Genomic DNA, 46,727 nt, shown 5'->3' with positions numbered 1-46,727 from the left:
GACACCTTCGCCAGTTCCGGCACCCACTCGCGGATATAGTCCCCTGCGTCGAACTTCTCGGACTGCGACAACGGCGCCATGATCCGCCCGAACATGTTCGAGTCCACCCCGGTCCCGGCCACCCACTGCCAGTTCACCGAATTATTTCCGTAATCCGCATCGACCAGGCAGTCCCAGAACCAGCGCTCCCCCTCGCGCCAGTCGATCAGCAGGTGCTTCACCAGGAAGCTCGCCGTGATCATCCGCACGCGGTTGTGCATCCACCCGGTCGCCCAAAGCTGGCGCATCCCGGCGTCGACGATCGGATAGCCGGTCCTGCCCTCCTGCCAGGCCTTCAGGTCCGCCTCCGCGTCCTTGCCCGACCGCCAGGGCAGCTTGTCGAACTTGGGCCGCCCGTTCGTATCGCCGTAATCCGGCATCGCCAGCACGACACCATCGGTGAAATCCCGCCACGCCAGTTCCTTGCGGAACGTCGTGGCATCGCCGTGCCCGTCGACCGCATGCCACACCGCGCGCGGCGAAATCTCGCCGAAATGCAGATGCGGGGACAGGCGCGAGGTGCCCTCGATCGACGGCATGTTGCGATCGACGTCATAGGCCTCGACGATCGGCGCCATCGCCTTCGCGTTCTTCAACGCCTGCGCCTCGCCCGGCGTCCAGTCCTTGAACCCCGTCGACCAGTCCGGCTTGGTCGGCAAGAGATCCCAGTCGGCCAGTTTCTCGCTCTTCGGCCATTTCGACGGCGCGGGAATCGTCCTCGGCGCAGGCTCGGGCTCGCCCGGTGGCATCATCTGGTTGAGCGCCTTCCAGAACGAGGAATACACCTTGAATTGGCCGCCCGAGCCCGTCTTCACATCCTCGACGCGTGCGAGGTGGTTGCCGTCATGCAGGCACAACCGGTTGCCGAGCGCAGCCTCGGCCTTGCGCCACCACGGCTCGTAATGCCGGATCGCATGCACGCGGTCAGCACCGGTTTCCTCCATCAATGCCGTCAGCACCTCGACCGCACCGCCGCGCCGCAGGATCAGCTTCGATCCCTTGTCCGCCAGCGCCTTGCCGAACGCGTCCAGCGTATGATGCAGCCACCAGCGCTGCGCCCCGCCAATCTTCCATTTCCCCGGCGCATCGTCGTCGAGCACATAGACCGGGATGACCGGCCCCGCATGCGCGGCCGCGATAAGCGCGGGTTGATCGTGAAGGCGAAGGTCCTGGCGCAGCCAGAGCAGGGAAGGTGTCGTCATCGCGCGTTCAATGCACCAACCCGCCTTCCGGCGTCACCCGCAGCCGCAAAAGTTTGGCCGAGCGTCATAATCGCGGCCACGTGCCGCTCGGCGATCGCCAGCGCATCCTCGCCGTACCCGCCGCCGACCGTGCTCGCGAGCGGCACGCCTCGTGCGATCGCGAAGCCAGCGACGAGCCGCTCCCGCTGCGCCAGACCCTCCAAGGTCAGCGCCAGCCGCCCAAGCCGATCGCCGTCGAACGGATCCACCCCCGCTTGATACAGGATCAACTCCGGCCGAAACTCGTCGATCAATGGCACCAGGGTCGTCTCCAGCGTCGCCAGATAGACGTCGTCGCCCACCTTGTCCGGCAGCGGCACATCGATCGTCGACCGTGCCTTTAGCACCGGGAAATTCTTCTCCGCGTGGATCGAATAGGTCGCGATCTCCGGCCGCCCCGCCAGCAGCGCCGCGGTCCCGTCACCCTGATGCACGTCGCAATCGACGACGAGCACGCGCGCCACCCGCCCCTCGTCGATCAGTCGCGCCGCCGCGACCGCCAGATCGTTGAACACGCAAAACCCCGCGCCGGTGTTCGCCAGCGCATGATGGCTCCCACCCGCCGTATTCGCTGCGAACCCGTGCTCCAACGCAAGACACGCGGCCAGCCACGTCCCATGCGGCACGATCGCCGCGCGCGACGCCACCGCCTCCGTCACCGGAAACCCGATCCGCCGCTCCTTCTCCTTCGGCACGTCCGCGCGAAGCACCTCGGCGACGTAGTCCTCGTCGTGCACCGCCTCCAGCCAAGCGGTCGGCGTTGTCTCGGCCCGGTGCCACGCCACCGCGTCGCCCTTTTCTAGCAGGAGGTCGCGGATCAGCCCGTTCTTGTTCCAGCGATAGGTCGAGCGCGCGGGGGCCGGTGTGACATAGTCGGGATGGTGGACGACATGGATCATGCTCCGTAGGTAGGAGCGCGCTGCCCGAGACCCAAGCTGGCCGAGCCCCAAGCACCTGCGTTGCGGAGACTAATTTGACCGACGTTTCGAACCTCCCCTACCGTCCCTGCGCCGGGATCATGCTCGTCAACGCCGAGGGGAAGGTCTTCGTCGGCCAGCGCAATGATTCGCCGCTGGAGGCGTGGCAGATGCCGCAGGGGGGGATCGATCCCGGCGAGGATGCCGAAGCCGCCGCATTGCGCGAACTCGGCGAGGAAACCGGGGTCATGCCCGACAAGGTCGAACTGATCGCCGAAGCCCCCGGCGAGTTCATTTACGATCTCCCGCCCGAACTTCTCGGGAAAGTCTGGAAAGGCAAGTGGCGCGGCCAGACGCAGCGCTGGTTCCTGTACCGCTTCCTCGGCACCGACGCCGACGTGAACATCGCCACGGAGCACGAGGAATTCCGCGCGTGGCGCTGGAGCGATCCCGCCGACCTGCCGCGGCTGATCGTCCCGTTCAAGAAGGCGCTGTACGAACAGGTACTCGCCGCCTTCGCGCCACATCTCGGCGCAACCGGCACGCGCTGAGCAGTTCCCAATATGCTGCACTGCCGCTACGGAACGGCTGTGCGTCGCTTATCCCTTCTCCTTCTCGCCCCGCTGCTGCTGGCGAACGCGCCCGATCCGCAATCGGTGATGATCCCCGAAACGATCCGCGCGATGCTCGATGCGGCGCTGGAATCGGGGAACGAAGCGGACGTCAACACGGTCGCCAAATATGCCCGCGCCGCCGATCCGCTCAGCGGCGACGCGGTGCTGGCGATCGCCGAGAAGTGGAAGGCCGACCGCGCCGCACAGCGCACGCAGGTCATCCGCCAGGCGAGCTTCCTCGACTTGTGGAGCGGCAAGGCGGAGGTCGGCGGCTATCTGACCACCGGCAACTCCGACACGGCCGGCGGCACTGCGGTGCTGGACCTCAACCGCGAAGGTCTTCGCTGGCGCCAGAAATTCCATGCCCAGGCCGATTATCAGTCGAACCTCAACATCACGACGCGCGAGCATTACCTCGCCTCGTACGAACCGAACTACAAGATCGACGACCGCGCCTATATCTACGGCGTCGCGCAATATGAAGGCGACCGGTTCCTCGGCTATTACAACCGCTATTCGACCTCGATCGGTGCCGGATACAGCCTGATCAAGACGGCCGGCACCAAGCTCGATCTCGAACTCGGGCCAGCCTATCGCTACACCGAATTCACCGATGACACCGTGCAGAGCAGCATCGCCGCGCGTGGCACCGCGAACTTCAGCATCCGCATCCTCAGCGGGCTGTCGGTCAGCCAGGTCGCGTCCGCCTATGTCCAGCGCTACAACAGCACGCTCAGCGGCACGACGTCACTCAACGCCAAGCTGATCGGGCCGCTGTCCGCCGCGCTGTCGTACAGCGTCCAGTATGAAAGCGAACCGCCGGTCGGTTCGGTCTCGACCGACACCACCAGCCGCGCATCGCTCGTCTACAGCTTCTGACGCTGTTCCCTCGCGCGCCCGGCCTCGCTAGGGTTACGCGATGAGGGGACTTTCAACGATAGAGCGCGATGCCGTCGACACGGCGGGCGCTGCACCCATGCTGGCCCAGGTCGAGACGTGGGCGGCCATCAACAGCGGCACGCGCAATCTCGCGGGGCTCGCGAAGATGGCAGGACTGTTAGGCGATGCGTTAGCGATCCTGCCGGGCGAGATCACGCTGATCGAGCCGACTCCGGTCGACAGCGTCGGTGCGGACGGCGTGGTCTCGGCGATCGAGCACGGCAAGCATTTGCATCTCGTCGTGCGCCCGGACGCGCCGGTGCGGATGCTGTTCACCGGGCACATGGACACGGTCTACCCGGTCGATCACGCGTTCCAATCGCTGAAGTGGCTCGATGACGGCCGGCTGAACGGTCCCGGCGTGGCGGATATGAAAGGGGGCCTCGCCGTCATGCTCGCGGCGCTCCGGGCGGTCGAAGCCAGCCCCCTCGCCGCCCGGATCGGCTATGACGTCGTCGTCAACTCGGACGAGGAGACCGGCTCCTTCTCCTCCGCAGCGCTGTTGGCCCGCGCCGCGCACGGCAAGGTCGCCGCGCTGACCTACGAACCGGCGCTTGCCGACGGTACGCTTGCCGGTGCGCGCGGCGGCACGGGAAACTTCTCTATCATCGTTCACGGCCGCAGCGCGCATGCCGGTCGCAATCCGGAGGACGGTCGCAACGCGCTGGTCGCGGCGGCCGATATCGCGGTACGCCTGTCGAAGGTGCGCGGGCCCCGTCTCGCCGTGAACCCGGCACGGATCGAGGGCGGCGGCCCGAACAACGTCGTGCCCGACCTCGCCATTCTTCGGATCAACTTCCGCCCCGCGACGCTCGACGAGATCACGCGCGCGCAGGCGCATATCGACTCTGCGGTGGCGATGGTCGCCGCAGAGCATGACGTCCGCATCGAGGTCCATGGCAGCTTCAACCGCCCCCCGAAGCCGATCGACCCGGGCGCCGCGCGGCTGTTCGATCTGGTCAAGGCATCCGGCGCGGACCTCGGCCTCGACATCGCCTGGAAAGCGACCGGCGGCGTTTGCGACGGCAACAATATCGCCGCCGCCGGCGTGCCCGTCGTCGACACGATGGGCGTCCGCGGCGGCGCGATCCATTCGACCGACGAATTCATGATCCCCGACAGTCTGGCCGAGCGCGCGGCGCTGTCGGCCGTCACCATATTGCGTATCGCGGAGGGCCGCTTGTGAGCTTCAGGATCCGCGCGGCGGTCGATGCCGATCTCCAGCATCTCTACGAAATGGCCAAGCTCACCGGCGGCGGCTTCACCAACCTGCCGCCCGATCGCCGCGCGCTGACCGCCAAGCTCGAGCGCAGCCACGCCGCCTTCGCGCGCACCGATGGCCCGGTCCAAGACGAGCTGTTCGTCCTCATCCTCGAGAACATCGAGACGCAGGAGGTGCGCGGCACGTGCCAGATCTTCACGCAGGTCGGCCAGAGCTACCCGTTCTACAGCTACCGGATCGGCCAGCTCACCCAGCATAGCCGCGAACTCAACCGCACCTTCCGCGCGGACATGCTCTCGCTCGCCACTGACCTCGAAGGCGCGAGCGAAGTCGGCGGGCTCTTCCTGCACCCTGGCGAGCGCGCGGGTGGCCTCGGCCTGCTGCTCGCTCGCAGCCGCTACCTCTTCATCAAGATGCACCCCGCGCGCTTTGCCGACCGCATCCTCGCCGAACTGCGCGGGGTGATCGACGAGGCCGGCGGCTCGCCGTTCTGGGACGGCCTTGCGGGCCGCTTCTTCGGGATGAATTTCCAGGACGCGGATCAGTTCAATGCGATCAACGGCCACCAGTTCATCGCCGACCTGATGCCCAAGCACCCGATCTACACCGCGATGTTGACCGAGAGCGCACGCGCGGCGATCGGCTTGCCGCACCCCTCGGGCCGCGCGGCGATGCGCATGCTGGAGAACGAAGGCTTCGCGTTCGATAATTACGTCGACATCTTCGACGGCGGCCCGACGATGACCGCCCGCACCGATCAGGTCCGCACGATCGCCCAGGCACAGAACAGCATCGTCGCCACGGTCGAACCCGACGGCGGCACCGAGGCGTTGGTCGCCACCGGCACGCTCGCCGATTTTCGCTGTGCGTTCGGACGCGTTCGCGACGTATCGGCCGGGATTGCGATCGACGAGGCTTGCGCCCAGGCGCTGGACGTCGCGGAGGGTGACCGCGTGACCCACGTCGCGCGGCTGTAAGGCAGAGCGGAGCGATCCTTGATCGCAGCGGAGCGATCCTTGATCGGCAGGCCGGACCGCACCGCCAAAACGTCGGGTTAATTTACATTTAACCATACGCAACGGGAGCGAAACGGCGGATTTCCGGCACTGGTACGCATCTTGCTCAGGCGCGGGGCATGTGGAACCGCTTTGCTCGCCTCTTCATCATCAAGACCAAATTCGAGGCGTTTCTCGTGATCTACGGCTTGGGATTGGGCGCCGTGGAACGCGGGATGCGCTACCTCGAACAATATCCCGGCTATGGCGGCTGGTTGCTGTTCGCCGCCTGTCCGATCGCCGTGTTCATGGCGGGGGGCAAGCTGATCGATTCGGTCGATCGGACGCGCGGCCCCTAGCCTCGGGTCAGGTCTTTTGTTGCGCCAGGTGCAGATACCGGGTCGAGAAGTCGGCGAGTTCGCGCAGCGCATCCCATTTCGGAAAGCTGATCCGGCGACGATTGCGACTGATCAGCCCATCGGCCTCCAGAGACTTGATCGTGCGGTTCACATGCACCGCCGTCAGGCCTAGCGCATCGCCGAGCTGTTCCTGGCTCATCGGCAGTTCATATCCCTCCTCGCCGGTCAAACCCTGCATATCGAGGCGGATGGCGAATTCGCACAGGAAGTGCGCCAGCCGCGATCGGGCGTCGCGGCGTCCGATATTCAGGATCCACTCGCGGAAGATCGACCCCTCGACCAGCGTGTTGACGAAGATCGCATTGCCGATCGACGCCCGCTTGCGCGCCAGGTCTCGCAACGCCGTCCGCGGGATCGTCGCCACCTCGGCGCGCGTCAGCGTCTGGACATTGTGATCGGCGACATCGAGGAACAGATGCTGGAAATCGAGCGCTTCGCCGGGAATGTGCAACGACACGATCTGGCGCATGCCCGATCCCGTCAGCTTCTGGCGATAGGCAAACCCGGACATCAGGACCGCGCACTGCTCGGGCGCATCGCCTTCACGGACCAGGTACGAGGAGGGTTCGTAGGTTCGGCACGTAAACGGAAGCGCGAGCAACGCCGTTCGATCCTCGGCGCTCAGGACGGCGTGCGTCTCCAACTTCCGCACCATCAGGGCCAGTGGCCCAGGCGTTGAGATCATAGTGTATTCCCGCAAATATCGGGGCGGGAGCACATGCATCTCTCGGTCGTCAGTGCCCAAAAATCGGCTGGCGATCAGACTTAATAACATAGTCGGGACGACGACGTTTAGATATATGTCACGATGACGCGATAGATCTAAATAAAGATGATTGAGACAAACCTAGGTGAACGATCTGATAATCTGTAGGCGTCGACCGAAGTATTTGGGCGTATCGAAACGCCGCTCCGGCACACCCCGAAACCCGCAGATCGCGACCAAAGCACGATGACGCGGCGGCTGTCGGGCAAAACGGTCAGGCCTGATCCGGGCGACCGCTTTCAAGTGGCTCGGGGTCGGCTGGCACAGTAGAGTCGACGGAGGCGTCGTCATGATGGCCCGCTTGAGCCGCTCGTACACCGATCTGTTCCAAGGCCACGCGAAGGCAATCCAGGCAATCGCTGAGCTTGGCACCAAGCAATGCGTCGTCACCTTCGTCGGCGATGCGCAATGCTTCCTCGACCAGGAACGCCATCGACTTCAATCGTGCGATCGTTTGCGCCTTGCTATGCATACCGCCGCCCCCACTTCGATTGGTGGTTGTCTATGCTCGCCATGGGCCGAAAAGCCAATTGCAAACCGGTGCCGGACGATGCCCGTTGCGCCTCAGGGCTGCGGCGGTCCTTTAAAGCGCTGGACGAGGCCCGCCATCACCATATCGACCGAATCCACCTCGGCGGCGATGCGCTGATGAAGGAACCCCGCGGCATCCCGGAAGCGGCGGGCCAGGGCATTGTCCGGCACGATCCCGAACCCGACCTCGTTCGATACGATGATGATCCGTCCTTCGAGCCGACCGATGGCGTCCAGCAGCGCATCGGTCCGCGCCGCGATCGGCGCATCGTCGAGCAGCAGATTGGATACCCACAGGGTCAGGCAATCGACGAGCAGGACGGTATCGACCGCGTCGGCGGCGAGCAACGCGTCGGGCAGCGCCAGCGGTGCCTCGACGGTCTCCCACCGGTCGTCGCGATCGGCGCGATGGCGCGCGATCCGATCGGTCATCTCGCCGTCGAACGCCTGCGCGGTCGCGACATAGACGAGCTTGAGTTGCTCGGCGGTCGCGATTGCCTCGGCGGTTTCCTGCGCATGACGACTCTTGCCCGAGCGCGCGCCACCGAGCACGAACAGGCTCCTGCCGAACGCCGCTCCAACTGATTGCACCATGTCGTGTCCTTCGTGCTTGCGGCCGCCACCCGGAATGACGATGACGCCGCGAAGATCAAGCAAAAGCCCATGGAACTGACCGACGGAATGAAGGCCCTGCGCATCCACGGTGGACGGATCGATATCGCCGCCACCTGCTTTCCGGGTGCGCCGCAGCCATGGCTCGATCTGTCGACGGGCATCAATCCATGCCCTTGGCCAGCCGGCCGCGCGCCGTCGGTCGATCTGCAAAGGCTGCCTTCCCCAGGCGCCATCCGCGATCTCGAAACGGCCGCGGCGGCGATGTTCGGCGCCAGCGCGGATCGGGTCGTCGCCTTGCCCGGCAGCGAGATCGGCCTTCGCGCGCTCGATAGTCTCGACCTGCCGTCGCCTGTCCGCTTCGTCACGCCCAGCTACTCGACGCATGAGGATGCGATCGGGGGTGCGACACCGATCGCGCGCGACGCGATCGACACGATCCGCGACGGCACGCTCCTGCTGGCCAACCCGAACAATCCCGACGGCGCCCTCGATGCGCCCGATCGACTGTTGCGGATCGCCCGGCGCGGCGCGTGGCTGGTCGTCGACGAGGCCTTTGCCGATATCGCACCGGCGCTCAGCCTCGTCCCGCGTCTCGATCCCGACGACCGGGCGATCATATTCCGGTCGTTCGGCAAGTTCTTCGGGCTCGCGGGCGTGCGACTGGGCTTCATGATCGCGCCGCCCGTGCAGGCGGACGCGATGCGGCGTCGCTTGGGCAGCTGGCCCGTTTCCGCGCTCGCGGTCGCCTACGGCACGGCGGCCTACCGGGATACCGCGTGGATCGCGGAAGCTCGGCGATCGATCGTCGCGCGTGCCGGCCGGCTCGACACGCTGCTCGGTCGTCACGGCCTCCAGAGCCAGGGCGCGTGCCCGTTGTTCCGGCTGGTGGAGAGCGACGATGCCCCAGCGGTATTCGAATGCCTCGCGCGATCGGGTATCCTCACGCGTCCGTTCGATCACGCGCCGCGCTGGCTCCGCTTCGGCGTGCCGGGGGACGATGCCGCGTTCGACCGTCTCGACCGGGCTCTTGCCGGTGGCTGAGCCGATTGCCGCGCTGGCAATCCTGGTGGACGTGGCGATCGGCTGGCCGCCCGCGCTCTATGCCCGGATCGGTCATCCGGTCGGCGGGTTCGCGCGCGTGATCGGCTGGGCGGAGGCGCGCTGGAATATTTCCGCCGCATTGAGCGCCCATCGTCGCGCCGCAGGAATCCTGACATTGGCGTTAGTTGTCGCCATCGCAATCGGGGTAGCGGCGGCGGCGACGCTGCTCGCCCGCCACGCGTTGGGCTCGGCGGCGTGGATCGCGATCGGCCTCATGGCCGCACCGGGGCTCGCGATCCGCAGCCTGTACGATCATGTCGTTCCGGTCGCACGTGCGCTGGCCGCCAGCGATCTCGAGACTGGCCGCGCGCGCGTCGCGATGATCGTCGGCCGTGACGTCGCCTCGCTCGACGAAGCCGGCGTCGCTCGGGCGGCGATCGAGAGCCTTGCCGAGAGCGTGTGCGACGGCGTCGTCGCGCCGCTGTTCTGGCTGCTCGTGGCCGGGCTGCCGGGACTGTGGGCGTACAAGGCGATCAACACAGCGGACAGTTTGATCGGGCACCGCGAGGAGCGTTGGCGCGCGTTCGGTTGGGCGGCGGCGCGCACCGACGATGTGGCGAACCTGATCCCCGCGCGGATCAGCGGCGTGCTGCTGTGCCTTGCCGGGCTCGGCGGATGGCGGACGATGTGGCGCGACGCGGGCAATCACGCGTCGCCCAACGCCGGCTGGCCCGAAGCCGCGATGGCCGGTGCGCTTGATCTCAAGCTTGCGGGCCCGATCGCCTATGACGGGGTGAGCGTCGCCAAGCCCTATATCGGCTATGGCCGCGCGGACGCTACCGCCGCCGATCTTCGCGCCGCGCTCGGCATCTATCGCCGGGCGTGCGTGCTGCTGTTCGTCATTGGCGGAGGAATCGCATGGGCGCTCTGATGCTCCAGGGGACCGGCTCGGACGTCGGCAAGTCGGTCCTGGTCGCGGGACTGTGCCGCGCGTTCGCCAATCGCGGGCTGTCGGTCCGCCCGTTCAAGCCGCAGAACATGTCGAACAACGCCGCCGTCACCGCCGACGGCGGCGAGATCGGCCGCGCGCAGGCGACGCAGGCGATCGCCTGTCGCGTCGAACCCAGCGTCGACATGAACCCGGTGCTGCTCAAGCCACAGGGTGACCGCACCTCGCAACTGATCGTCCGCGGCCAAGTACGCGGCACGCTCGCCGCGGCACGTTGGCGCGAAGGTCGCGAAGGGCTGCTGGTCGACGTGCTCGACAGCTTCGAACGGCTGTCGGCCACCTGCGATCTCGTCGTGGTCGAGGGCGCAGGCAGCCCGGCGGAGATCAACCTGCGTGGCGGCGACATCGCCAACATGGGGTTCGCACGCGCTGCCGACGTACCCGTGGTGCTGGTCGGAGATATCGACCGCGGCGGCGTGATCGCGGCGATCGTCGGTACCCGCGCAGTGATCGATCCGGTCGACGCGGCGATGATCCACGGGTTCCTGATCAACAAGTTCCGCGGCGACCCGGCGCTGTTCGACGACGGCTATCGCGCGATCGAAGCGCGAAGCGGATGGCGCGGCTACGGCGTCGTGCCATGGCTTGCCGAAGCGGTACGGTTGCCGAGTGAGGACGCGGTGATCCTCGAACGCCCGGTCGCCAGTACACAACGCCGCGTCACGATCGCCTGCCCGATCACGCCGCGGATCGCCAATTTCGACGACCTCGATCCGCTTCGGCTCGAGCCCGGTGCCGCGCTGGTCATGGTGCCGCCGGGCACGCCGATCCCGGACGTCGACATGATCGTGCTCGCGGGCTCGAAGGCGACGATCCCCGACCTCGCCTTCGTCCGCGCGCAGGGATGGGACATCGATATCCGCGCGCATCACCGCCGCGGCAAGCCGGTGCTCGGGCTCTGCGGCGGTTACCAGATGCTCGGTCGCAGCATCGCCGACCCGGACGGGATCGAGGGGCGGGCGGGGCGTGTCAACGGGCTCGGACTGCTCGACATCGACACGGTCCTCACCGGCCGCAAGACGTTGGAGCGGGTGCACGGCCGGGCGCAGGGCGCGGCATTCGAGGGCTATGAAATGCACATGGGTGCTACCACCGGCCCCGCGACCGCACGCCCGGTCGGCCACCGCGCCGATGGCAGTCCCGAAGGCGCGACGAGTGCGGACGGGCTGGTGTCAGGGAGCTACGTCCACGGCCTGCTTGCGCTCGCGGAGCAACGCGCGGCGTGGCTTGCGCGGCTCGGCGTCGCGGCCAGCGGACCTGATCATGGCGCGTCGATCGATGCCGCGCTCGATGCGATCGCCGCGACGCTCGAACGTCACGTCGATCTCGATGCGCTGCTCGCGTTAAGCGAGCGCGCCGGCCACCGCGAGCGCGACTAGCAGCCCGGTTTCGACGATCTCGATGCCGGCGCCATGCGCGTCGCCCGTCACCCCGCCCAGCGTCCGCCGGAACCACGCCGCGACGCCGAGCACGAGCAGCGGGAGAGCGATGAGCGCCGGCACCGCGACGGCGGCGAGCGCGAGCAACAGGCCCCATCCCAGCAGATCGCGGGCGCGGACCGCGCCGGCGACCGCTGCGCCAAGCCCGCCGGGCCGCAGTGGCGGCAACAGTCTCGCCCATGCGAGCGGCCCCATCCTCGCCGCGAACGGCACAAGGACCAGCCCCCAGCCTACCCCTACGGCGTGCAGCAGCACGAGCTTGGCGAGCATCTGACCGACGATCGCGACGACGCCGAAGCTCCCGATATGCGGATCGGCCATCACCGCGAGCAGGCGCGTCCGATCGCCATGCGCCGCGCCGAGCCCGTCGGCGAGGTCGGCAAGCCCGTCGAGATGCAGCGCCCCCGTCACCGCGATCCAGGTCAGCAGCGCGGCACAGGCCCCTATCCAAGGATCGACCAGCGCGCCCAGCCATCCGGCCGCCGCGACGAGCAGGCCGATCGCGAGACCGACGATGGGGTAGAACCGGATCGCCGCGGCGAAATCCTCAGCCCCCATTTCGATCCGCGGCATCGGCAGCCGGGTCAGGAAGCCGAACGCGACCATCAGCCCTTTCATGTCGCCAGCCCGACGATCTGCACGGTCCGCGTCGGGCTCGGCCAGATGCGCAGCGAGACGAGCGCGGCATAGGGGAGGTCGAACGCCCAGATTTGGCGTCGATCGAACCCGCACAACTCCGCGAGCGACGCCCGGATCGCGCCGCCATGCGTGACGACCAAGGTCGATACCGGTGGCATCTCTGCCAGCGCACGCGCGACACGATCCTGCAACGCGGACCAGCGTTCGCCATCGGGCGGTGGCGAGGCATCGGGATCGTCGTAGAACGCCGCCAACTCGGCGGCGTCTATCTCGGCGGGGGCCAAGCCATCCCAAGCGCCGAAGTCGAGTTCCCGCCAGCGTGGATCGACCTCGACCGAAACTCCGCGCAGCTCACCTATCGCCGCCGCACAGGCGCGTGCGCGGATCAGATCGGAGGCCTCGATCCGTTCGATCGCAAGACTCTCGGCGCGTGCCAGACAGGCGGCAATCCCTCCCTCGGTCACCGGGTCGTCGGTTCGCCCGAGCATTCGCCCCGCCACTTCGGGCGCACCATGCCGCATCAGATACAGCATGTGCGCACTCACGCCGCCGAAACGCCCGCCTCGGCGAACGTCGCCATCTCCGCATGCGCGGCCAGCGCGGCCCGGACGAGCAATGTCGCCGTCGCAGCCCCGCTCGCCTCGCCGAGCCGCATCCCGAGCGAGAGCAGCGGCTCGATCCCCATGCGCTCGAGCAGAAGACGATGCCCCGGCTCCGCCGAGACATGCCCGGCAAGGCAGTGCGCGAGGATGTCGGGGCACGCCGCAGCCAATGGTGCCACAGCCGAACAGCAGATGAAACCGTCGAGCATCACCGGCACGCCCGCCTGCCGCGCCGCGACCACCGCGCCCGCGATCGCCGCCAACTCGCGTCCGCCGAGCCGCCGCAAGATCTCGAACGGCGTGCCCAGCGCGTCCCGGTGCAGCGCGACCCCAGCCTCGACGACCGCGATCTTCCGCGCGATGCCATCGCCATCGACGCCGGTACCCGGCCCTACCCAGTCGCTCGCCGACCCGCCGAAGCTCGCCAGACACAGTGCCGCGGCGGTGGTCGAATTGCCGATCCCCATTTCGCCGAGCACCACCAGGTCCGGCGCGTCCGCGACTGCCGCCGCCCCTGCGTTGATCGCGGCGAGGCATTCCCCCTCCGACATTGCCGGCGCTTGCGTAAAATCCGCGGTCGCCCGGTCGAGGTCCAGCGACACGATCTTGAGGTCGAGACCCGCCGCCCGCGACAGCGCGTTGATCGCCGCGCCGCCATGCTCGAAATTGGCGACCATCTGCGCGGTGACCGACGCGGGGAACGCACTCACCCCGCGCGCGACGATGCCGTGGTTACCCGCGAATACCACCGCGCTCCCGCGATCGAGCCGGGGCAGCGGGTTGCCCTGCCAGCCGGCCATGAAGACCGCGATATCCTCCAGCCGCCCGAGCGAGCCCGGCGGCTTGGTCAGTTCGCCTTGCCGGGCGATCGCCGCGGATCGTGCCGCCGCATCCGCTTGGGGCAAGCCGCGCAAGGCCGCCAGAAACGCGGCGGGCGTCGCGAACGCAGTCATTCGACGAGGAACCCGGCGGGCGGCGTGCGGGTGATGAAATGCCCCTTCACACCCTGCGGCCATTGCTTGAACGGCACCTGCCCGAACGCGCTCTCGCCGTAGAGCCGCGCGTAATCGAGGATCGCGCGCGCGGAATCCTCGGTCGGCTCGAACCGGCCGAGCACATAGCCGACCTTCGCCGGCGCGCGCAGGTGGATCGTGCAGAAATCCTGGCATGCGAACAGGCACGGCATCTCCTGCACCGCGACATTGGCATAGGCCGGGTCGCTCGCCTGCACCGTCTTCAGCGCCTGCACGAGGCGTGCGCCGCCGCGCTGGCCCTGCTCGTCGTCGCGCGCGTCGGCGGAATGGCGGCACGTGTTGCACGCGACCACTGCGACGCCGTCCTCGGCGGGCTTCAGCATGTCCGTTCCCGGACGATCGCAACATCATGTAGACTTGGCATAGGAACCCCCTCGGACAGTCGATCCCGCACCGCGAGAGGGGCAAAAGGCGCACGCCTCCAGCCTCCGCGCGACGCGAAGCGATGTCGTCGCTCGGGGTGTTACCCGTCCGTTCGGCGCACCCTGGCCGGACGAAAGACGACCGCGACGGGCAGGTCTCCTGGCTCGCGGGTCAACGCCGTCCGCGCCGCCTTCTCGGGAGTATCCCAATGGCATGAGGCACGGTGGCTCGCCGCGTACAGTTGCAGGGGCAGCCGGGTGATTCCCGTTCCCATTTTCATTCCCCCAAGCGTTGCCGCCTCGGGAAAACCTGTCGCGGATCGAGCGATACGCGGGCGGTGCGTTGCGTGCAATACGCGGCATCTCACCAGACACTCCGTCATGCCGGGCTCGTTCCGGCATCCACCGTTCCGCAGGCTCGACAGGTTGGATTGCGCGGAACGGTGGACCCCGGAACAGGTCCGGGGTGACGGGAGAAGCGTTAGAACTCCACGCCGGCCTGCGCCTTCACCCCCGACCGGAACGGATGCTTCACCTGCGTCATCTCGGTCACCAGATCTGCCACCTCGATCAGCGCATCCGGCGCATTCCGACCGGTGACCACGACATGCGTCATCTCCGGCTTCCCCGCCAACACGGCCAGCACCTCGTCGACCGGCAAATACTCATACCGCAAGACGATGTTCAACTCGTCCGCGACCACCATCGCATAGGACGGGTCGGCGATCATCCGCTTCACCTCGTCCCAGGCTTCGCGCGCCACCGTGATATCGCGCGCGCGGTCCTGCGTATCCCACGTGAAGCCCTCCCCCATCGGCTTGAACTCGCACAGGTCGGGGAATGCGTCGAAGACCGCCTTCTCGCCGGTCGCCATCGCCCCCTTGACGAACTGCACCACGCCGACTTTCCGCCCATGCCCGATCATCCGCACCGCCATGCCGAACGCGGCGGTCGACTTGCCCTTGCCCTTGCCGGTGTGGACGATGATCAGTCCCTTCTCGATCGTCTTGCTCGCGACGATCCGGTCGTGGACCTCCTTGCGCTTGGCGCTCTTGGCATTCTGCTCGTCGTCGGTCCGCATGATCATGTCCTCTCTCGCCCCCGATGGCGGATCGCGCCGCGTGGCGCTAGAGGACCGAGCATGCTCCGCATCACCGACCTCAAGCTGCCCCTCAACCACGCCGACGAAGCGCTCCCCGCCGCGATCCGCGACCGCCTGCGCGTCACCCCGCGCGACCTGATCCGCTACACCATCGCGAGGCGTGCGCACGATGCGCGCGACAAGATGGACATCCAGCTCGTCTATTCGGTCGACGTCACGCTGAAGAACGAGGACACGGTGCTCCAGCGCTTCCGCAAGGATCGCCACGTCCAGCGCACGCCCGACACGGGATATCGCTTCGTCACCAAGGGCGGCCCGAGCTATACCGGCCCACGCCCGGTGGTCGTCGGCGCCGGGCCGTGCGGCCTCTTCGCCGGCCTGATCCTAGCGCAGATGGGCTTCAGCCCGATCATCCTAGACCGCGGCAAGGTCGTCCGCGAGCGCACCAAGGACACTTGGGGCCTCTGGCGCAAGAGCGTCCTCAACCCCGAATCCAACGTCCAGTTCGGCGAAGGCGGCGCCGGCACCTTCTCCGACGGCAAGCTCTGGAGCCAGATCAAGGACCCGCGCCATCTCGGCCGCAAAGTCCTGACCGAGTTCGTCAAGGCCGGCGCGCCGCCCGAAATCCTCACCGAGGCGCACCCGCATATCGGCACCTTCCGCCTCGTCACGATGGTCGAGAGCATGCGCGAGACGATCGAGGCGCTGGGCGGCGAATACCGCTTCTCCACCCGCGTCGACGGTCTCGATATCGTCGAGGAAGCCGGCACGCGCCAACTCCGCGGGCTCCACCTCAGCACTGGCGACTATCTCGAAGCCAACCACGTCGTCTTCGCCGTCGGCCACAGCGCGCGCGACACGTTCGAGATGCTCCACGCCAAGGGCGTCCACGTCGAGGCGAAACCCTTCTCGATCGGCGTCCGCATCGAACATCCGCAATCGTGGATCGACGAAGCGCGGTTCGGCCCGTGCGCGGGTCACCCCGATCTCGGCGCGGCGGCGTACAGCCTGTCGCACCACTGCAAGAACGGGCGGACGGTCTACAGCTTCTGCATGTGCCCGGGCGGTACCGTCGTCGCAGCGACCTCCGAAGAGGGTCGCGTCGCCACCAATGGCATGAGCCAATATTCGCGCAACGAACGCAACGCGAACTCCGGCATCGTCATCGGCATCGACCCCGAGCGCGACTATCCCGGCCACCCGCTGGCGGGGATCGAACTCCAACGTCACTGGGAATCGCGCGCCTATGTCGCCGGCGGCTCTGACTACAAGGCACCCGCGCAACGCATCGGCGACCTGCTCGCGGGCCGCGCCTCGACCGCGCTCGGCTCGGTGATCCCGTCGTACAAGCCGGGCGTGCACATGACCGACCTGTCCGAATGCCTGCCCGAATTCGCGATCACAGCGTTGCGCGAGGCGCTACCCGCGTTCGGCCGCGAAATCCCCGGTTACGATCATCCCGACGCCGTGCTGACCGGGGTGGAGACGCGCACCTCGTCCCCGGTGAGGATCACGCGCGGCGACGATTTCGTCAGCCTCAACACCGCCGGCCTGTTCCCGGCGGGCGAAGGCGCCGGCTATGCAGGCGGTATCCTGTCGGCAGCGGTCGACGGCATCAAGGTCGCGGAAGCGGTCGCGCTCAGCCTGACGGCCTGACGCCCGCGACGAATTCATCACCACTCCGGTGATCCATGTACCACCCCGGCGAAGGCCGGGGCCCAATTGGGGAACATCAATTGCGAGGCTACCCCTAGGTTACTGCGACCTCTCCAATTGGGCCCCGGCCTTCGCCGGGGTGGGTATCGCGTTCGAGCGGGATCGAAGCAGAACCGTCCCGGAACACGCATCCATCACTTCTCCCGGTCAGGCCTCGTCTTGATCAGCCAAGCCCGCGGCAACCCCGTCGGCTTCGCAACCCCGTCCAGTCGTCGCGCGCTGACCAGCGTGACGCGCTTCAGAATCATCTGGTCCTTGAACGCATCCATCCCGCCGCCGGTCGGCTTGGCGAGGATGCGCTTGACCACGTCCATCCCCCCGACGACGTGTCCGAACGCCGCATAGCCCGGATAGCCAGCACGCGCGTCCATCGCCGGCGCCGGGCCGACGGTGATGAAGAAATTGCCGCCCGCCGACGCCGGGGTCATCCCGCGCGCCATCGAGATCGTCGCGTCGAGATGCTTGATCCCGGTCATCGCGGTCGTCTCGAGCGGGAACGGCGGCAGGATGCGACGGGCATCGGTGCGGATTCCGCCCTGGATGAAGCCAAGCTTCGGCGACGATTTCTGACGGCTCGCGCGGTAGAAGTCGGTCCCGTCGAACCGCCCGTCATCGACATAGGCCAGGAAATTCGCGGTCGTCTTCGGCGCATGGCGGGTGTCGAGCGCCAGTAGTATCGGCCCCTCCGAGGTCACGAAGCGGACGCGTACGATGCCGGGTTTCGGTCCTGCGCGGTTCGGCTGTTGCGCAGATCCCGCGGTAGCGAGCGCCACAACGGCCAAAAGCCCCATCATCCAATGCCGCATGTTCGCTTACTCACGCCTTTACCGATGAAGGTCGGCTAGCGGTCGGGGTCGGGCGACGCAAGCGAGGGTGATTAAGGGTGGGGTTGGATCGAAGGTCCTTGCCACCCTCAGCAACACCACCCCGGCGCAGGCCGGGGCCCAATTGGGGGACGGTAGTAACAATGGATCGCCCGCCATTATTGCGGCCTTGCCGATTGGGCCCCGGCCTCCGCCGGGGTGGTGGTACAAGCGGATAACCGACGCAAACTAAGCCTACCCGTCCTTAACCATACCGCGGAATAGGCCCCCGTTGCGGCGTCTGATCGGGCAGGTCGACCATCGTCTCGTCCACGAAACACCAGCCCCATCCCTCGGGCGGATCATAGCCCTCGATGATCGGGTGCTGCGTCGCCCGGTGATGCGCGGTCGCGTGGCGGTGCAGGGAATCGTCGCAGCAGCCGACATGCCCGCACGCCCGGCACAGTCGCAAGTGGACCCACTCGCTCCCGATCCGCAGGCACTACTCGCACCCCTTGGCGCTCGGCGTGACCGACCGGATCGTGTCCCTATGCGTGCAGCCGTTACTCATGACGCCTCCCGTTCGGCCAAGTCGGCCAGCGCGACATGGACCTGCGCGACCACCGCCGCGCCCTCGCCGACCGCCGCCGCGACTCGCTTGGTCGAGCCCGCGCGCACGTCGCCGATCGCGAACACGCGCGCCCGGCTCGTTTGCAACGCGAGCGCCGCTTTGCCGGTGACGATGAACCCCTTGTCGTCGGTATCGACGCAGCCTTGCAGCCAGCCGGCGTTGGGATCGGCGCCGATGAACAGGAACAGGTGAAGCATTGCGCAGGGTTTGGTCGCGCCGTCTGGTTGGCGGAACATTGCCCCCGTCAGCCCGGTCGCGCGGTCGCCTTCGAGACCGATAATCTCGGTGCCGACATGCAGGGTGACGTTGGGCAGCGCGGCGATCCGGTCGATCAGGTATTTCGACATCGTCGCCGCCAGTGGCCGTCGCACGATCAGATGAAGGTGTTTCACGCGGGGGGCGAGGAAGACCACCGCCTGCCCCGCCGAATTGCCGCCGCCGACCAGCGCGACCTCCTCGCCCTCGCACAGTCGCGCCTCGATCGGCGATGCCCAATAGGACACGCCTGCGCCCTCGAACATCGCCAGGTCGGGGATGTCGGGCCGGCGATAGCGGGCGCCCGACGCGACGATCACCGTCCGCGACCGGACCCGCTTGTCACCGGGCAGCGCGAGCACCAGCGGATCGTCCGCCGGCCGCGCGTCATCGCAGTCGAGCCGCGCGACCTCCAGCGGCACCGCGATCTCCGCCCCGAATTTCAGCGCCTGGTTGAACGCACGGCCCGCCAGCGCCTGCCCGGAAATGCCGGTCGGAAACCCCAGGTAATTCTCGATCCGCGCGGACGCCCCCGCCTGCCCACCGATCGCGCGTTCGTCGAGCACCACGACCGACAGTCCTTCGGACGCGGCATACACCGCCGCCGCCAGCCCCGCCGGCCCCGCCCCGACGATCGCGACGTCATACACGATCGCCGGATCGAGATCGGGCGTGATCCCCAGGCACGCCGCGACCTCGACGTCCGTCGGCCGCTTGAGCACCGTGCCGTTCGGACAGACCACCAGCGGCAGATCGCCGCGCAGCACGCCGATCCGGTCGACCAGCGCGCGTCCCTCCTCGTCCGACGCGGCGTCGAGCACGATGTTGGGATAGCCCGACCGCGTGAGGAACCCCTGCAACCGGACGATGTCCGGACTGCCCGGCACGCCGACGATCACCGTGCCGCCGCTGCCCTGTTCGATCAGCCCGACGCGGCGGAGGATCAACGCGCGCATCACGATCTCGCCGACATCCGCCGACCCGACCATCAGCGCGCGGAGGTGCGCCGGATCGAACGGCAGCGCGGTGCAGCCATCGGGGCCGGCGCGTCCACCGGCGAGCGACGGGCGTCCGGCGAGCTGGTTGACCTCCCCGGTCAGCTGCCCCGCGCCATGCGTGGTGATCGCCGCCTCGTGGCTCAACCCGTCGCGCCGGACGACGTCGATCGATCCCGCCAGCACCAGCCAGGCCGGCGCCCCCAGTTCGCCGATCGCGTAGACCTGTTCCCCCGCCGCGAAGGTTCGCGCGGGACCGCTCGCGAACCGCTTGGCCGTCTCGATCTGCTCGGTGTCGAGCACCGGAAACATCTGATGCTCGCGCGAGGCGACGCTGTCGTTCGGGGTCATCGTGGGCCCACCGGCTCGAGCCCGACCAGCAGCGTCGGGATCAGTTCGGACACGGTCGGGTGGATCGGCACCGCCCAGCGCAGCGCCGACACCGGCTGGTCCGCGTTCATCATGTCGAGGATGCCGTGGATCGCTTCGTCCCCGCCAGTGCCGAGGATCGCCGCGCCGAGAATCCGCTGCGTCTCCGCATCCGCGACGATCTTCATGAAGCCCTTGGTCTCGCCCTTCTCGATCGCGCGCCCGACGCGGGTCATCGGCCTCTTGGAAACCAGGATCGGTCGCCCAATCTTCTCCGCCTCAGCCTGGGTCATCCCGACCCGGCCGAGCGGGGGATCTATATAGAGCGCATAGCCGACCAGCCGCTGGCTCAGCGTCCGATCGTCGCCGTCGAGCAGGTTGGCCGCGACGATCTCGAAGTCGTTATACGCGGTATGCGTGAACGCGCCGCGCCCGTTGCAGTCGCCCAGCGCCCATATGCCCGGCACGTTGGTCTGGAGGAAGTCGTCGACGATGACATAGCCCTTCGCATCGGTTGCGATCCCGGCGCGGTCGAGCCCGAGATCGTCGGTATTCGGCCGCCGACCGACCGCGAGCAACACATGACTGCCGACCACCACCGGCTCGCCCGCCGAGCAATCGACCGATACCGCGACGCCGGCGTCGTGCGCCGCGAAGGCGATGCAGTTCGCCCCGGTCCGCACCGTGACGCCCTCGTCCTCCAGGATCGCGCGCACCGCGTCCGACACGTCGGCATCCTCGTGCGCGATCAGCCGCTCGCTGCGCTCGACCACCGTCACCGCCGCGCCGAACCGGCGATACATCTGCGCGAATTCCAGCCCGATATAGCTCCCGCCGACGACCACAAGATGCTCGGGCACCGCTCCCAGCGCGACCATATCGGTATTGTCGAGATGCGGAACGTCGCCGACGCCGGGCATGTCGGGCACGCTCGCCCGACCACCGACGTTGAGGAAGATGCGCGGTGCGGTCAGCTCCTCGCCGTCGACCGCGATCGTTCCCGGGCCGGTAAACCGCGCATGACCCCGGAGCAGGGTGAGCCCCGCCATCCCCCCCAGCCACGTCTCGTTCCCGGTCCGCGCGTCCATCACGACCTTCCGCGCCCGCGCCGCCACCGCCTGCATGTCGATCGCGACTTCACCGGTCCGCACGCCGAACTCCCCGGCCCGGCGCGCCAGATGCGCGGCGTACGCGCTGGCGACGAGCGTCTTGGTCGGCATGCAGCCGGTATTGACGCAGGTGCCGCCGACCAGCTTCCGCTCGATGAGCGCGACGGTCATTCCGGCCGCGGTCAGCCGTCCGACGAGCGGTGGTCCGGCCTGCCCTGCGCCGACGATGATCGCATCGAACCGACGCATCAGAGCGACGACACCACCAGCACCGCACCCAGGATCGCGACCGCATCCTCGACCAGCGCTGCCGGACGATCGTTACCGAACGCCGCCGCCATCCGCGCGCGCACCGCGGCACCGCCATAGGTCCCGATCACCGCGCCGACCACGCCCAGAAGAAGTCCGAGCAACGGTGCGGCGACGCCGTAGCCGATCGCGGCGCCCGACAACCCGCCGGTGGCGATGCGCGCGGCGAACTGCTGCGGCACCTTGCGGCTGGGCGTCGACGGCAGCTGATCGGTGACGAGTTCGACGGCAGCCAGCAGCGTGAAGATCCAAGGCGCGAACCGCCACCCGAGGAACGCCAGCCATGTTCCCTGCAGCGGCAAGCCTCCCCGGCTCGCGGCCCAGGCGACTGCGGCAGGTGCCATCATCGCACGCAACCCCGCGACGATACCGATGACCAGTGCGAGGACGAGGCCGTGGACGAGCGGTGGAACGAGCATGGCAGTCTCCGATCCGTTATGGCCGCGATCGTCCCACGCACCGCCACCGACGTCAAATCGTTACGTGCCCGATATGGCGCCGAAACGCAGTTCCCCGACTAACGTCGACGGCGTTCGCGCCGTTCCGACGCATCATTTCGCCGCGGTCGCCTCGATCTCGACCAGGAACGCCGGCCCCGCCAGCGCTGCCACCTGCACGGTCGAGCGCGCGACCGTGTTCGGGTTCTCCGCCGTGCCGAAGAACATCTTGAACGCATCGTTCATGCCGGCAAAGTCCATTTTGCCGCCAAGCTTGGGATCGCCCGCGACGAACACGGTCAGCTTGATGATATCGCTCATCGCATAGCCCTGCGCCGCCAGGATCGTCTTGATCTTCGTGAACACGCTGATCGTCTGCGTCCTGGTGTCGCCGAAGTCCGCGATCGTCAACTGGGCCGGGGGCGTCTTGCTGGCCGGGTCGATCGGTGCGGCGAGCTGCCCGCTCAGGTACAGCATCTTGGCGCCGGCCGGGACGGTGACCCCCTGGAGGATCAGCCCTGGCGGCGTGTTGGCGTGCCGGACGATCGCCGACTTGGCATCGGCGGCCATGGCCGCGCCGGGCAAGGCCAGCATCGTCGAGGTCGCCACGGCCAAGGCGGTAAGGGTTGTCGCCATTCTCATATGCATGTCTCCCGGTAAGTCGAATGGTTCGGACGCGGCGACGTGTCCCGCCGCGTCCGATCTCTCAGAAACTGACGTTTATGCGCGCATAGTAATAGCCGCCGTTGATCCCGTACGGGCTGAAAGTCAGCGGCGCGTCGAGCTGGTTGCCGCCGCCGACCAGCGTGTTGTTGGTCGTCCCCGGTACGAGGTCAATCGTCGGCGGGCGTTTGTTGAAGATGTTGTTCGCCCCGATCGACAGCTCGAGGTCGTCGGTCGCCTTGAAGTTCAGTTCGACGTCGCCGATGAAGGCGGTGCCGATCTCCTGCGTATAGAAGGTCCCGCCGTCCGGGCTGTATTGGGACGAACTCTTTCCGTAGACCGTGCCCCGCAGCGTCATCGAGAATTTGTCGATCGAATAGAAGGTCGACCCGATCACCTTCACCCGCGGCGATGCGGTTTCGATATTGGCGCGAGCACCGGCATCGAACAGCGAGATGTTGCCCAGCGCTGCCGGCGCGGTAGCGAGCTTGGTGATCTTGGTCCTGTTGTAATTGCCCGACAGCGTCCAGGTCGCCTTGCCGTAATCGCCGAAGTCGCTGGCATAGCTCGCGACCACGTCGACGCCGCGGGTCCGGGTGTCGGCGCCGTTGGTGAAGATGTTGATGCCGGTCTGGCTGACCGTCGAATCGAGGACGTTGCCGTTCGCCTGGATCGCGGTGGTGACGATCGGGAAATTCCGCGCACCGCCGCTGCCGTAGATCGATCCCGTACCCAGGATCCGATCCTCGATCTTCACCTGATAGGCATCGACCGTGATCGTCAGCCGCGGAGCCGGCCGTATGACCGTACCCAGGCTGTAGTTGGTCGACTTTTCCGGCTTCAGATTGTCGAAGCCGAGCAGCTTGGCGGCCGCCGAATTGGCCGGCAGCTGGACGAACGCGGCAGTCGGCGAGACGTTGGTGGCGGAGTAATAGGATTCCGCCAGCGTCGGTGCACGGAAGCCGGTCGAGAAGGTGCCGCGGAGCGCGAACGCGTCCGAGAAGTCGTAGCGGGTCGTGCCCTTGTAGATGAACTTGCTGCCGAAATCGGAATAATGCTCGTAACGGCCGGCGACATCGACCTTCAGCCCGTCGACCGGCATCAGCGCGACATCGACATAGGCCGCCTGCGAGGTGCGGCCGTTCACGCCGGCATCCGAGGCGCGGAACCCGGGATAGGATTGCCCGCCTTCCTTGTAGGTCGAGGCGGCATCGCCCGCGCCGATTTCATACACGTTCTTGCGATATTCGCCCCCGAAGGCGAGGTTGATCGGGGCCGCCATCCCGGCCTCGATCTCGTGCGTGATATCCGCGTTGACGGTCAGTTCGCTCGACTTGAAGAACCCGTCATAGAAGGTCGTCGGGGTGAAGCCGGTATCCGCGTAGAGCGAGGCGTTCGCCGAATCGATCGTGTAGATCTCGTTCTTGTCCTGGCCGAACGTGCTGGACAGGTCGTAGTGGAAGCCGTTGGTCGTGCCACGCACGCCACCGGTGAACGCCATGTCCTCCTCGCGGATCTTCTCGCGCGGGCTGAAGCCGTTGGCGGGCGTATCGCCGTCGGGATCGAAATAGGTCGTCACGCCGCCGACGGTGCGCGAGACGCGGGTCGGCACGCGGACATTCTCGTAGGCGCTGGCGACGCGGCGCGAATAGGTGCCGAAGCTGTACGCCTCGATACCGCCGAAATCATAGGCCGAGTTATACTGGAGGTTGATCAGGCGCGACTGCGCATCGCCGCTGATCTTGTTGACGTAGGGAAACCCGTCCATGCCGGGATACAGGCTTTGCTGGACCGCGTTGATGGACGGACTGGTCGTGCTGCTCAGCAGGTTGCCATTGGTGTCGGTGACGCGGCGATCGAGCCCGCCGACCTGCGTGAAGTCGTGGTAGCGATAGAAGCCGGTGACGTTGATGAACCCGTCCTCGCCGACCTTGGTCGCGAGGTGCAGGCTGCCTGCGTACGTGCGGCCGCCGGTGTCGTAATGCTCGCCCGCGGTCATCGATGCGTCGCCGCCCTCCTTGTCGTCCTTCAGGATGATGTTGATGACGCCGGCGATCGCGTCCGAGCCATATTGGGCGGCGGCCCCGTCCTCCAGCACCTCGATGCGCTTGATCGACGAAGGCGTGATTAGGTCGAGATCGGCGGTCGCCGCGCCCTGATACGGACCGCCGAGGACCGCGAGGTTGGACGTGCCGTGGCGGCGCTTGCCGTTGATCAGCACGAGCGTGTGGTTCGGACTCAGCCCGCGCAACCGAGCCGACAGCGTGAGGTTGGCGGTATCGCCACCGAAGGCCTGCGCGGTGAACGACGGCACGAGCTGTGTCAGGACCTGGTTGAGGTTCGGCTGGCCGACATGGCTCATGAGGTCGGCGTCGAGCACCTTGATCGGTGCAGCGCTTTCGGCGGCGGTGATCCCGGTCGCGCGGGTGCCGGTGACGATGATGTCGTCGCCCGGCGCGCTGGCCTGGGCGGCGACTTCGATCGCCTGGGCATGCGCGGCGACGGTCGACAGGCTTGCGAGTGCTACGGCGAGTGCGCCACGTGAAATGCTGGTAACGGTCTTCATAAGGATCCCCCCTTATTGATGATCGTCGCTCAGACATCGCTCCCAATCGCACGACGATCTCAGTCGCCGTTACGCAGTCTATCATTCTCGCAATTCACGATTGCAAAGCATAGTCTCCAGTCTTGTTGGTAGCCAACTATCAAAGGATTGCGGCGAAACTCGACGAATGCAACCGATTCGACTTTATTTCGAAATAATACAGTCGCAGTGTTTAATCTCGCGTCCCATGTCGCCGCGAATTCAGCAAGTTCGGCGGTCAAGCCGCATGAGTTCGGCGTTCGATGCTCGCCTGCGCCGCCACGCGTTGGGCCAGCGCCATCACCTGGCCCTGCGCGGACTGGATACCGCCCTCCTGCCAGCCCGGCGTCTGGCTGAGCGCGGCGGAGGCGAAATAGACGCGCCCATCGGGCTTTTGCAGCAGGCGGAACGCGGGCGTGTCGATATGCCCTTCCTGCCGACCGTTCGCGCTGCCCGCGTTCCAGTCGGGCCAGGGCCCCAGGCTGTACGGGATCTTGTGCCAGTTGACCGCGAGTCCGTTGACGAGATCGGCGCCATGCCCGGGATGCAGCCGGTCGACGACGCCGCGGGAGAACGCGATCTGCTCGGCGATCGGTCGCTTGGCGAACTCCGCCGCGGCCGGCCCCGACGAATAGCAGCCGAGCAACATGCCCCGCTCCGAATGCAACCCGGCCGAGGGGTACCAGATCAGCGTGGTCGGGCCGCCGACGAACGAGATGCCGCCATAGATCTGCTCGCGTTCCCAGAACCGCGGGCTCTCGAACGCCACCTTGTTCGAATGATCGTACACCACGCCGGCGATCGTCTTCTTCAGCGCGGGCGAGAAATCGGTGTCGATCGTCGCGAGCACCGGGAACGGGATCGTGCAGATGATGTAATCCGCCTTCACCGTATCGACGACCTCGCTCGCCTTGTCGCGGTACACCACCTCGACGCCGCGTTGCGTGTGGCGGATCTTCGTCACCTCGGCACCGCGGATCGCAGGACGGCGCAGGTTGCGATCGAACCCCGCATGGATCCGGTCCATACCCCCGACAGGCTCGAACATCGTCGCCTGCATGTAGAGATTGTCCTCGAACAGCGTCATCGGCAGCCGTTCGTTGGCGAGCAACTGGTCGAGCGCCACCGCGCTGCCCGCCGACGAGAAGGTGACGCCCGCCCCCGGCGCCGTGCCGAACCCCGATCTCTCGGTGCCGGCAAAACTATAGTCGGTGCCGAGATCGCCATATGCCTTCAGGAACGGCATCAGCTTCTGCTTGTCCGCCGCCGTCACCGCCTGGTCGAGCGCACCCTGGTTGAGCGCCTTGGCCAACAGTTCGGCGATATGCCCGCGCATGTCGTTGATCGCGGTGCGCATCCGGATCTTGCTGCCGTTCTCGCCCATCACATAGGCCGAGCGGCTCGAATTGACCTCGACCTCCAGCGGCACGTCGAACTTCTTCGCATAGCCGATCAGTCCCTGGTGAAAACTCGGGATCCGCGCCGGCCCGGCGTTGAAATAGATGCCGTCGGAGAATTTGGCGGTCTGCGTCGCCTCGCCGATCATCTCGATCTTGTCGCCGTCGCGCACCGTCCAGGCCCGTCCGCCGACCCGGTCGCGCGCCTCCAGCACGGTCACCTGAAACCCGGCCTGTTCGAGTTCGTAGGCGGCAGTCAGTCCCGCGATCCCTGCGCCCAGCACGATGACATGCACGCCTTTGCCGAGTGTCGGCGTGAGTGTCGCGAGCGCTTCGGCATGCGACGTGCCGATCAGTCCCCCCGTCAGTCCCAGCGCCTGCATGGCGCCCAGCGTGGCACCCAGCCCGCCGATCAGGCCAAGTCTTCCAAGAACAGTCCGGCGCGTAAGTGCTGTATCGCGTGTAATCATCGAGGCCCCCGAATGCGGCAAACCTCCCCAAAGGTTTGCCGAACGTCAGAAACACCGCCGGGTCGAACCGGTCAGCGGCCTCGCAGGATCATCATCCCCTAGTCAGTCACGATGGACGCGGAGCAAGGTGCGGGAAAGAACGGATAGTTCCTTTCCGCGCATCATCTCGACACGTTGCATCTTTTGACTGGCTGATACGGATTGAACATTGCTTCTCGGCGTAACGCAAATGAAATCTTCGTTGACAGCGGCCGAACCCGCTACGCCCGTTTCGAGGCAGCGCTTGCAGGAAAGCCCGGCTCTTGAATTTCAATCGACCTCCGGCCAACTCTCGCACCAGTCGTTTCAGCAAGAGACCTGCCACATCTTATGACCATCCAAACCACGCCTGACGAAACCACGCCTGACGAAACCACGCCTGCCGCCGAGGCCCCCGTCACCGAGACGTCCGCTCCAGCAACCCATGCGTTCGAGGCGGATGTCGCGCGGCTGCTGCACATGATGGTTCACTCGGTCTATTCGGATAAGACCGTGTTCCTGCGGGAGTTGATCTCGAATGCCGCCGATGCCTGCGAAAAGCTGCGTTACGAGGCGTTGAGTGCCCCCGAACTGCTCGGGGACGAAACCCGCACGCAGATCGCGATAACGCTCGATCCGGACGCCAGGACGTTGACGATCGAGGACAATGGCATCGGCATGACCGCCGACGACATGGGCGAAGCACTCGGCACGATCGCGCGGTCGGGCACCAAGGCGTTCATGGACCGCATCGCTGCCTCGTCCGGCTCGGAGGGTGCGCAGTTGATCGGCCAGTTCGGCGTCGGTTTCTATTCCGCGTTCATGGTCGCCGAGAAGGTGGATGTGATCTCGCGTCGCGCCGGCGCAGACACCGCGTCGGTCTGGTCGTCGGACGGCCTCGGCACCTACACGATCGCGCCTGTCGACACCGCGGAAGCACCGCCGCGCGGCACTCGCGTCGTGCTCCATCTGCTCGAAGACGCGACCTCCTTCACCGACCGCTACACGGTCGAGCGGCTGATCAAGGACCAGTCGGGCCATGTCCCCGTCCCGATCACGCTGCGTGAAAAGCCCGATGCCGAGCCGGTCGACATCGCGGACGGCGCCGCGCTCTGGACCAAGCCGAAGTCCGAGATCAGCACCGAGGACTATGCCGATTTCTACCGCAGCGTCTCCGGCCAGTTCGACGAGCCCGCACTGACGCTCCACTACCGTGCGGAGGGACTGCACGAATATTCGGTGCTCGCCTATGTGCCGGGCGCCAAGCCGTTCGACCTGTTCGATCCCGACCGCAACGGCCGCATGAAGCTGTACGTGAAGCGGGTCTTCATCACCGACGACGCCGAAGTCCTGCCGCGCTATCTCCGCTTCATGCGCGGGCTGGTGGATTCCTCCGACCTGCCGCTCAACGTCTCGCGCGAGATGATCCAGGAGAGCCCGATGCTCGCCGCGATCCGCAAGGGCGTGACCGGCCGCGTGCTGGCCGAACTCGACAAGCTCGCGACGCGCGATGCCGATGCGTACGCCAAGATCTGGGAGAATTTCGGCGCGGTCCTGAAGGAAGGATTGTACGAGGATTTCGAACGGCGCGACGCGCTGCTCAAGCTCGCCCGCTTCAAGACCACGACGTCGGGCGGCGCCTGGCGCTCGGTCGCGGACTATGTCGCGGCGATGAAGGACAACCAGACGGCGATCTACTACGCGGTCGGTACCGACCTCGACCGCCTCGAAGCCTCACCGCAGCTCGAGGGGTTCCGCGCCCGCGGGATCGAGGTGCTGCTGCTGCCGGACTCGGTCGATGGGTTCTGGGTGACGGCGGGTATCGATCACGACGGCAAGCCGTTCAAATCGGTCACGCAGGGAGCCGCCGATCTGAGCCTGATCCCGCTGGTCGACGGCGCCGACGCGCCGACGGCCGACACCACGCCCGAAGTCGCGGACTTCATCGCGTTTGTGAAGACGACGCTCGCTGACGCCGTATCGGAAGTCCGCGCATCGGAGCGTCTGACCGACAGCGCCGTCTGCCTCGTTGCGGCGGATAGCGGCATGGACCGCCAGCTCGAACGGATCCTCGCCATGAGCGGCCAGGCGATGCCCGCTGCCAAGCCGGTGCTGGAGATCAACCCGCGCTCGGCGTTGATCGCCAAGCTCGCCGCGCTCGGTGAGGACGAGACGGCACTGCGGGAGGATGCCGCGCACCTGCTGTTCGACGAGGCGCAGATCGCCGACGGGGAGCGCCCGCTCGACGCCCGCGCCTTCTCCGCCCGCCTCTCACGTTTGTTCACACGCGCGCTGGGGTGAATGATGTTTGGGGGTTGGTGGCGTGCATCCCAAGCGGCCGACCCACCCCCAACCCCTCCCTTTCAGGGAGGGGGGCTGAAGGAAGGGCGGCGCCGACAGCATAGCGCCCGCAACACGGCAAAACCTGCTCCCCTCCCTGAAAGGGAGGGGCCGGGGGTGGGTCGGCCGGTTGGCTGAAAAAACATTCAACCAGCCCCCCACCCACTTCGACACACCACGTCACATCCGCACGACTCGCGTCCCGATGCGCTCCGCTTCGACAGGATCGTGCGTCACCATCAAGATCGGCAGCTTGAGCACGTCGCGGACATGTTCGATCGCGACGAGTACTTCCTCGCGCCGGGCGCGATCCAGGGAGGATAGCGGTTCGTCGAGGAGCAGGAAGCGCGGGCGACTGAGCAGCGCGCGGCCGATCGCGACACGCTGCGCTTCGCCGCCCGACAGCGTGCGTGGCCAGCGATCGAGGAGGTGGCCGATGCCGAGGAACCCGGTCCGGTCCTCGAACCCGTCCTGCTCGCGACCCGCGCCGTAGAGAAGATTTGCCCGGACGCGCATGTGCGGGAAGAGGCGCGCGTCCTGGAAGACATAGCCGGCGCGGCGACGTTCGGGGGGCACGTCGATGCCGTCCCCGAACAGCGGCTCGCCGTCGATCGCTATCCGGCCGCGGTCCGGGCGGAGCAGTCCGGCAACCATGTTGAGCACGCTCGACTTGCCGATGCCCGAGGGGCCGAACAGTACCGTGGCGCCTTCCCCCGCCTCCAGCGTCAGGGCGACGTGCGCGTGCCCGAGCCGCTTCTCGATATCGATCTCAAAGGACATGGAGCCCCCTGCCCGCGCGCCGCGTCAGCAGTTCCGACGCAATCAGAGCAATGAGCGACAAGCCTACGGATACGCATGACAATCGCCAGACCAGCGCGTCCGCCCCAGGCTGTTGCAACGCGGAGTAAATCGCCAGCGGCAAGGTCTGCGTCTCACCGGGGACATTGGAGACGAACGTGATCGTCGCGCCGAACTCACCGATCGACCGCGCGAAGCCGAGCACCGCGCCCGCTAGCACGCCGGGGATGCTCAGCGGCAGGGTCAGCGTCCAGAATACGCGCCACGGCCCCGCCCCCAGCGTCCGCGCGGCGTTCTCCAGCCGCCGGTCGACCGCCTCGATCGAGATCCGCATCGCTCGCACCATCAGCGGCAATGCCATCACCCCCGCTGCGATCGCCGCGCCGGTCCAGCGGAACAGCACGGTGATCCCGAACCAATCCTGCAACCAGCCGCCGATCGGCCCATTGGGCCCGAAGGCGAGCAGCAGCAGCCATCCGGTCACCACCGGCGGCACCACCAGCGGCAGATGGATCGCCGCATCGACGATCACCTTGCCGGGAAACCGGACGCGCGCGAGCAGCCAGGCCAGCGCGAAAGCGACCGGCAGGGTCACCAGCATCGCCACCCCGCCGACCTTGAGCGACAGCGCGACGATCCCCCATTCGGCCGCATCGAGCATCTAGCGCGCGGAGAATCCGTAGCGGACGAAGATCGCCTTGCCCGCGCGTGAGACGAGGAAGCGCCGGAACGCCTCGGCCTCGGGGTTGGTCGACGTCTTCAGCCGCGCGACCGGATAGGAGATCGCCGGGTGCGTGTTCTCGGGAAAAACGCCTGCGATCCGTACCTTGGCGGACGCCTTTGCATCGGTTGCGTAGACGATCCCGAGCGGCGCCGCGCCGCGCTCGATCAACGCCAGCGTCGCGCGAACATTCTCCGCGCGGACCACTTTCGGCGAAACCTGTGCCCAGACGCCGAGCTTCTCCAGCGACGCCTGCCCGTATTTCCCCGCCGGCACCGCGGTATCCGCCATCGCCAGCGGCCCGGCGGTCAGCACGCGGACGAGCGCGGCGGGCGGGCGGACAGGGATGCGGACGTTGCTGCCCGCAGGTGCCGCGACGACCAGCCGGTTGCCGAGGAACGTCACGCGCGTGGAGGCGACGATCAGATTCTTCTTCGCGAGTGCGTTCATCCAGGCCTCGTCGGCTGACACGAACAGATCGGCAGGCGCGCCGGCCTCGACCTGTCGCGCCAGTGCCGACGACGCCGCAAACGAGATGGTCGGCTTGGCATGGCCCTGTCTTGCCCAAGCTTCGGCCGCTGCGGTCAGCGATTCCTGCAAGGACGCCGCGGCCAGCACCAGCGGCGGACGCTGCGCCTGCGCCGCGACCGGCGCACCGATCAGCGAAACGGCCAGAACCAGCCGCAGCGAATGTTTCACCTTCGTGGACTCCTCGAACCCGTCACCACCGCTATAGGGCGCGGCGATTGCCCCGCGCTACCGCGAAACTGAGGTACGATCCTGCCTTCGAACTCGTTCCGTCGCGCGCCGAACGTCCCCACCAACGGGTGACACGCGCTACGCGTACGCAGAGGTCACCAACAGCCTCTAAGCATGGCCCTTCCCCTTAGGGCTCGTCGACATTCAGTTTGCACCGTCCAATCAGTTCGTTTCTTCGTCATGCCGGACTGGTTCCGGCATCCACCGTGCCGCAAAATCGATAGAATTTAGTTTGCGGAACCGTGGACCCCGGAACCAGTCCGGGGTGACGGAAAATTGGTCAAATCTTGCGAGCCAAATTGAATGTCGATCCGGCCTAGTTCGCCGTCACGCGTCCCGTCCGCGCCAGCTTGCCCCAGCCGACCAGCGGGCCGCGCAACGCCTGCGCGATCGCCTTCAACACGACGTAATACATCACCTGGCGATACCCGATCCGCTGCGGGATCAGCAGCCAGAGCAGCCGCCAGCGCTCCTTGCGTTCCAAGGCAAAGGCGATCGTCGCCGCCAGCAGGTCGATCGCGGTGAAGATCAGCCAATAGGCGAGCATCGTGTAGACGTCGTGGCTGGTCTGCTCCCAACCATGCGCCTGCACCGACAAATAGGTCGAGGCGAAGCTGACCAGCAGCGCGAGATCGATGATCGGCGAGATCGACGCCAGCACGATCTGGAACACGATCGCCTGCGGCAACCCGACCCAGCCGAGCCCGCGCGGATGCGAACTGCCGATCGCCGAGCGGTGCTTGTAGAGGCATTGCAGCGTCCCGAATGCCCAGCGGAAGCGCTGTTTCGCCAGCGCGCGCATCGTCTCCGGCGCCTCGGTCCAGGCGATCGCGAACTGGTCGTATTTCACCGCCCAGCCGTGCCGCTGGATCGCGATCGTCAGGTCCTGGTCCTCGGCGAGCGTATCGTCGGGATAGCCGCCGACGCTGCGGATCGCCTCGAGCCGCCACGCGCCGACCGCGCCCGGCACCACGGTCATCGCGTTCAGTCGCGCGAGCGCACGCCGTTCGAGGTTCTGCGCGGTGATGTATTCAAGCGCCTGCCACTTGGTGATCAGATTGACGCGGTTGCCGACCTTCGCGTTGCCCGCGACCGCGCCGAGCGTCGGGTCGTCGAACCACCGCGCGAGCCGGGCGATGGTCATCGGCTCGAACTGCGTATCCGCATCTAGCGCGATCACGATCTCACCGCGCGCCAGTTCGAGCCCGCGGTTGAGCGCCCGCGCCTTGCCGCCATTCTCCAGCGTCAGCAGGCGGACGCGGTCGTCGCCCGAGAATGCTTCGGAAACGACGCGACTGGTGCCGTCGCTGGAGCCGTCGTCGATCACGATCACCTCGATCGCGACGTCGGCGGAGGCGAGCACGCCCTGCACCGCGCGAACGATCACGCGCTCTTCGTTGAACGCCGGGATCATCACCGTGACGAACCGCGACGGATCGATCGCCGGGAACACGGTCTTCAACTCGCGCCGCGCCTGGATCAACGCGAGCGCGGAGAGGGCCAAGGCGCGCAAGATGCCGATCGTGATCGCGATGCCGAAGATCCAGCGGAGCGCGACGACGATCCCGCCGAGCGTGCTGAACAGCGCAAGATCGGCGACGGCGGCGACGCGGTCGCTCGACGAGATCACCGGCATCGCCGCATCGCGCGACAGGCCCGCGAGCGTCGAGACGGGCACGAAGCTGTACCCCATCGCACGCAACCGCCCGATGATGATCGGCAGCGCGGCGACGGTCTCGGCGCGATTGCCGCCGGCGTCGTGGAGCAGGATGATGTTGCCGCTGCGCTCCGGATTGCCCGCCTCGACGCCGGCGATCGTCCGGTCGACGATCGCCTGCACGCCCGGCCGCTTCCAGTCGTCGGGATCGACGTGCAGGCCGACCGAGATATAGCCGCGCTGCTGCGCCTCGAGCGCGGGCAGGATCTCGTCCGCGGTGCTCGGCTCGGCATCGCCGAAATAGGGTGCGCGGAACAGCCGCAGCGAGCGCCCGGTAAACGCCTGGAACAAGCGCTGCGTCGCGTTGAGTTCGTACTTCACCTGCCGCGTCGACACGTTGGCGAGGTTGGGATGCGTATAGGTGTGGCTGCCGATCTCATGCCCCTCGGCGACCATCCGTTCGAGCAGCGACCGCTGCGTCAGCGCATTCTCGCCGATCACGAAGAACGTCGCCGGCGCATGCTCGCGCTTGAGGATGTCGAGGATCTGCGGCGTCCATTCGGGATCGGGACCATCGTCGAAGGTCAGCGCGAGCTGTTTCGGGCGATAGCCGGTCCGCACCACCACATAGGGCGACGGCATCCGCGTGAAATTGACGTCGGCGATCGTACCGTCCTTGGCCGGCACCGCATCACGGATGCCGGTGACCGGCTCGGCGGCGATCTTCAGGATTTCGCCATTGCCCTCGATATCGACGTTCGTGCCCGCCGGCATGGCGTCGATCGAATCGGGGACCGGCAGTTTCCGATGATCGCGCCCCCAGATCGACCAGAGCCCCGGATCCTCGGAGCCGAGCCGCCACAGCGCGACGCTGCCCAGCCCCGCCTTTTGCAGGAATGCGATCTGGTTGTACGCCGACGCCGCATCGAGCAGCCAGACCTGATGCTGCACGCCGCCTTCCGAATAGGCGAAGCTGCTGTTGCCGCTGGCCTTGTCGAAGGTCGGCACCGTCCCCGAATCCGCGGCGTTCTGCCACGCTTCCTCGACGTCGAGCGCGTCGCCGTTGCCGCTCTCGGCACCCGCATGCCAGTCGTAAGCGTAGGAACCGATCGCGACGACCAGCTTCGACGGCGGGATGCCGCGCGCCGCATCGGCGACCATCCGCGCGAACCAGCGCTGCGACGCGATCGGGCCCGGCGCACCGCTCGTCTCGTGCTCGTCATACGCCATCAGGAAGATCTTGTCGGTCACCTTGGCGTAGGCGGGCAGGTTCCAGTCCGGATTGGCGACCGGCGCGGCGATCGCGACCACCCAACCACGCGGCGCAAAGCGGGCGCGCGTCTCGGCGAGGAACGCGCGGTAGTTGGGCTGCGCCGACGCGGGCAGATCCTCGAAATCGTAGAACACGCCGCCGGCATGGTTCGCGCTGAGGAACGGTACGAGCTTGTCGAGGAACGCCGCGCGGGCCTTCGGATCGGCGAACAGCGCTGCGCTGCCCGCGCCGTCCCAATTTCCGTCGACCGCGTTCTGCACCATCGGCAGGATCACCGGGCGATGCACCGCCTTGTTGAGGATATCGCGCCCGGCCTGGTCGCGGAACACCGTGATCTTGTGATCCTTGCCGGTGATCGAGACCCAGCCGGGGATCAGCCAGTCGAGCTGTTCGACGTGCCGCGCGAGACTGGCCGTGCTCGCCTCGTCCCACGGGACGTGAAAGGCGATGGCGAGCGACGGGTTGGCGCCGTTGCCGACACCGGGCTTGGCCGCGCTCGTCCCGAACAGTTGCCGGGCGTAGTAGTTGATGTCGCGCCGGGTCTCGCGGAGGATCCCGCCGCGTGGTGCGGGCAGCTTGTGGAGCGCGGGGTGCTCGGGCTCGATCGGCAGCAGCGGCGCGGTCGGCACTGCGCCGATCGACACCGCGAATACCGCGATCGACAGCAGCAGCAATGCGACGAACGCTGCAACGCCAAAGGTAAAGCGCCGACGCCGGCGGCCACTTGCATCGTAGAAGACGGGATTGAGCGACATGGGACGAGTATCAACCGGCGGAGGGAAAACGGCAAATTGCGATTTCAGGCCGCTACAGCGCGTGACACGCGGACGCTTCTGACAAATGCGTCACACTGGCGTTAGGAATAGTTCGAGAACTCTCTGCATCCCCTCCCGCAAGCGGGAGGGGACCGAGGGGTGGGCGCCCGGCCCGAACACATGCTGCGCTTGACGATAGCGCGAGCCCACCCCCAGCCCCTCCCGCGAGCGGGAGGGGGGAAGGTCAGCCAATCAGCGGAACTTGCCGCTGAGCGAGACGCCGATGATCCGCGGTTCGTTGAACACCGCCGCCATGTAGTTCTCGATCACGCCCTTGAGGTTCTTCTCTCCCGTGATGTTGCGTGCGAATACCGCGAACTCATACGCATCGTCCGGCGCGGCGTAACCGATCTTCAAGCCACCCTCGAAGTTGCCGTTCGCGGTGAACTCCTTGGTCTTGTAGAGCACGAACTGCGTGTAGCCCTGGATGTTGAAGTCGCCCGCGATGAACGCGCGACCGCCATTGCCGAGCGGCTGGTCGTACCGCGCGGTGAGGTCGACGTTATACTCCGGCGCGTTCGGCAGCGGGTTGCCGTCGATCTGCGCGAACGTGTTGGCGCCCACCTTGATCGTCGGATCCTCGACCGTGCAGACCACGACTCCGTTCAAAATGCAGACCTGCGCATAGACGTTCTTGTCGCGGATCTTGCTGTGCAACAGGCTCAGCCCTGCGCCGAGCGTCAGGTTCGGCACCGGCTTCCAGTTCGCCTCGGCCTCCATGCCGTACGCATCCGCCTTGTCAGCGTTGAACAGCACGCCATTGCCGTTCACGTCGTTGCCGTTGAGCTGGATGTCCTCGACGCGGTAGGCGAAGACCGTCGCGTTCAGGCTCAGCGTGTTGTTCAGCAGGCGGCTCTTCACGCCACCCTCCCACGACAGGATCGTCTCCGACTTGGCGGTCGTGAAGTCCGAATTGAACACCGCCGAGCGGCCCTGGATCGTCGGCCCGCGAAAGCCTTCGGCGACGCGCGTGTACAGGCTGACGTCCGGGCTCGCCTGGTACAACAGGCTCGCATCCCAGCTCGGCTTGGTCGCCTTCAGCGTGACGTCGGTACGGCCGCGGTACGTGACGACGCCTGCCGCCGTGTCCGCGGTCTTGAGCAGCTGCGTACGCTTCTTGTCCTCGGTGATGCGACCGCCGACGGTCAGCGTCAGCTTGTCGACCAGCTCATAGCTGACCTGCCCGAAGCCGGCCCAGGACGTGTTGACGTTGTGCAGCCGGACCCAGTTGTTGGGGTTGCGTGCCGCGGTCGTCAGGAAATAGCCGCGCTGGTAGAAGTCGGTGATGTCGCGCGTGTCGAAATACAGGCCGCCGACCTGCCAGTTGAAACGACCGCCGGGCGTGCCTGCAAGCCGGACTTCCTGCGACCATTGATCGAGATCGCGGATCTGGCCCTGCGACTGGCCGAAGCCGTTTGGCTGACCGCCGACCGGGAAGTTCGCGGCCGCACCGCCATCGGTATCGCCGCGGCTGAAGCCCGACGTCGTCTCGTACGCGGTGATCGAGGTCAGCGCCGCCGGACCGAAGTCGTAGGTCGCGCGGGCCGAGCCGCCATAGGTGTTGTAGCTCTGCGGGTTGTCGTTCGCCTCGTCGTACGAGACGACGTTGCGCGGCTCCGCCGACACGTCGTTCGAACCCTTCTTCAGCGCGCCGCGGTGGAACAGCGTCGAGGTGCCGTCATACCAGCGCGCATGGCCCGACAGGTCCAGCGTGAAGCGCTCGCCGGGGGTCAGCGCCAGTTGCACGCGTACGTTGCGGTCGTCGAAGCCGCCCATCGCGTCCTTGCGCGGCGTCGCGGTGTTATCGGCGCTGACGCCGGCGAACCGGTTGTCGACGTAATTCTCGCGGTGCTGGATCAGCGTCGAGAGGCGGATCGACAACAGGTCCTTGATCAGCGGGCCACCGACGCCGGCGTCCAGGTTGACGCTGTTATACGAGCCGACCGAGGCGGACGCGCGGCTCTCGAAATCGTTGCTCGGCTTGATCGTGTCGAACTTGATGATGCCCGCGGTGGTGTTGCGCCCGAACAGCGAGCCTTGCGGCCCGCGCAGCACTTCGACCTGGCGGACGTCATAGACCGGGTTCGACTTGAGCACGACATGCTCGAGGATCACGTCGTCCTGGATGATCGTGACCGGCTGCGATGCGCCGAGGTAGAAATCGATGTTGCCGAGGCCGCGGATGTAGAAGCGCGGGAAGATGCGGCCGGTGGTCGATTCGACGTACAGGCCGGGCACCCGGCCCGACAGCGCGAGCAACGTGTCGTCGCCACCCGAGGTGTAGGTACGCAGCGCATCGCCCGACGCGACGCCGACCGAGAGCGGCACCTTCTGGAGGTTTTCCGAACGACGCTCGGCGGTGACGACGATGTCGCCGAGACCTTCCTCGGGAGCAGCCTGCGTCTGGACGGGCGCAGCGTCCTGCGCGAACGCCGCCGAACCACACAGCACGGAACCCAACGCGACGCCGAGCATCAGCGCCGACTTAACGACCGAAATCTTCAAAGCTTTTATTCCCCAATCGTGCGGCGCCGTCCCTGACGACCGGCCGCACATCCCAATACGCAACGCCGCTACGCACCATCGACCGCCCTTCCCGGACGGCCCGACGACGCCTCGCGACGCTCACTCCCCGAGCCGGCGGTTAGGCGGGGATTGTGTTGGTATGATGACAGTTGGTGGCGGAGGTTACGGGTAATCCCGACGCGCATGCACGACGTTGACGATCTCGACCGTGTCCAAGACGATGCGATAGATCAGAAGATAGTTGGGATGGATGACAGCCTCGCGCGTGCCGTCGGCCCTGCCCGGCCGGTACATGAACGGATGATCGACGAGACGCTGCGCGCATGCCTCGATCAACGTAGCAAGGCGCAGTGCTGCGCCCATATTTCGATCGGCGACGTAACCTAGAATCGTGGAGGCATCCTCAATCGCTTCAGGGCGCCAGACAAGCTTCAGCGATCTCCGCCTGATCGACCGGCAGAGCCCAAAACCAATCTTATCGCGGCAACGGCATCTGCGTGCGCAATCGACGGACGAGGATCAGCCAACGACCGCGCAACCTTTTCGCGCAGCCAGCGATCATAGACTTCCGCTGAGATCGAGGAATCGGACTCGAGAGGTTTTGGTGAGACTTGCGCCATTAGACGAGCCTACGCCTATGGCTACCGAATGCAACGGAGTCGCGCCGCGGCAAAGCCGCGTCATCGGACGACACGACCGAGTACAAGCTCGGTCGGTCGCCGTCCGGCTTGGCGCTAGCCTCGGCTAAGCTGCTACGCGCTAAGCCTTGGGCGCCTACGCGTCGTCGCCCATCCTGAGCGCGGCAATAAACGCCTCCTGCGGGATGCTGACCGAGCCATATTCGCGCATCTTCAGCTTGCCCTTCTTCTGTTTCTCCAGAAGCTTCTTCTTGCGGCTCGCATCGCCGCCATAGCATTTCGCGGTCACGTCCTTGCGCATCGCGCTGATCGTCTCGCGCGCGATCACCTTGCCGCCGATCGCCGCCTGGATCGGGATCTTGAACAGGTGACGCGGGATCAGTTCCTTAAGCCGCTCGACCATGCCGCGGCCGCGCACTTCGGCGGTGCCGCGGTGGACGATCATGCTCAGCGCGTCGACCGGCTCCTCGTTGACGAGGATGCCCATCTTGACGAGGTCGCCCTCGCGGTAGCCGATCTGGTGATAGTCGAAGCTCGCATAGCCCTTCGACATCGACTTCAGCCGATCGTAGAAATCGAACACGACCTCGTTCAGCGGCAGTTCGTAGGTCGCCTGCGCGCGACCGCCGACATAGGTGAGGTTCTTCTGGATGCCGCGGCGATCCTGGCAGAGCTTGAGGACGCTGCCGAGATATTCGTCGGGGACGTAGATCGTCGCCTCGATCCACGGCTCGCTGATCGTCGCGATCTTGTTCGGCTCGGGCATGTCGGCGGGGTTGTGCAGCTCGATATGCGTCGTGCCGGACGGATCCGGGTGGGTCAGCTCGATCTCATATACGACGGAAGGCGCGGTGGTGATCAGGTCCAGATCATATTCGCGCGTCAGGCGCTCCTGGATGATCTCCAGATGCAGCAGCCCGAGGAACCCGCAGCGGAAGCCGAAGCCCAGTGCCGCCGACGTCTCCATCTCGAAAGAGAAGCTCGCATCGTTCAGCCGCAGCTTGCTGATGCTCTCGCGCAGCTTTTCAAACTCGGCGGCGTCGACCGGGAACATCCCGCAGAACACGACCGGCTGGACTTCCTTGAAGCCCGCCAGCGCCTCCAGTGCAGGCCGCTTCGCATCGGTGATCGTATCGCCGACGCGGGTCTGCGCGACCTCTTTGATCTGCGCGGTGATGAAGCCCATCTCGCCGGTGCCGAGTTCTGTCAGCTGCTCGATCTTCGGGCGGAAACAGCCGACCCGGTCGACCAGATGCATCGTGCCGGTCTGCATGAACTTGATCTGCTGGCCCTTTTTCAGGACCCCGTCGATCACCCGCACCAGGATGACGACGCCGAGATACGGGTCGTACCAGCTGTCGACCAGCATCGCCTTCAGCGGCGCCTCCGGGTCGCCGCTGGGTGGCGGGATCTTGGTGACGATCGCCTCGAGGATCTCGACGATGCCGATCCCCGACTTGGCCGACGCCAGCACCGCCTCGGACGCGTCGATGCCGATCACGTCCTCGATCTCCTTGCGGACCTTCTCGGGCTCGGCGGCAGGGAGATCGATCTTGTTGATGACCGGCACGATCTCGTGGTCGTGCTCGATCGACTGGTAGACGTTGGCGAGCGTCTGCGCCTCGACGCCCTGCGCCGCATCGACCACGAGCAGCGCGCCTTCGCACGCGGCCAGGCTGCGGCTCACTTCGTACGCGAAGTCGACATGGCCCGGCGTGTCCATCAGGTTGAGGACGTAATCGAGGCCGTCCTTCGCGTGATACGCGAGGCGCACGGTCTGCGCCTTGATCGTGATCCCGCGCTCCTTCTCGATGTCCATGTTGTCGAGCACCTGCTCGGACATTTCGCGTGCCGTGAGGCCGCCAGTCTGCTGGATCAGCCGATCGGCGAGCGTCGACTTGCCATGGTCGATATGGGCGATGATGGAGAAATTGCGGATGCGGTCGAGCGGAGTCATGGCGCGCTCCTAGCAGCGACACCGCGTGCGCGATAGATCGCCCCAGCACGCAACATGTAACACGCGATAATTGTCTTGAACGTTCGGGATGTCGCGGCTAGGGGGCTCACCGGCAATGTTGTCGGGGCGTGGCGCAGTCTGGTAGCGCACTGGTCTCGGGGTCCAGGGGTCGTAGGTTCGAATCCTATCGCCCCGACCATTGCCGATTTTGCGGAACTCAGGTCTCCGCTTTTTCCCCGAAATGATCCGTGACGGTCGGCGCATCCAGGTAGATGCGCCTGCGCACCAAATCTATCAGAACAGCCGCTTCAACAATCCGACATTGGTCTTGCCGAGCTCGACCACCTCGTCGCCGCGACCGCTGATGATCGCCTTTGCCATGTAGAGCGTGAAGCCCTTCATCTGCTCCAGCGTGATCTTGGGCGGCATCGAGAGTTCGGTCCGCGCGGTGACCGCGTCGAGCAGCGCTGGGCCCGGGTGTGCGAGCACGTCACGAATACCCGCCTCGACCTCACCCGGATCGGTGACCCGCACGCCGTGCAGCCCGATCGCGCGCGCCATCGCGGCGAAGTCCGGATTGTCGAGCGCAACGCCGGTCTCGATCAGTCCGGCGGCCTTCATCTCCATTTCGACGAAGCCGAGCGTGCCGTTGTTGAAGACGATGATCTTCACCGGCAGGCCAAGCTGGCGCACGGTCAGCAGTTCGCCCATCAGCATCGCGAGACCGCCGTCACCCGACAACGTCACGACCTGCCGCGCCGGATAGGCCGCCTGCACGCCGATCGCCTGCGGCAGGGCGTTGGCCATCGAGCCGTGGTTGAACGAGCCGATCAGACGGCGGCGCCCGTTCATCTTGAGGTAGCGCGCCGCCCACACCGTCGGCGTGCCGACGTCGCAGGCGAAGACCGCATCGTCCGCCGCCTGCTCGCTGAGGACACGCGCGACGTGCTGCGGGTGGATGACGCCGCTGCCGGGCGTCCCGTCGGCGAGATCGTCGAGACCCTCGCGCGACTTCGCGTAATTCTCGAGCGCGGATTGCAGGAAGCTGCCGTCACGTGCGCCGGTCAGCTTGGGCATGAGCGCCGTGATCGTCGCGCCGACATCGCCGACCAGGCCGATATCGATCGCCGTCCGCCGCCCAAGGTTTTCGGGGATCAGGTCGATTTGCGCGACTTTCGCCTTTTCAGGGTAGAATTGGCGATAGGGGAAATCGGTCCCGAGCATCAGCAGCACGTCGCAGGCCATCATCGCGTCGTAGCCGCTCGAAAAGCCGATCAGCCCGGTCATGCCGACGTCATAGGGATTGTCGTATTCGACGAACTCCTTGCCGCCGAGCGCATGGACGACCGGCGCCTGCAGGATCTCGGCGAGCTTCACCAGTTCAGCGTGCGCCGTCCGACACCCCCGCCCGGCCAGGATCGTCACCTTCTCCGCGCCGTTGAGCAGCGCGGCGAGTTCGGCGATCTGTGCCTCGCCCGGGACCGTCACCGATCGGGATGGCAGCAGCGCAACGGCTGAGCGGGCTAGAGTACCGGTGGTCGAGCGCAGCGCGACGTCGCCGGGCATCGCAACGACCGAGACGCCGCGGTGGCCGACCGCGGCACGAATGGCGGTCTCGAGCGTCCGCGGCATCTGGTCGGCGTCGGAGATCGTCTCGCAATACACGCTGCATTCGCGGAACAGCGCCTCGGGCCGCGTCTCCTGGAAATAGTTCGAACCCACCTCCCCGCTCGGCACCTGCGCGGCGATCGCCAGCACCGGTACGCGCGTCCGGTGGCAGTCGTACAAGCCGTTGATGAGGTGCATGTTGCCGGGCCCGCACGAACCTGCACAGACCGCGAGCTTGCCGGTCAATTGCGCTTCGGCGCCAGCGGCGAACGCGGCGGCCTCCTCGTTGCGGACGTGGATCCATTCGATCTTGCCCTGCCGACGCAGGCTGTCGGTCAGGCCGTTAAGACTGTCGCCGACGACGCCGTAGATACGCTCGACACCCGCGAGATGCAGCGTTTCGGCGAACAGATCGGCGATGATGGTCTTGGACATGGAACGGCTCCGCACGTTTAGGATGATCCCCTCGGCCAGCGAGGTGGACGAGAGGCAAACGCATTCCGGTGCGATCGGGATGCACCGGATGCGGCCTTCGGAAAGCCGGCAGTCCAGCTTCGGCCGCACATCGGTGTTACGAAACTCCGGCGCGCGGGATCGAGCGCGAACCGCGCCCGAGGCGACGACGCGATCCGGGCGAGTCTCCATACCGGCATGGTCGATTTCGCCGCGCCGCCGCCCCTTCACGCCGCACTCGCGTTCCAGCCGACGATCGGTAGAGCGCGCCGCGATGGCCTCGCCGCCGGATCGTCGGTTCGCGTGACGCCTGCCCTGTTCCGCTCAATGGTGGAGATGGATGCCGTCGGGCGCGTCACGAAAGTTGCTCCGAACCGCACGTGTCGCGGCCGATCACGATACATCTAGCCCGGGCCGCGGAGTTGCGCTAGCAAACGGCCATGACCGTACCCGCTATTCTAAAGAACCTGCGCCTGCCCGTGATCGGGTCGCCGCTTTTCATCATCTCGGGTCCCGAACTGGTGATCGCGCAGTGCAAGGCGGGGATCGTCGGGTCGTTCCCCGCGCTCAACGCCCGGCCCCAGGCGATGCTCGACGAATGGCTGCACCGGATCACCGAGGAGTTGAGCGCGCACAACCGCGCAAACCCCGATCGCCCGGCGGCCCCGTTCGCGGTGAACCAGATCGTCCACAAGTCGAACGACCGCCTCGAAAGCGACCTGGAGACCTGCGCGAAGTGGCAGGTACCGATCGTCATCACCTCGCTGGGCGCACGCGAGGACCTGAACACCGCGGTGCATGGCTGGGGCGGCATCACGCTGCACGACGTGATCGACGATCGCTTTGCACGCAAGGCGATCGAGAAGGGCGCCGACGGCCTGATCGCGGTGGCGGCGGGCGCGGGTGGCCATGCCGGTCGCCTGTCGCCGTTCGCGATCGTCCAGGAGATCCGCCAGTGGTTCGACGGCCCGCTCGCGCTGTCAGGGTCGATCGCGACCGGCGACGCGGTGCTGGCGGCGCAAGCGATGGGGGCCGACTTCGGCTATATCGGATCGCCCTTCATTGCGACCACCGAGGCGAACGCGGATCAGGCGTACAAGGACGGCATCGTCGCGGGCCGAGCATCGGACATCGTCTATTCGAACCTGTTCACCGGCGTGCACGGCAATTACCTGCGTGCCTCGATCGTGGCCGCCGGGATGGACCCCGATGCGCTGCCCGAAGGCGATCTGAAGACGATGGACTTCGGCGGCGGCAACGGATCGAAACCCAAGGCGTGGCGCGATATCTGGGGCTCGGGCCAGGGGATCGGCGCCGTCACCGAGATCGAAACCGTCGCACTCCGCGTCGATCGCCTCGAACGCGAATATCGCGCGGCAAGAGCCCGCCTGGCGCTCTAATCGGACTTGCCTGCGTTCGCGGGACGTTGGCTGAAGCGTCCGGCGGCAACGCTAGAATGACGTTGCGAGGCGGTGCTGCATGGACCGCGCGGGACTTGCGACCGTCGCAGGGGCGTCCTGCGCCATGTCCATCAGCGCGACGCGGCGGTGGAGATCGATGCTCGACTCGATCAACCGCCGGGCGCGAACGGGAAGCGCATCCAAGACGTCCTGCTCGGTCGAGGACGCGTCACCGAGACGGCGAGACGGATCGAGCGCATCGCGCGAACGGAGTTCACCGGCCTGGACCGCGCGCTGGGTCAGGAACCAGGCGATCACGTGCATCAGCCGGGTCGTCACCTTCAACGATTCGCAACTGAACCGCACCCGGCATGCCGGATCGAGCGCGTCGCGTTCCGCCCTGCCGCCCTCGTCGAAATACGCACGCGCGTCCTCGGCCAACTGCATGGCCTCGTCGTACAACGCATCGATCAGGCGGTGCTGCATCTGCATTTCATGGCCGGCATTCGTCATCCGGATCGGCAATGCCACAGCCGAGGTTCGCCAGACATAAAGGTTAACGCCTCGACAACCACATTCTGTCCCGAAATGCGTCAATTTGACCCGGGAACGCGTCAGTGGACCGTGGGCGTCTATCAAATCATGCGATGATATCCGGGATCAGCTGGTCCTCGAGCATGGCGATCTCGTCGCGCAGCCGCAGCTTTCGCTTTTTCAGACGGGCCATTTGCAACTGGTCGGGCGTCACGGCGAACGCAAGCGCCGCGATCGCATCGTCGAGATCACGATGCTCGGTTCGCAGCCCGTCCAGCCGAACCCTGATTTGCGCGTCGTCCACCATAGCCCCCGGTTTATGCCGCTACCTGAGGCGTCCTTAGCAAATGCCGCGCGTCACGCGAGCGCTAAACCGTCCGACACTCCGTAAAGAGGCAGCACTGGCTGGCGAAAGGCCGGGAGCGAGGACCAGATACCGGGATCGGCATCCGGATCGGGTGGTCGCACCAAAAGCCTCGATCAATCGATTATGTCCATTTCCGATGAAGACATTTTCGTGACGGAGTGGTTTACTCCCTGTCCCAACACGAATGCAGGAGGCATCCCACCGTGCAGACGACTCATCAGATAGCCCTGGAAACCAAGCACGCCGTGCTGGATCAGCGGATCGCCGACGAGATCCATCGCCCGCTGCCCGACGCGAGTATCCTGGCCACCCTGAAGAAGCAGAAGCTGCGACTGAAGGAAGAGATCGTCAGCCTTTAACGGACCCGTAGCTCGCCCTCCCGGTTGAACGCCGGGAGGGCGTTTGTCCTAACCCTGCGGTACGATTCGGAGCCACTTCTCTGAAACAGCGCCAAGGCGGTCGAGCGTCAGTCGACCGACGGCCGGGCCTTTTTCGGATCGATCGGCGAGTCGAGGGCGACGCCAGCGCGACCCGTGGTGTACCACGCGACCTTACCGGTCAATTCGCCGATCCCGCGCAGATCGAGCGTGACCGGCGTACCGACGTCGACCGCCTTGTCGAGTTCGATCATCAATCCGCCTTCCGACAGATTCCGTACGCGAACGTCGCGCAGGGTCTTCTCGTTCTCCACCCGCAGATGCGCGGTGAGGAGCAGGGTATCGCGCGCACGCTGGCGTTTACCGCCGGGAATGTCGGTCGAAGCTATGGTCGGGTCGGTCATGAACGACCCCGGATACCGTCGATCGAGCGATTGCCGATCCCGAACCCTGCATGATTAAAGCTGCCCATTAACGATCCCGCTTGCCGCCTGTTCGTTGATGGACCCTGCCGTAAAGCCTGCGGGGTCACTTACAACCCGGCAGATGCAGCCCGGCAGATGGAAATCGGAAGGCTAGCTGCATCCCGCGGCGAGAAGCGGCCGGGGCCGCGTCGTCGCCCAGGTCTCAGCGATCAATCCTCGCGCGAAACCTTTTCGTTCCGCTCGTGCCGTTCCTGCGCTTCGACGGTCATCGTCGCGATCGGGCGGGCCTCGAGCCGTGCGAGGCTGATCGGCTCGCCGGTCACTTCGCAATAGCCGTATTCGCCTTCGTCGATCCGGCGAATCGCCGCCTCGATCTTGGAGACGAGCTTGCGCTGGCGATCGCGTGTCCGCAGTTCGATCGACCAGTCCGTCTCGCTCGACGCGCGATCGGTAAGGTCGGCCTCGCGCAGCGAGTCCACCTGCAGCTGCGACAATGTCTCCAGCGATTCCCGCAGGATCGCTTCCTTCCAGGCCTGTAGCTTACGGCGGAAATAGGCCTGCTGCTTCAGGCTCATAAAGGGTTCGTCGGCATCGGGCCGATAGCCGTCAGCCCCGCTGTCGTTCGCAGGGTCGCGATTGAAATTGCCGGTATCGTCCATACGATTCATTACGGTCGCCATACCACTCTCCCTCTGACTTCGTCGGACCGGCCACGCCAATCTCCAGAAGCCGCCCCCAGATGGTGAATGCGCCTATAGTCGTACGGTATCTCGACCACAAGCGACCGGACTTGCGCA

The 46,727-nt window shown here is 66.3% G+C and carries 44 protein-coding genes, 1 tRNA gene and 1 riboswitch; of the genes, 14 read left to right on the top strand and 31 right to left on the bottom strand.

The genetic code is table 11. The annotated features are described in order from the left end of the window. Window positions 1-1,241, bottom strand: a 1,241-nt coding sequence (locus tag NLI89_RS11250; RefSeq protein WP_254687147.1) for a cryptochrome/photolyase family protein, incomplete at its 3' end; no start/stop codon positions are given. Further along, complete coding sequence (locus NLI89_RS11245) at window positions 1,238-2,179, bottom strand: histone deacetylase family protein (protein WP_254687146.1); 942 nt, start codon at window positions 2,177-2,179, stop codon at window positions 1,238-1,240. The genes NLI89_RS11245 and NLI89_RS11250, both read right to left, overlap by 4 nt. Before the next feature lie 74 nt (window positions 2,180-2,253). Between NLI89_RS11245 and NLI89_RS11240 the strand changes: the two genes are divergently transcribed. From NLI89_RS11240 to NLI89_RS11220, 5 genes are all read left to right on the top strand, one after another. Next, the gene (locus NLI89_RS11240) at window positions 2,254-2,748 is read left to right on the top strand and encodes an RNA pyrophosphohydrolase (RefSeq protein WP_254687145.1); all 495 of its coding nucleotides are present in this window, start codon (window positions 2,254-2,256) and stop codon (window positions 2,746-2,748) included. A gap of 39 nt (window positions 2,749-2,787) precedes the next feature. Further along, window positions 2,788-3,690, top strand: coding sequence for a DUF481 domain-containing protein (locus tag NLI89_RS11235; RefSeq protein ID WP_254687144.1), 903 nt, complete (start codon window positions 2,788-2,790; stop codon window positions 3,688-3,690). Window positions 3,691-3,730: 40 nt separating this feature from the next. After that, window positions 3,731-4,936, top strand: a complete 1,206-nt coding sequence (locus NLI89_RS11230; protein WP_254687143.1) for a hydrolase — start codon at window positions 3,731-3,733, stop codon at window positions 4,934-4,936. Then, entirely contained in the window at window positions 4,933-5,949 is a 1,017-nt protein-coding gene (locus NLI89_RS11225; RefSeq protein ID WP_254687142.1) for an arginine N-succinyltransferase, read from the top strand. Before NLI89_RS11230 ends, NLI89_RS11225 begins: the two co-directional genes overlap by 4 nt. 158 nt (window positions 5,950-6,107) lie before the next feature. Continuing rightward, window positions 6,108-6,326 (top strand): hypothetical protein, encoded by a 219-nt coding sequence (locus tag NLI89_RS11220; RefSeq protein ID WP_254687141.1) that lies wholly within the window; start codon window positions 6,108-6,110, stop codon window positions 6,324-6,326. 7 nt (window positions 6,327-6,333) lie between these two features. Here NLI89_RS11220 and NLI89_RS11215 read toward each other — a convergent pair whose 3' ends face one another. The 3 genes from NLI89_RS11215 to cobU form a co-directional block, all read right to left on the bottom strand. Then, window positions 6,334-7,071: a Crp/Fnr family transcriptional regulator gene (locus NLI89_RS11215; RefSeq protein WP_254687140.1), complete on the bottom strand. Its 738-nt coding sequence runs from the start codon at window positions 7,069-7,071 to the stop codon at window positions 6,334-6,336. 295 nt (window positions 7,072-7,366) lie between these two features. Further along, a complete protein-coding gene (locus tag NLI89_RS11210) occupies window positions 7,367-7,624 on the bottom strand; it encodes a hypothetical protein (RefSeq protein ID WP_254687139.1) in 258 nt (85 codons plus the stop codon). A 92-nt stretch (window positions 7,625-7,716) separates the two neighbouring features. Beyond that, window positions 7,717-8,277: a bifunctional adenosylcobinamide kinase/adenosylcobinamide-phosphate guanylyltransferase gene (cobU, locus tag NLI89_RS11205; protein ID WP_254687138.1), complete on the bottom strand. Its 561-nt coding sequence runs from the start codon at window positions 8,275-8,277 to the stop codon at window positions 7,717-7,719. Window positions 8,278-8,280: 3 nt separating this feature from the next. Between cobU and NLI89_RS11200 the strand changes: the two genes are divergently transcribed. Genes NLI89_RS11200 through NLI89_RS11190 form a run of 3 tightly spaced genes read left to right on the top strand, consistent with a single transcriptional unit; the run spans window position 8,281 to window position 11,727 of the window. Further along, complete coding sequence (locus NLI89_RS11200) at window positions 8,281-9,339, top strand: threonine-phosphate decarboxylase (protein ID WP_368077273.1); 1,059 nt, start codon at window positions 8,281-8,283, stop codon at window positions 9,337-9,339. Further along, entirely contained in the window at window positions 9,332-10,270 is a 939-nt protein-coding gene (gene cbiB / locus NLI89_RS11195) for an adenosylcobinamide-phosphate synthase CbiB (protein ID WP_254687137.1), read from the top strand. Before NLI89_RS11200 ends, cbiB begins: the two co-directional genes overlap by 8 nt. Further along, window positions 10,258-11,727, top strand: a complete 1,470-nt coding sequence (locus tag NLI89_RS11190; RefSeq protein ID WP_254687136.1) for a cobyric acid synthase — start codon at window positions 10,258-10,260, stop codon at window positions 11,725-11,727. Before cbiB ends, NLI89_RS11190 begins: the two co-directional genes overlap by 13 nt. On the opposite strand, the gene cobS is transcribed toward NLI89_RS11190, so the two are convergent. The 5 genes from cobS to cobO all read right to left on the bottom strand — a co-directional run bounded on the left by cobS (window position 11,692) and on the right by cobO (window position 15,511). Next, window positions 11,692-12,405 (bottom strand): adenosylcobinamide-GDP ribazoletransferase, encoded by a 714-nt coding sequence (gene cobS, locus NLI89_RS11185; RefSeq protein ID WP_254687135.1) that lies wholly within the window; start codon window positions 12,403-12,405, stop codon window positions 11,692-11,694. The two genes, NLI89_RS11190 and cobS, sit on opposite strands and share 36 nt — an antisense overlap. After that, entirely contained in the window at window positions 12,402-12,959 is a 558-nt protein-coding gene (locus NLI89_RS11180; RefSeq protein WP_302675729.1) for a histidine phosphatase family protein, read from the bottom strand. Before NLI89_RS11180 ends, cobS begins: the two co-directional genes overlap by 4 nt. An 8-nt stretch (window positions 12,960-12,967) precedes the next feature. Continuing rightward, complete coding sequence (cobT, locus tag NLI89_RS11175) at window positions 12,968-13,981, bottom strand: nicotinate-nucleotide--dimethylbenzimidazole phosphoribosyltransferase (protein WP_254687133.1); 1,014 nt, start codon at window positions 13,979-13,981, stop codon at window positions 12,968-12,970. Next, window positions 13,978-14,385, bottom strand: coding sequence for a DUF1636 domain-containing protein (locus NLI89_RS11170; RefSeq protein WP_254687132.1), 408 nt, complete (start codon window positions 14,383-14,385; stop codon window positions 13,978-13,980). The genes cobT and NLI89_RS11170 overlap by 4 nt, the downstream gene beginning before the upstream one ends. A gap of 172 nt (window positions 14,386-14,557) precedes the next feature. Continuing rightward, window positions 14,558-14,753, bottom strand: a riboswitch (cobalamin riboswitch). A 152-nt stretch (window positions 14,754-14,905) separates the two neighbouring features. Next, a complete protein-coding gene (gene cobO / locus NLI89_RS11165; RefSeq protein WP_254687131.1) occupies window positions 14,906-15,511 on the bottom strand; it encodes a cob(I)yrinic acid a,c-diamide adenosyltransferase in 606 nt (201 codons plus the stop codon). A 54-nt stretch (window positions 15,512-15,565) separates the two neighbouring features. On the opposite strand from cobO, the gene NLI89_RS11160 reads away from it, so the two are divergent. Next, window positions 15,566-17,182, top strand: a complete 1,617-nt coding sequence (locus tag NLI89_RS11160) for an NAD(P)/FAD-dependent oxidoreductase (protein ID WP_254687130.1) — start codon at window positions 15,566-15,568, stop codon at window positions 17,180-17,182. Between the two features lie 194 nt (window positions 17,183-17,376). Here NLI89_RS11160 and NLI89_RS11155 read toward each other — a convergent pair whose 3' ends face one another. From NLI89_RS11155 to NLI89_RS11120, 8 genes are all read right to left on the bottom strand, one after another. Further along, entirely contained in the window at window positions 17,377-18,048 is a 672-nt protein-coding gene (locus tag NLI89_RS11155; RefSeq protein WP_254687129.1) for a peptidylprolyl isomerase, read from the bottom strand. A 262-nt stretch (window positions 18,049-18,310) separates the two neighbouring features. Next, a complete protein-coding gene (locus NLI89_RS11150; protein WP_254687128.1) occupies window positions 18,311-18,517 on the bottom strand; it encodes a UBP-type zinc finger domain-containing protein in 207 nt (68 codons plus the stop codon). Between the two features lie 95 nt (window positions 18,518-18,612). Next, a complete protein-coding gene (locus NLI89_RS11145; RefSeq protein ID WP_254687127.1) occupies window positions 18,613-20,277 on the bottom strand; it encodes an FAD-dependent oxidoreductase in 1,665 nt (554 codons plus the stop codon). Continuing rightward, complete coding sequence (locus tag NLI89_RS11140) at window positions 20,274-21,656, bottom strand: FAD-containing oxidoreductase (protein ID WP_254687155.1); 1,383 nt, start codon at window positions 21,654-21,656, stop codon at window positions 20,274-20,276. Before NLI89_RS11140 ends, NLI89_RS11145 begins: the two co-directional genes overlap by 4 nt. Next, the gene (locus tag NLI89_RS11135; RefSeq protein ID WP_254687126.1) at window positions 21,653-22,132 is read right to left on the bottom strand and encodes a DUF4126 domain-containing protein; all 480 of its coding nucleotides are present in this window, start codon (window positions 22,130-22,132) and stop codon (window positions 21,653-21,655) included. Before NLI89_RS11135 ends, NLI89_RS11140 begins: the two co-directional genes overlap by 4 nt. 132 nt (window positions 22,133-22,264) lie before the next feature. Then, entirely contained in the window at window positions 22,265-22,786 is a 522-nt protein-coding gene (locus tag NLI89_RS11130; RefSeq protein ID WP_368077272.1) for a RidA family protein, read from the bottom strand. A 70-nt stretch (window positions 22,787-22,856) separates the two neighbouring features. Next, the gene (locus NLI89_RS11125) at window positions 22,857-25,379 is read right to left on the bottom strand and encodes a TonB-dependent receptor plug domain-containing protein (RefSeq protein WP_254687125.1); all 2,523 of its coding nucleotides are present in this window, start codon (window positions 25,377-25,379) and stop codon (window positions 22,857-22,859) included. 256 nt (window positions 25,380-25,635) lie between these two features. Further along, window positions 25,636-27,264, bottom strand: a complete 1,629-nt coding sequence (locus tag NLI89_RS11120; protein WP_254687124.1) for a flavin monoamine oxidase family protein — start codon at window positions 27,262-27,264, stop codon at window positions 25,636-25,638. A 369-nt stretch (window positions 27,265-27,633) separates the two neighbouring features. On the opposite strand from NLI89_RS11120, the gene htpG reads away from it, so the two are divergent. Further along, entirely contained in the window at window positions 27,634-29,583 is a 1,950-nt protein-coding gene (gene htpG, locus NLI89_RS11115) for a molecular chaperone HtpG (protein WP_302675728.1), read from the top strand. Between the two features lie 219 nt (window positions 29,584-29,802). Here the strand turns inward: htpG and NLI89_RS11110 are convergent, their stop codons facing one another. The 8 genes from NLI89_RS11110 to lepA all read right to left on the bottom strand — a co-directional run bounded on the left by NLI89_RS11110 (window position 29,803) and on the right by lepA (window position 40,766). After that, window positions 29,803-30,402 (bottom strand): ATP-binding cassette domain-containing protein, encoded by a 600-nt coding sequence (locus NLI89_RS11110; RefSeq protein ID WP_254687123.1) that lies wholly within the window; start codon window positions 30,400-30,402, stop codon window positions 29,803-29,805. Next, on the bottom strand, window positions 30,392-31,081 hold the full coding sequence (gene modB / locus NLI89_RS11105) for a molybdate ABC transporter permease subunit (RefSeq protein ID WP_254687122.1): 690 nt from the start codon (window positions 31,079-31,081) through the stop codon (window positions 30,392-30,394). Before modB ends, NLI89_RS11110 begins: the two co-directional genes overlap by 11 nt. Next, window positions 31,082-31,840, bottom strand: coding sequence for a molybdate ABC transporter substrate-binding protein (modA, locus tag NLI89_RS11100; protein ID WP_254687121.1), 759 nt, complete (start codon window positions 31,838-31,840; stop codon window positions 31,082-31,084). It lies immediately after the preceding gene. A 376-nt stretch (window positions 31,841-32,216) separates the two neighbouring features. Further along, complete coding sequence (locus NLI89_RS11095; protein WP_254687120.1) at window positions 32,217-35,585, bottom strand: polysaccharide deacetylase family protein; 3,369 nt, start codon at window positions 35,583-35,585, stop codon at window positions 32,217-32,219. 252 nt (window positions 35,586-35,837) lie between these two features. After that, window positions 35,838-38,120, bottom strand: a complete 2,283-nt coding sequence (locus tag NLI89_RS11090) for a TonB-dependent receptor (protein ID WP_254687152.1) — start codon at window positions 38,118-38,120, stop codon at window positions 35,838-35,840. Between the two features lie 213 nt (window positions 38,121-38,333). Then, complete coding sequence (locus NLI89_RS11085; protein ID WP_302675733.1) at window positions 38,334-38,606, bottom strand: type II toxin-antitoxin system RelE/ParE family toxin; 273 nt, start codon at window positions 38,604-38,606, stop codon at window positions 38,334-38,336. Beyond that, window positions 38,603-38,791 (bottom strand): antitoxin PaaA2 family protein, encoded by a 189-nt coding sequence (locus NLI89_RS21885; RefSeq protein ID WP_368077271.1) that lies wholly within the window; start codon window positions 38,789-38,791, stop codon window positions 38,603-38,605. The genes NLI89_RS11085 and NLI89_RS21885 overlap by 4 nt, the downstream gene beginning before the upstream one ends. A gap of 154 nt (window positions 38,792-38,945) precedes the next feature. Next, window positions 38,946-40,766 (bottom strand): translation elongation factor 4, encoded by a 1,821-nt coding sequence (lepA, locus tag NLI89_RS11080; protein WP_254687119.1) that lies wholly within the window; start codon window positions 40,764-40,766, stop codon window positions 38,946-38,948. 122 nt (window positions 40,767-40,888) lie between these two features. Here lepA and NLI89_RS11075 point away from each other — a divergent pair. Next, window positions 40,889-40,965 (top strand) — tRNA-Pro (locus tag NLI89_RS11075). Between the two features lie 95 nt (window positions 40,966-41,060). On the opposite strand, the gene poxB is transcribed toward NLI89_RS11075, so the two are convergent. After that, window positions 41,061-42,809: a ubiquinone-dependent pyruvate dehydrogenase gene (gene poxB / locus NLI89_RS11070; RefSeq protein WP_254687118.1), complete on the bottom strand. Its 1,749-nt coding sequence runs from the start codon at window positions 42,807-42,809 to the stop codon at window positions 41,061-41,063. Window positions 42,810-43,025: 216 nt separating this feature from the next. Here poxB and NLI89_RS11065 point away from each other — a divergent pair, with 216 nt between their 5' ends. Next, window positions 43,026-43,235, top strand: coding sequence for a hypothetical protein (locus NLI89_RS11065; RefSeq protein ID WP_254687117.1), 210 nt, complete (start codon window positions 43,026-43,028; stop codon window positions 43,233-43,235). A 32-nt stretch (window positions 43,236-43,267) separates the two neighbouring features. Continuing rightward, window positions 43,268-44,227, top strand: coding sequence for an NAD(P)H-dependent flavin oxidoreductase (locus NLI89_RS11060; protein WP_254687116.1), 960 nt, complete (start codon window positions 43,268-43,270; stop codon window positions 44,225-44,227). Window positions 44,228-44,278: 51 nt separating this feature from the next. On the opposite strand, the gene NLI89_RS11055 is transcribed toward NLI89_RS11060, so the two are convergent. Together NLI89_RS11055 and NLI89_RS11050 are read right to left on the bottom strand one after the other, a co-directional pair. Next, entirely contained in the window at window positions 44,279-44,740 is a 462-nt protein-coding gene (locus NLI89_RS11055) for a DUF1465 family protein (RefSeq protein ID WP_254687115.1), read from the bottom strand. A 127-nt stretch (window positions 44,741-44,867) separates the two neighbouring features. Then, window positions 44,868-45,068 (bottom strand): YdcH family protein, encoded by a 201-nt coding sequence (locus tag NLI89_RS11050; RefSeq protein ID WP_302675727.1) that lies wholly within the window; start codon window positions 45,066-45,068, stop codon window positions 44,868-44,870. Between the two features lie 263 nt (window positions 45,069-45,331). Between NLI89_RS11050 and NLI89_RS11045 the strand changes: the two genes are divergently transcribed. Next, a complete protein-coding gene (locus NLI89_RS11045; protein WP_254687114.1) occupies window positions 45,332-45,487 on the top strand; it encodes a YdcH family protein in 156 nt (51 codons plus the stop codon). Between the two features lie 107 nt (window positions 45,488-45,594). Here the strand turns inward: NLI89_RS11045 and NLI89_RS11040 are convergent, their stop codons facing one another. Further along, window positions 45,595-45,909, bottom strand: coding sequence for a PilZ domain-containing protein (locus NLI89_RS11040; RefSeq protein WP_254687113.1), 315 nt, complete (start codon window positions 45,907-45,909; stop codon window positions 45,595-45,597). A 230-nt stretch (window positions 45,910-46,139) separates the two neighbouring features. Then, window positions 46,140-46,610, bottom strand: a complete 471-nt coding sequence (gene dksA, locus NLI89_RS11035; protein ID WP_254687112.1) for an RNA polymerase-binding protein DksA — start codon at window positions 46,608-46,610, stop codon at window positions 46,140-46,142. Window positions 46,611-46,727 lie beyond the last annotated feature (117 nt).

Source organism: Sphingomonas faeni (assembly GCF_024273235.1).
Lineage (GTDB): Bacteria > Pseudomonadota > Alphaproteobacteria > Sphingomonadales > Sphingomonadaceae > Sphingomonas > Sphingomonas faeni_A.
This window is presented reverse-complemented; position numbering and strand designations above follow the sequence as displayed.

Bases quoted from the DNA above. Each gene is read 5' to 3' on its own strand.
- cobS (WP_254687135.1), bottom strand. From the start codon at position 12,405: ATGAAAGGGCTGATGGTCGCGTTCGGCTTCCTGACCCGGCTGCCGATG.
- NLI89_RS11170 (WP_254687132.1), bottom strand. From the start codon at position 14,385: ATGCTGAAGCCCGCCGAGGACGGCGTCGCAGTGGTCGCGTGCAACACG.
- NLI89_RS11065 (WP_254687117.1), top strand. From the start codon at position 43,026: ATGGTCGATTTCGCCGCGCCGCCGCCCCTTCACGCCGCACTCGCGTTC.
- NLI89_RS21885 (WP_368077271.1), bottom strand. From the start codon at position 38,791: ATGGCGCAAGTCTCACCAAAACCTCTCGAGTCCGATTCCTCGATCTCA.
- NLI89_RS11160 (WP_254687130.1), top strand. From the start codon at position 15,566: ATGCTCCGCATCACCGACCTCAAGCTGCCCCTCAACCACGCCGACGAA.
- NLI89_RS11040 (WP_254687113.1), bottom strand. From the start codon at position 45,909: ATGACCGACCCGACCATAGCTTCGACCGACATTCCCGGCGGTAAACGC.
- NLI89_RS11055 (WP_254687115.1), bottom strand. From the start codon at position 44,740: ATGACGAATGCCGGCCATGAAATGCAGATGCAGCACCGCCTGATCGAT.
- cobU (WP_254687138.1), bottom strand. From the start codon at position 8,277: ATGGTGCAATCAGTTGGAGCGGCGTTCGGCAGGAGCCTGTTCGTGCTC.
- NLI89_RS11135 (WP_254687126.1), bottom strand. From the start codon at position 22,132: ATGCTCGTTCCACCGCTCGTCCACGGCCTCGTCCTCGCACTGGTCATC.
- NLI89_RS11090 (WP_254687152.1), bottom strand. From the start codon at position 38,120: ATGCTCGGCGTCGCGTTGGGTTCCGTGCTGTGTGGTTCGGCGGCGTTC.
- NLI89_RS11155 (WP_254687129.1), bottom strand. From the start codon at position 18,048: ATGCGGCATTGGATGATGGGGCTTTTGGCCGTTGTGGCGCTCGCTACC.
- modB (WP_254687122.1), bottom strand. From the start codon at position 31,081: ATGCTCGATGCGGCCGAATGGGGGATCGTCGCGCTGTCGCTCAAGGTC.
- NLI89_RS11060 (WP_254687116.1), top strand. From the start codon at position 43,268: ATGACCGTACCCGCTATTCTAAAGAACCTGCGCCTGCCCGTGATCGGG.
- NLI89_RS11145 (WP_254687127.1), bottom strand. From the start codon at position 20,277: ATGACCCCGAACGACAGCGTCGCCTCGCGCGAGCATCAGATGTTTCCG.
- cobO (WP_254687131.1), bottom strand. From the start codon at position 15,511: ATGATCATGCGGACCGACGACGAGCAGAATGCCAAGAGCGCCAAGCGC.
- NLI89_RS11230 (WP_254687143.1), top strand. From the start codon at position 3,731: ATGAGGGGACTTTCAACGATAGAGCGCGATGCCGTCGACACGGCGGGC.
- NLI89_RS11110 (WP_254687123.1), bottom strand. From the start codon at position 30,402: ATGTCCTTTGAGATCGATATCGAGAAGCGGCTCGGGCACGCGCACGTC.
- dksA (WP_254687112.1), bottom strand. From the start codon at position 46,610: ATGGCGACCGTAATGAATCGTATGGACGATACCGGCAATTTCAATCGC.
- cobT (WP_254687133.1), bottom strand. From the start codon at position 13,981: ATGACTGCGTTCGCGACGCCCGCCGCGTTTCTGGCGGCCTTGCGCGGC.
- NLI89_RS11210 (WP_254687139.1), bottom strand. From the start codon at position 7,624: ATGCATAGCAAGGCGCAAACGATCGCACGATTGAAGTCGATGGCGTTC.
- htpG (WP_302675728.1), top strand. From the start codon at position 27,634: ATGACCATCCAAACCACGCCTGACGAAACCACGCCTGACGAAACCACG.
- poxB (WP_254687118.1), bottom strand. From the start codon at position 42,809: ATGTCCAAGACCATCATCGCCGATCTGTTCGCCGAAACGCTGCATCTC.
- lepA (WP_254687119.1), bottom strand. From the start codon at position 40,766: ATGACTCCGCTCGACCGCATCCGCAATTTCTCCATCATCGCCCATATC.
- NLI89_RS11095 (WP_254687120.1), bottom strand. From the start codon at position 35,585: ATGTCGCTCAATCCCGTCTTCTACGATGCAAGTGGCCGCCGGCGTCGG.
- NLI89_RS11050 (WP_302675727.1), bottom strand. From the start codon at position 45,068: ATGGTGGACGACGCGCAAATCAGGGTTCGGCTGGACGGGCTGCGAACC.
- NLI89_RS11125 (WP_254687125.1), bottom strand. From the start codon at position 25,379: ATGAAGACCGTTACCAGCATTTCACGTGGCGCACTCGCCGTAGCACTC.
- NLI89_RS11220 (WP_254687141.1), top strand. From the start codon at position 6,108: ATGTGGAACCGCTTTGCTCGCCTCTTCATCATCAAGACCAAATTCGAG.
- NLI89_RS11180 (WP_302675729.1), bottom strand. From the start codon at position 12,959: ATGCTGTATCTGATGCGGCATGGTGCGCCCGAAGTGGCGGGGCGAATG.
- NLI89_RS11120 (WP_254687124.1), bottom strand. From the start codon at position 27,264: ATGATTACACGCGATACAGCACTTACGCGCCGGACTGTTCTTGGAAGA.
- NLI89_RS11215 (WP_254687140.1), bottom strand. From the start codon at position 7,071: ATGATCTCAACGCCTGGGCCACTGGCCCTGATGGTGCGGAAGTTGGAG.
- NLI89_RS11190 (WP_254687136.1), top strand. From the start codon at position 10,258: ATGGGCGCTCTGATGCTCCAGGGGACCGGCTCGGACGTCGGCAAGTCG.
- NLI89_RS11130 (WP_368077272.1), bottom strand. From the start codon at position 22,786: ATGGCGACAACCCTTACCGCCTTGGCCGTGGCGACCTCGACGATGCTG.
- NLI89_RS11245 (WP_254687146.1), bottom strand. From the start codon at position 2,179: ATGATCCATGTCGTCCACCATCCCGACTATGTCACACCGGCCCCCGCG.